General features: G+C 54.7%; 49 protein-coding genes, 1 tRNA gene and 1 pseudogene (1 of these 51 cut by a window edge). 32 read left to right on the top strand and 19 right to left on the bottom strand.

What is annotated here, in order from left to right:
• Positions 1-1,061: the 3' portion of an ABC transporter ATP-binding protein gene (locus ACR0IU_RS12585; protein ID WP_480716485.1), read on the top strand. It extends 22 nt beyond the left edge of the window; only the last 1,061 of its 1,083 coding nucleotides appear in the window; its start codon lies off the left edge, out of view; its stop codon occupies positions 1,059-1,061.
• 439 nt (positions 1,062-1,500) lie between these two features.
• On the opposite strand, the gene ACR0IU_RS12580 is transcribed toward ACR0IU_RS12585, so the two are convergent.
• Positions 1,501-1,755, bottom strand: coding sequence for a hypothetical protein (locus tag ACR0IU_RS12580; protein ID WP_480716484.1), 255 nt, complete (start codon positions 1,753-1,755; stop codon positions 1,501-1,503).
• Between the two features lie 52 nt (positions 1,756-1,807).
• Between ACR0IU_RS12580 and ACR0IU_RS12575 the strand changes: the two are divergent.
• The 4 genes and pseudogenes from ACR0IU_RS12575 (at position 1,808) to ACR0IU_RS12560 (ending at position 4,697) form a co-directional block, all read left to right on the top strand.
• A pseudogene (locus ACR0IU_RS12575) lies at positions 1,808-2,611 on the top strand (DUF1194 domain-containing protein).
• 689 nt (positions 2,612-3,300) lie between these two features.
• The gene (locus ACR0IU_RS12570; protein ID WP_480716483.1) at positions 3,301-3,522 is read left to right on the top strand and encodes a ParB/Srx family N-terminal domain-containing protein; all 222 of its coding nucleotides are present in this window, start codon (positions 3,301-3,303) and stop codon (positions 3,520-3,522) included.
• A 12-nt stretch (positions 3,523-3,534) separates the two neighbouring features.
• Positions 3,535-4,032, top strand: coding sequence for a recombinase family protein (locus ACR0IU_RS12565; RefSeq protein ID WP_480716482.1), 498 nt, complete (start codon positions 3,535-3,537; stop codon positions 4,030-4,032).
• The gene (locus ACR0IU_RS12560) at positions 4,005-4,697 is read left to right on the top strand and encodes a hypothetical protein (protein WP_480716481.1); all 693 of its coding nucleotides are present in this window, start codon (positions 4,005-4,007) and stop codon (positions 4,695-4,697) included. The genes ACR0IU_RS12565 and ACR0IU_RS12560 overlap by 28 nt, the downstream gene beginning before the upstream one ends.
• A 172-nt stretch (positions 4,698-4,869) precedes the next feature.
• Here the strand turns inward: ACR0IU_RS12560 and ACR0IU_RS12555 are convergent.
• A tRNA-Gln gene (locus tag ACR0IU_RS12555) sits at positions 4,870-4,944 on the bottom strand.
• 363 nt (positions 4,945-5,307) lie between these two features.
• On the opposite strand from ACR0IU_RS12555, the gene ACR0IU_RS12550 reads away from it, so the two are divergent.
• On the top strand, positions 5,308-5,817 hold the full coding sequence (locus ACR0IU_RS12550; protein WP_480716480.1) for a ferritin: 510 nt from the start codon (positions 5,308-5,310) through the stop codon (positions 5,815-5,817).
• A gap of 28 nt (positions 5,818-5,845) precedes the next feature.
• Here ACR0IU_RS12550 and ACR0IU_RS12545 read toward each other — a convergent pair whose 3' ends face one another.
• Complete coding sequence (locus ACR0IU_RS12545) at positions 5,846-6,367, bottom strand: SH3 domain-containing protein (RefSeq protein ID WP_411353642.1); 522 nt, start codon at positions 6,365-6,367, stop codon at positions 5,846-5,848.
• 137 nt (positions 6,368-6,504) lie between these two features.
• On the opposite strand from ACR0IU_RS12545, the gene ACR0IU_RS12540 reads away from it, so the two are divergent.
• The 4 genes from ACR0IU_RS12540 (at position 6,505) to ACR0IU_RS12525 (ending at position 12,918) form a co-directional block, all read left to right on the top strand.
• A complete protein-coding gene (locus tag ACR0IU_RS12540; RefSeq protein ID WP_480716479.1) occupies positions 6,505-7,491 on the top strand; it encodes a 2-hydroxyacid dehydrogenase in 987 nt (328 codons plus the stop codon).
• 27 nt (positions 7,492-7,518) lie between these two features.
• Positions 7,519-8,916, top strand: coding sequence for an FAD-binding oxidoreductase (locus ACR0IU_RS12535; RefSeq protein ID WP_480716478.1), 1,398 nt, complete (start codon positions 7,519-7,521; stop codon positions 8,914-8,916).
• A gap of 111 nt (positions 8,917-9,027) precedes the next feature.
• Entirely contained in the window at positions 9,028-10,272 is a 1,245-nt protein-coding gene (locus tag ACR0IU_RS12530; RefSeq protein WP_480716477.1) for a hypothetical protein, read from the top strand.
• Positions 10,273-10,410: 138 nt separating this feature from the next.
• The gene (locus tag ACR0IU_RS12525; RefSeq protein WP_480716476.1) at positions 10,411-12,918 is read left to right on the top strand and encodes a GcvT family protein; all 2,508 of its coding nucleotides are present in this window, start codon (positions 10,411-10,413) and stop codon (positions 12,916-12,918) included.
• 66 nt (positions 12,919-12,984) lie between these two features.
• On the opposite strand, the gene ACR0IU_RS12520 is transcribed toward ACR0IU_RS12525, so the two are convergent.
• The 3 genes from ACR0IU_RS12520 to ACR0IU_RS12510 all read right to left on the bottom strand — a co-directional run bounded on the left by ACR0IU_RS12520 (position 12,985) and on the right by ACR0IU_RS12510 (position 15,109).
• The gene (locus tag ACR0IU_RS12520; protein ID WP_170775129.1) at positions 12,985-13,320 is read right to left on the bottom strand and encodes a carboxymuconolactone decarboxylase family protein; all 336 of its coding nucleotides are present in this window, start codon (positions 13,318-13,320) and stop codon (positions 12,985-12,987) included.
• A 71-nt stretch (positions 13,321-13,391) separates the two neighbouring features.
• Positions 13,392-14,045 carry a DUF938 domain-containing protein gene (locus tag ACR0IU_RS12515; RefSeq protein WP_480716475.1) on the bottom strand — a complete coding sequence of 218 codons (654 nt, stop codon included), beginning with the start codon at positions 14,043-14,045 and terminating at the stop codon, positions 13,392-13,394.
• Positions 14,042-15,109, bottom strand: coding sequence for an NAD(P)/FAD-dependent oxidoreductase (locus tag ACR0IU_RS12510; protein WP_480716474.1), 1,068 nt, complete (start codon positions 15,107-15,109; stop codon positions 14,042-14,044). Before ACR0IU_RS12510 ends, ACR0IU_RS12515 begins: the two co-directional genes overlap by 4 nt.
• 202 nt (positions 15,110-15,311) lie before the next feature.
• On the opposite strand from ACR0IU_RS12510, the gene ACR0IU_RS12505 reads away from it, so the two are divergent.
• The 3 genes from ACR0IU_RS12505 (at position 15,312) to ACR0IU_RS12495 (ending at position 17,917) form a co-directional block, all read left to right on the top strand.
• On the top strand, positions 15,312-15,713 hold the full coding sequence (locus ACR0IU_RS12505; protein ID WP_170543335.1) for a hypothetical protein: 402 nt from the start codon (positions 15,312-15,314) through the stop codon (positions 15,711-15,713).
• A gap of 3 nt (positions 15,714-15,716) precedes the next feature.
• Positions 15,717-16,949: an HlyD family secretion protein gene (locus ACR0IU_RS12500; RefSeq protein ID WP_480716473.1), complete on the top strand. Its 1,233-nt coding sequence runs from the start codon at positions 15,717-15,719 to the stop codon at positions 16,947-16,949.
• Positions 16,950-17,110: 161 nt separating this feature from the next.
• Positions 17,111-17,917 (top strand): class I SAM-dependent methyltransferase, encoded by an 807-nt coding sequence (locus tag ACR0IU_RS12495; RefSeq protein WP_480716472.1) that lies wholly within the window; start codon positions 17,111-17,113, stop codon positions 17,915-17,917.
• Positions 17,918-17,982: 65 nt separating this feature from the next.
• Here the strand turns inward: ACR0IU_RS12495 and ACR0IU_RS12490 are convergent, their stop codons facing one another.
• From ACR0IU_RS12490 to xdhA, 7 genes are all read right to left on the bottom strand, one after another.
• Complete coding sequence (locus ACR0IU_RS12490; protein WP_170703522.1) at positions 17,983-19,056, bottom strand: BMP family ABC transporter substrate-binding protein; 1,074 nt, start codon at positions 19,054-19,056, stop codon at positions 17,983-17,985.
• A gap of 31 nt (positions 19,057-19,087) precedes the next feature.
• Positions 19,088-20,008: an ABC transporter permease gene (locus ACR0IU_RS12485; protein ID WP_170476699.1), complete on the bottom strand. Its 921-nt coding sequence runs from the start codon at positions 20,006-20,008 to the stop codon at positions 19,088-19,090.
• On the bottom strand, positions 20,008-21,090 hold the full coding sequence (locus ACR0IU_RS12480) for an ABC transporter permease (protein WP_480716471.1): 1,083 nt from the start codon (positions 21,088-21,090) through the stop codon (positions 20,008-20,010). The genes ACR0IU_RS12485 and ACR0IU_RS12480 overlap by 1 nt, the downstream gene beginning before the upstream one ends.
• A gap of 63 nt (positions 21,091-21,153) precedes the next feature.
• A complete protein-coding gene (locus ACR0IU_RS12475; RefSeq protein WP_480716470.1) occupies positions 21,154-22,671 on the bottom strand; it encodes an ABC transporter ATP-binding protein in 1,518 nt (505 codons plus the stop codon).
• Positions 22,668-23,633: a xanthine dehydrogenase accessory protein XdhC gene (gene xdhC, locus ACR0IU_RS12470; protein WP_480716469.1), complete on the bottom strand. Its 966-nt coding sequence runs from the start codon at positions 23,631-23,633 to the stop codon at positions 22,668-22,670. Before xdhC ends, ACR0IU_RS12475 begins: the two co-directional genes overlap by 4 nt.
• Positions 23,633-26,035 carry a xanthine dehydrogenase molybdopterin binding subunit gene (gene xdhB, locus ACR0IU_RS12465; protein WP_480716468.1) on the bottom strand — a complete coding sequence of 801 codons (2,403 nt, stop codon included), beginning with the start codon at positions 26,033-26,035 and terminating at the stop codon, positions 23,633-23,635. Before xdhB ends, xdhC begins: the two co-directional genes overlap by 1 nt.
• A complete protein-coding gene (gene xdhA, locus ACR0IU_RS12460; RefSeq protein WP_480716467.1) occupies positions 26,032-27,393 on the bottom strand; it encodes a xanthine dehydrogenase small subunit in 1,362 nt (453 codons plus the stop codon). Before xdhA ends, xdhB begins: the two co-directional genes overlap by 4 nt.
• A 344-nt stretch (positions 27,394-27,737) precedes the next feature.
• Here xdhA and dnaE point away from each other — a divergent pair, with 344 nt between their 5' ends.
• The 3 genes from dnaE (at position 27,738) to ACR0IU_RS12445 (ending at position 31,908) form a co-directional block, all read left to right on the top strand.
• Positions 27,738-31,238, top strand: a complete 3,501-nt coding sequence (gene dnaE, locus ACR0IU_RS12455) for a DNA polymerase III subunit alpha (protein ID WP_480716466.1) — start codon at positions 27,738-27,740, stop codon at positions 31,236-31,238.
• 86 nt (positions 31,239-31,324) lie between these two features.
• A complete protein-coding gene (locus ACR0IU_RS12450) occupies positions 31,325-31,534 on the top strand; it encodes a YMGG-like glycine zipper-containing protein (protein ID WP_010443296.1) in 210 nt (69 codons plus the stop codon).
• A gap of 2 nt (positions 31,535-31,536) precedes the next feature.
• On the top strand, positions 31,537-31,908 hold the full coding sequence (locus tag ACR0IU_RS12445; RefSeq protein ID WP_010443295.1) for a hypothetical protein: 372 nt from the start codon (positions 31,537-31,539) through the stop codon (positions 31,906-31,908).
• Between the two features lie 23 nt (positions 31,909-31,931).
• On the opposite strand, the gene ACR0IU_RS12440 is transcribed toward ACR0IU_RS12445, so the two are convergent.
• Both ACR0IU_RS12440 and ACR0IU_RS12435 read right to left on the bottom strand, forming a co-directional pair.
• Entirely contained in the window at positions 31,932-32,618 is a 687-nt protein-coding gene (locus ACR0IU_RS12440; RefSeq protein WP_480716465.1) for an imm11 family protein, read from the bottom strand.
• A gap of 10 nt (positions 32,619-32,628) precedes the next feature.
• Entirely contained in the window at positions 32,629-32,823 is a 195-nt protein-coding gene (locus ACR0IU_RS12435) for a SlyX family protein (protein WP_480716464.1), read from the bottom strand.
• 125 nt (positions 32,824-32,948) lie between these two features.
• On the opposite strand from ACR0IU_RS12435, the gene hisS reads away from it, so the two are divergent.
• Genes hisS through hisG form a run of 3 tightly spaced genes read left to right on the top strand, consistent with a single transcriptional unit; the run spans position 32,949 to position 36,214 of the window.
• The gene (gene hisS / locus ACR0IU_RS12430; RefSeq protein WP_480716463.1) at positions 32,949-34,436 is read left to right on the top strand and encodes a histidine--tRNA ligase; all 1,488 of its coding nucleotides are present in this window, start codon (positions 32,949-32,951) and stop codon (positions 34,434-34,436) included.
• A gap of 3 nt (positions 34,437-34,439) precedes the next feature.
• Entirely contained in the window at positions 34,440-35,528 is a 1,089-nt protein-coding gene (locus tag ACR0IU_RS12425) for an ATP phosphoribosyltransferase regulatory subunit (RefSeq protein ID WP_170476681.1), read from the top strand.
• Positions 35,525-36,214, top strand: a complete 690-nt coding sequence (hisG, locus tag ACR0IU_RS12420) for an ATP phosphoribosyltransferase (protein WP_480716462.1) — start codon at positions 35,525-35,527, stop codon at positions 36,212-36,214. The genes ACR0IU_RS12425 and hisG overlap by 4 nt, the downstream gene beginning before the upstream one ends.
• Here hisG and ACR0IU_RS12415 read toward each other — a convergent pair.
• Positions 36,211-36,642, bottom strand: a complete 432-nt coding sequence (locus ACR0IU_RS12415) for a DUF1489 family protein (protein WP_170543240.1) — start codon at positions 36,640-36,642, stop codon at positions 36,211-36,213. The genes hisG and ACR0IU_RS12415 overlap by 4 nt on opposite strands.
• Positions 36,643-36,756: 114 nt before the next feature.
• Between ACR0IU_RS12415 and ACR0IU_RS12410 the strand changes: the two genes are divergently transcribed.
• From ACR0IU_RS12410 to ACR0IU_RS12390, 5 genes are all read left to right on the top strand, one after another.
• Positions 36,757-39,039 (top strand): adenosylcobalamin-dependent ribonucleoside-diphosphate reductase, encoded by a 2,283-nt coding sequence (locus ACR0IU_RS12410; protein WP_480716461.1) that lies wholly within the window; start codon positions 36,757-36,759, stop codon positions 39,037-39,039.
• 520 nt (positions 39,040-39,559) lie between these two features.
• Entirely contained in the window at positions 39,560-40,825 is a 1,266-nt protein-coding gene (locus ACR0IU_RS12405) for a DUF2130 domain-containing protein (RefSeq protein WP_480688817.1), read from the top strand.
• Between the two features lie 18 nt (positions 40,826-40,843).
• Positions 40,844-42,073, top strand: coding sequence for an SIR2 family NAD-dependent protein deacylase (locus ACR0IU_RS12400; protein WP_480688819.1), 1,230 nt, complete (start codon positions 40,844-40,846; stop codon positions 42,071-42,073).
• Entirely contained in the window at positions 42,063-43,940 is a 1,878-nt protein-coding gene (locus ACR0IU_RS12395; protein ID WP_480688821.1) for an ATP-binding protein, read from the top strand. The genes ACR0IU_RS12400 and ACR0IU_RS12395 overlap by 11 nt, the downstream gene beginning before the upstream one ends.
• Before the next feature lie 3 nt (positions 43,941-43,943).
• The gene (locus ACR0IU_RS12390; RefSeq protein WP_480688823.1) at positions 43,944-44,153 is read left to right on the top strand and encodes a KTSC domain-containing protein; all 210 of its coding nucleotides are present in this window, start codon (positions 43,944-43,946) and stop codon (positions 44,151-44,153) included.
• A gap of 220 nt (positions 44,154-44,373) precedes the next feature.
• On the opposite strand, the gene ACR0IU_RS12385 is transcribed toward ACR0IU_RS12390, so the two are convergent.
• Positions 44,374-47,742: a DEAD/DEAH box helicase family protein gene (locus tag ACR0IU_RS12385; RefSeq protein ID WP_480688825.1), complete on the bottom strand. Its 3,369-nt coding sequence runs from the start codon at positions 47,740-47,742 to the stop codon at positions 44,374-44,376.
• Positions 47,743-47,980: 238 nt separating this feature from the next.
• A complete protein-coding gene (locus ACR0IU_RS12380) occupies positions 47,981-48,184 on the bottom strand; it encodes a hypothetical protein (protein WP_480688827.1) in 204 nt (67 codons plus the stop codon).
• A 538-nt stretch (positions 48,185-48,722) separates the two neighbouring features.
• Here ACR0IU_RS12380 and ACR0IU_RS12375 point away from each other — a divergent pair.
• The 7 genes from ACR0IU_RS12375 to ACR0IU_RS12345 all read left to right on the top strand — a co-directional run bounded on the left by ACR0IU_RS12375 (position 48,723) and on the right by ACR0IU_RS12345 (position 55,436).
• Positions 48,723-49,397, top strand: a complete 675-nt coding sequence (locus tag ACR0IU_RS12375; RefSeq protein ID WP_480688829.1) for a GntR family transcriptional regulator — start codon at positions 48,723-48,725, stop codon at positions 49,395-49,397.
• Positions 49,398-49,685: 288 nt separating this feature from the next.
• Positions 49,686-50,723, top strand: coding sequence for a TRAP transporter substrate-binding protein (locus ACR0IU_RS12370; RefSeq protein ID WP_170515330.1), 1,038 nt, complete (start codon positions 49,686-49,688; stop codon positions 50,721-50,723).
• Positions 50,724-50,729: 6 nt separating this feature from the next.
• Positions 50,730-51,329 (top strand): TRAP transporter small permease subunit, encoded by a 600-nt coding sequence (locus ACR0IU_RS12365; protein WP_480688831.1) that lies wholly within the window; start codon positions 50,730-50,732, stop codon positions 51,327-51,329.
• The gene (locus ACR0IU_RS12360) at positions 51,322-52,665 is read left to right on the top strand and encodes a TRAP transporter large permease subunit (RefSeq protein ID WP_170515324.1); all 1,344 of its coding nucleotides are present in this window, start codon (positions 51,322-51,324) and stop codon (positions 52,663-52,665) included. The genes ACR0IU_RS12365 and ACR0IU_RS12360 overlap by 8 nt, the downstream gene beginning before the upstream one ends.
• A 10-nt stretch (positions 52,666-52,675) precedes the next feature.
• Entirely contained in the window at positions 52,676-53,494 is an 819-nt protein-coding gene (locus ACR0IU_RS12355; RefSeq protein WP_170780668.1) for an SDR family oxidoreductase, read from the top strand.
• Entirely contained in the window at positions 53,491-54,453 is a 963-nt protein-coding gene (gene kce, locus ACR0IU_RS12350) for a 3,5-dioxohexanoate:acetyl-CoA acetone transferase (protein ID WP_480457583.1), read from the top strand. The genes ACR0IU_RS12355 and kce overlap by 4 nt, the downstream gene beginning before the upstream one ends.
• Before the next feature lie 44 nt (positions 54,454-54,497).
• Positions 54,498-55,436 (top strand): 3-hydroxyacyl-CoA dehydrogenase, encoded by a 939-nt coding sequence (locus ACR0IU_RS12345; protein ID WP_480688834.1) that lies wholly within the window; start codon positions 54,498-54,500, stop codon positions 55,434-55,436.
• A 70-nt stretch (positions 55,437-55,506) separates the two neighbouring features.
• Here the strand turns inward: ACR0IU_RS12345 and ACR0IU_RS12340 are convergent, their stop codons facing one another.
• Positions 55,507-56,379, bottom strand: coding sequence for a bile acid:sodium symporter family protein (locus ACR0IU_RS12340; protein ID WP_480688836.1), 873 nt, complete (start codon positions 56,377-56,379; stop codon positions 55,507-55,509).
• 194 nt (positions 56,380-56,573) lie between these two features.
• On the opposite strand from ACR0IU_RS12340, the gene ACR0IU_RS12335 reads away from it, so the two are divergent.
• Positions 56,574-57,584, top strand: coding sequence for an AraC family transcriptional regulator (locus ACR0IU_RS12335; protein WP_170485340.1), 1,011 nt, complete (start codon positions 56,574-56,576; stop codon positions 57,582-57,584).
• The last annotated feature ends 87 nt before the right edge of the window (positions 57,585-57,671 follow it).

Here is a 57,671-nt window from a genome sequence, read left to right as displayed (position 1 = left end):
ATGTGGCCAAATCCTATGGGCCGGTCGATGTTCTGAAACATATCGATCTCGAGATCGAGCAAGGCGAATTGATTGTCTTCGTCGGCCCATCAGGTTGCGGCAAGTCTACTCTGCTGCGGATGATCGCGGGCCTTGAAAAGATCACGGGCGGAACGCTTGAGATCGAAGGGCAGGTGGTCAATGACGTACCACCCGCACAGCGAGGCATCGCGATGGTGTTCCAGTCCTATGCGCTTTATCCGCATATGACGGTGCGCGAGAACATGGCCTTCGCGCTCAAGATCGCCAAGTTGCCCAGTGCCGAGGTTGATGCCGCAGTAGAACGTGCGGCGCAGATCTTGCAGCTTGAGCCCTTGCTAGATCGCCTGCCCAAGGCGTTGTCCGGCGGTCAGCGCCAACGCGTAGCTATCGGTCGTGCCATTGTTCGCGATCCGAAGGTCTATCTGTTCGACGAGCCGCTTTCGAACTTGGATGCCGCCCTGCGCGTAGCGACGCGGATCGAGATCGCTCGTCTGAAAGAAGCGATGCCTGACAGCACGATGATCTACGTCACCCACGATCAGGTTGAGGCGATGACGCTCGCCAGCCGCATCGTCGTTCTGGCCAACAAAGGAATTGCGCAGGTTGGTACTCCGCTGGAATTGTATGAGACGCCTGACAATGAATTCGTCGCGCAGTTCATTGGCTCGCCCGCAATGAACCTGTTGCCGGGTACTATCACCTCGACCGGAGAGACGACGACGGTAACACTGGACGACGGCGGTGTTGCGGTCTCATCCATCCCGACAGAGGCAGCGGATGAAGGCAAACAGGTCAATATCGGCGTTCGGCCCGAAGATCTGGAGATGACTGAGACCGGCGCGATCTACTCAGGTGTTGTGGATTTCACTGAAGCTCTGGGTGAGGTTACATTGCTTTACTTTGCAGCGCCCGAGGGGCGAGAGGCAGTTATCGCTAAACTGCCGGGAGTTCAGCGCAATCTGCGAGGGCAAAGCGTATCCGTCACTGCCCCCCCGGAAAAGGTGCACCTGTTCCACAACGGACAATCGATGCGTCGCTAACTGCACACGGTCGAAGGGGGCTTGGCTCAGTCAGGTAAGATCCAATTCGCTCAGGAGTCGTAAGTTTTCCCGACTTGGTAGGTGCCAATTTTTTGCTGGATTCTTAGATTACAGGTAATGCTATCATACATGCGGCCTGGAGGCTCAGGAATCAATAGTTAGGGCGGGAAGCGATGCTGTTCTGCGAACTGTTAATATGATGACAAGGCGCAAAAAGCAGACATTTCAAATTCTAGCTAGCGCCAATTGCGGACATTGAGCACGGAATCCAATTGCTACAGTGGCATCCCGTCCGAGGGACTTTCGCAACAGTGTTACATGCTTTTTATAGGTCGCGGATCCTGCCGAGCCACTTTTTTGTCGCTTCAAGCCCTTCGCGCAAGATAGAAAACATCTGCAAAATTTCACTTTCGCTAATGATAAGAGGCGGTGAAAGAACTCACATGTTGATTACAGGTCGAACTAGTAACCCGCGCTTCTGGCATTCGATATCGATCTGACCACCAATTTCGTAGTCGCTTCCCAAATCGCTCTGGGGATCACCATCAACCGAGCATTGAACGCACCCCATCAGCCCCATCCCACGCACATCGGCAACGATGTCTACCTGACGCAACTGTTTTAGTTGATCCTGGAAAATCGGAGCGACCTTTCGAACATGTTCGAGAAGCTTCTCGTGTTCAAAAATCTCCATGCTTTTCAATCCGGCGGCCGCGCTAACCGGGTGACCAGAATAGGTGTAACTGATGCTACGTAACTTGCTCCTGACAATTGTCGTAATTGCCTCTCTCTCGGCAACTCCTGTCGCGTCTGAGGAAATTGAAGTCGATCTGGAACTGGCCCTTCTTGTCGATGTTTCAAGGTCGATGACTGAGCGAGAACTCGAGATTCAGCGGCAGGGTTACGCCGCAGCCTTGATGTCGGATGAAGTTTTCGCCGCTGTTCAGTCGGGCCCTTTGTAACGGGTAGCTATGACATACGTCGAGTAGGCGGGAACACAAGACGTTATTGTTGACTGGATGCTGTTAGAAACGCGCGCTGATCTGAATGAGTTTGCGGGTGTTCTGACCACGCGTTTCGATCCCGCCTTGCGCCGCACTTCAATCTCTGAGGCCCTGATCTTCGGGGTAAGGAGGATCGAAGGGAACGAATTCGAAGGTCTGCGTAAAGTTATCGACGTATCTGGCGACGGGCCTAACAATCAGGGTCGCCCGGTTTTGCAAGCCCGTGAGGCAGTATTGTCGAAGTCGATCACCATAAATGGGTTACCGCTGATGACCCGTGAAGGTATGGGGAGCCAGTGGCACCTCGACGATCTTGATGTCTACTACCAGAACTGTGTGACGGGCGGACCTGGTTCATTCGTAATCCCGGTGCTTGACTGGCAAGGCTTTGCGGAGACCGTACGACGAAAATTGGTTCTGGAAATTGGGTCAGCGCCAGCAATAGGAGAGGCTATGAAGGCGCAATACATCGCACCCTCAGACTATGACTGCCTGATTGGCGAGAAGATCTGGGAACGGAACCAACAAATCTGGAGCGAACCCTAGAAGCGGCCTTTGCATCAACCGCCCGAGGCTCGATATAAAAAGTCAGCAGCAATTTTCTGAGGAAAACTAGTGTTTTAAGCTTTCAATAGAAATGCACAGATGGTGGTAAATCTTCGACACAGTGTGAGTAGACAAACTTATTGACATCGATTTGCAAGAACCGAGTGAAATTAGCACGCTTATGGGTAATTCGCAAAAGATTATTTTGGCTGTGCAGCCAGTCTCGAGCAGAAATCCCTGTTTACAGGGTATTTACAGGGGAATTTCATGATTTCGGCCTGATTTGAGCCGGTTTCGTAGCTTTGAGCCCTGGTAAAGGACGTTAATTCAAAGCGTTACAGCTGATTTCCGTGTTCTTGTAGAACAGGGAAATCCATTCCCCTGATCAGGGAATTTTGCCTCAAGAAAATGGGGAAACCTCCTCGCCTTCAGGGATCTTCCCGGGACAGGTTTTTCACGACGACAAAGGCTGTCTGGAATCTTGCTCTTCGAAACAACCGATTCAGCCAAATCTTGGGTGTTGCAGAAGTAAAATGTTCATGTTGTGTTCTCCCTGGGTGTTTCCAACCTGCAGAAGGGACGACTGCGCGCGCACGGCCGTCCTTTTTGCTTTTCTGGCGGGTGCTCCGCTAGGCGGCCGGCGTGTCTGGTCGTGTGAATAACTGTACAGGAATAGAGGTAGAAAGAAGATGGTAAGAGACAAAATAGAGCAAATCGCGATCTGCGAACTCAATCCCTGGGCCCGTAATGCCCGAACACACTCGAAGAAGCAGGTTGGTCAGATTGCTGACAGTATTGAGAGGTTTGGGTTCACCAACCCAGTGCTGATCGATGAACACAGAGTGATCTTGGCCGGGCATGGTCGTGTTGAGGCCGCCAAGAAGTTGGGTCTTCGCGAGATTCCGTGTTAGCGGCTTGATCACATGACGGATCAGGAAAAACGCGCCTATGATCCGGGTGGCCGGACGCTGAAGATCAATAAGTGTGAGGCCGGGACGATCCGAACGCTCTACGCGCTTTACGAGCAGTACGGTTTCATCCGGGCGGTGAAAGAGAAGGGCGATGCGCTTGGGTTGCGCACCCGGCGCAGAACCCTGTCTTCTGGTGAGATCCGTGGTGGCGGCGCCTTCGACCGCGGGCATATCCATCACATCCTGACGAACCCGGTCTATGCAGGGCGCATCCGGCACAAAGATCAAGTGCATGAGTGTCAGCATGACGCGATCATTGCCCCCGACCGATGGGACGCGGTTCAGCTTAGGTTGCAAGGGATGGCTTCCCGAATACGCTTGAGAAAGGCGCCGCGCCGCGTGTCGCTGCTCTGTGGGAAGATCTTCGATGAAACCGGAGACCGTCTGACGCCCTCGCATTCACGAACAAAAAGGGTACCCGTATGCGCTATAATGTCTCGCACCGGTTGATCGCGCGCAGCGGGGAGGAGAACCTTGATGGACGGCGCCTGCCGGCGGATCATCTCGAGGCCCAAGTCGGCAATCTTGCGCGCAACCATCTCACCAGCCCGACATTTGCAGGGCGCCTCTGCCCGCAGTGCGACGCCGGTAAGGTCGCCCGGGTTCTCAACAAGCTGACGGACCTGGCCCCAGAGCCGGATCGCAAAAAGATCTTGCCGCTCGTGGGACGGATCGACATTGCACCCGGCAAAGTCATGCTCAAGCTCGATCCCAAAGCCGTCGCGGTTGCTCTGGATATCGACATCGATGCAATGGACGCAATTGCGCTCCAGCTCGAAGCGCCTTTCCAGCTACGGAAGCGTGGCGTTGAGACGAAATTTATTCTGGCCGAAACTCCAGCTGGGAAAGACGAGGCTTTGATACGGAACATTGCGCTCGCACATCACTGGCTGGAGCGGATCAAGGCGGGCGAGACCTTTGGTGATATCGCTAGAAACGACGGCATCTCCAAACGACGCGTCCAGCATATGATTGATCTTGCCTTCCTCGCGCCAGATATCATTCACGACGTTCTGACGGACAATCAGCCCCTCGGCTTTACGTCCGACTGGTGCAAGTCGCGAACCCTGCCATCAGACTGGCAGGACCAGCGCGCGCTTCTCGCGACTCTTTGATCCACCAAACCGACACCTGCTACCGTGAAAACGCCGAGCGCAGACTTTCAGAGATTTGCGGCCGTGTACCGGCATGGTCCACGGTCTTCGCGATTGCGCCGAGCCGCCAACCCGCGGATAACGCGCGACTATTCAGAGCACACCTTGCACGGTCTGGATATGGACGAGTGGGTGGCTGGGGTGGTAGGATTCGAACCTACGATACACGGTACCAAAAACCGCTGCCTTACCACTTGGCTACACCCCAACGGTGAGCGGCTATCTACGACTGTTGCTTTCGGGGTTCAAGGGCTTTTTTGGACAAATATCATTTCGATCTGAAGATTTTTCTGACAGCGGTTTGGTGATGTCTACCGCTCTTTGGAAACTGCTCGAAGTATTGAAAGATGGTGAATTCCAAGGATTGGTTCAGGTGAGCGTTTCTTGGAATTCTTGGCAAAGGTGCAGCTTTTGGTTTATGCATATGAACTTCAACCTGCGACTGAGTTTCAATTGCATGATGCGCCTATTAACCTGTTGAAATATAGTATTAAAATAGAGTTTTACGATTGAAACTTCCCGATCACTCACCTAGGTGATTATTGTCCGCTATCCAAAAAAGGAGCATATTATGAAGCTGAACTCGCAAGTTGCAGAGGCATTGAACAATCAAATAAATAATGAGCTTCATGCTTCGTATACCTATCTGGCGATGTCGGCCTATTTCGAGGCGCAGGACCTGCCAGGTTTCGCCAGTTGGTTCCGGGGGCATTCCGCAGAAGAAGATACTCATGCAATGCGTATTTTCGACTTTATCGCCAAGCGGTGTGGCCGGATCAACCTGGAGGGGATCGCCAAGCCGCAAACGGAATATGAATCGCCTGTTGATGTGCTCGAACAGGCTCTGGCGCAGGAACAGACAGTAACCGGGCAGATCAATGCGTTGTTCGAGCTGGCGCACGAGGTCAAGGAATACAGTACGCAGAATATGCTGAACTGGTTTTTGGCAGAGCAGATCGAGGAAGAGGATTTGTTCATTTCGATATTGGATAAGGCCAAGGCGGCCAACGGAGATCGCTGGAATCTATTGCTGCTGGATCAGGAACTGGCCAAGCGCGGCAGCGGGCAAGCCGAGGGTTAACCAACGCAGAACTCAGGATAAGGGGTGGTTATTCCCGAATTTCAGAGGGATCGACCCCCCAAAGATTGTTCTTGAGGGTCCAGCCACGATAGCCTCCGGCCGAAATGCGGCACCAATCCGGTGTACATTGCTCTAGTCGGGCGACAACCCCGGTTTCGAAATGCGCGTTCACCTGCGAATTTTGGTCGGGCAGGGTGTAAACCGGCAGCAAGTCGGATTCTATGAGAACAGTCCGCACGCCTGAAAGCAGAGCGTAGTGAACCCAACCCCCTGCGCCGTCGTGGTCCTGCACTTTGCGCCAGTTTCCGTATTCAGCCGTGATCTGCAGCGGCATGCCGCGTCGCTTGAACACCCAGTCGATTCGGTGGGTCAGAGATGGGCCGCGGCGCACATTACCCTCGGCCGCTTTCATTGAGACATATCGGGGTAGAGGCAGATTCGTGACTTGGCCACGTTTTTCCTGCGCAGACGCGGCCACAGCGCCAAACGCGAGAAGAAACACCGAGATCAACGCCACAAAATGGCGATTCACTGAAAAACTAGCACTCACTGCCTGTCTGCTCTTATGCCTGTCGATCGTGCGTAAAAAAAGGTTGAGACGATGCCCAAGGGGTTCTTGTGCCCCGTGTAATCCTGCGCCACGATGCCATGGCGCGCGGCTGTTTGCAAAGCGGTAGGAGGGCTAAGGTGCCAAGAGAACGTCTGAGTGTTGTCGTTACGCGACGGTTACCCGAAGCGGTGGAAACCCGGTTGAGCGAGCTTTTCGATGTAAAGCTGCGGGACAACGATGATCCCATGACACGCGAAGAACTGACTGCCGCAGTGAAAGAAGCAGATGTGCTTGTCCCAACCATCACCGATTCCATTGATGGCGGTATTTTGGGGCAGGCAGGCGAGAATTTGCGCTTGATTGCGAACTACGGTGCGGGTGTCGACAATATAGATGTGGCGACAGCGCGGCAGCGGGGCATTCTTGTTTCGAATACTCCAGGCGTTCTGACCGACGATACCGCAGATATGACGATGGCACTGATCCTGGCGGTGACCCGGCGTATCCCTGAGGGGCTGGGCGTCATGCAAAAAGGCGATTGGGCCGGGTGGGCTCCGACTGCCTTGCTGGGTGGCAGAGTTGGTGGACGCCGGTTGGGTATTCTTGGCATGGGCCGGATCGGGCAGGCGGTTGCCCGCCGTGCCAGTGCCTTTGGAATGCAGGTGCACTATCACAATCGCCGCCGCCTGCGCCCAGAAATTGAACAAGAGTTGGAAGCGACCTACTGGGAAAGCCTTGACCAGATGGTTGCACGAATGGATGTCATTTCGATCAATTGCCCGTCGACGCCGTCGACATTTCACTTGATGAATGCGCGGCGATTGAAGCTGATGAAACCCTCGGCTGTGATCGTGAATACTTCACGTGGTGAAGTCGTAGACGAAAACGCGTTGACCCGGATGATCCGTGCGGGAGAAATTGCTGGCGCGGGCTTGGATGTTTATGAGCAGGGCACAGACGTAAATCCTCGCCTTCGGCAACTGCCAAATGTAGTCTTGTTGCCTCATATGGGCTCGGCCACGCTCGAAGGTCGGATCGAGATGGGTGAGAAGGTCATCATCAACATCAAGACATTCGAGGACGGCCATCGGCCACCTGATCAGGTTGTACCTGCAATGCTATAGGCCGCAGCCTGAAGGAAAGGGAACGCAATGGTGCAGGCAGCCGCTTTGCCGCGAAATGAAGCCGGAATAGAAACCGCTGTCGGAGTTCTGAAACAAAGATTCGGAGACCGGCTGCAAACCGGTGCCGCGATCCGTGAGCAGCACGGGCACACTACGACCTGGATCGCGAACCAGAGCCCTGATGCGGTGGTCTTTCCGCACTCTACCGAAGAAGTTGCGAATATCGTTAAGGTCTGTGCCGCGCATAAAGTGCCGGTAATCCCTTTCGGTACAGGCACTTCGCTTGAGGGGCATGTGAACGCGCCTGCCGGTGGGATTTCCGTCGATCTGAGCCAGATGGACAAGATACTAGCCGTCAACGTCGGTGATCTGGATTGCGTGGTACAGCCGGGTGTCACCCGCGCCGATCTGAATACCCATCTGCGGGATCAGGGGCTGTTCTTCCCCATTGATCCGGGCGCGAATGCGTCTCTGGGTGGCATGGCCGCGACGCGTGCGTCTGGCACCAACGCAGTGCGTTATGGGACAATGAAAGACAACGTGCTTAGCCTTGAGGCCGTGATGCCTGACGGGCAAGTGATCCGCACTGGACATCGGGCCCGCAAGTCCTCGGCCGGGTTTGATTTGACGCGTCTGTTGATTGGTGCCGAGGGGACGTTGGGCATTATCACCGAGATAACCTTACGTCTGCATGGTATACCCGAGGCCATCAGTTCTGCGCGTTGTTCATTTCCAACAGTGGATGCGGCATGCCAAGCTGTGATGCTGACCATTCAATATGGCATCCCTGTTGCCCGGATCGAACTGCTGGATCAGATGTCTGTCAAAGCGGCAAACGCCTATTCAGGACTTGATCTGCCTGAAACGCCGCTGTTGTTGTTGGAGTTTCACGGTTCCGACAGCGGAGCGGCTGAGCAGGCCGAGTCCTTTGGGCAAATCGCGGAAGAATTCGGTGGCAGCGATATCACCACCACCTCGACAACCGAAGAGCGCAACAAGCTGTGGCAAGCCCGGCACGACATGTACTGGGCCAGCCTGCAATTGCGACCGGGCGCGCAGGGGATTTCAACGGATGTTTGCGTTCCGATCTCGCGTCTGGCCGATTGTGTGACAGCCGCACAGGAAAAAGCAGCCGAGTTGGGACTGCTGGCCCCGATTGTGGGTCATGTCGGAGACGGAAACTTCCATACTCTGTTGTTGATCGATATGGACAACCCGGCTGAAGTCGCGAGCGCTGAGGATTTCGTTGGATGGCTGAACGATATGGCTATTTCGATGGAAGGCACCTGCACTGGGGAGCACGGAATAGGGCAAGGAAAACGCCCTTATCTGGTGAAAGAACTGGGTGCAGCGACGGCCTATATGGCGGCGATAAAATCGGCGCTGGATCCTGATAACATCATGAATCCGGGGAAGATTCTTTAGTATATAAGCTGTATGTCGATGGACAGATAATTCCAAGGATCGGTCATATCCACGCCCAAATTTCATAGGATTGAATCTCTTCAGAGCACTAATTGATTCTGAGGTTGATTTATGGGCGCCTTGCGGTTCATTGGATTTTTGCTGATCGCGGCGGTTGTTGTCGCGGGTCTTGACTATTACCAGCAGGATAAAAAGCACGACGATACATTGTCCTTTGCAGGTTATGTCGAAACGATCAATGATCGTTTCGGCTTGTATAAGGCCGAGCAGGCCGCCAAGCAGGCCGAACGTGAGCGCAAGAAAAGCTGGGATGCGGGCGCAAAATCCTTTTTGCCATCTCCCCCCGAGGGTTGGGGGCGCCATGATCTGACAGATGCCGATAGCAAGCCGGTTCAGGCGGTTCTGTCGGGGTATGAAATCTCGCCCATGATCAGCTCTATTTCCGGTCAGGCTGAATTACAGCGCCTCACAAATGAGGGGCGCGAGGGTCTGATACGTAAGCTGGCAGAGTCGGGTTATGTTTATGAAAAAGATGGTGAAATCGTCTGGTTCGACATCACATTGAAGCCTAAGAAAGCACGCAATACTCTGGTTGGTCTAGCACTGGGGCGACAGGCCGACTTTATGAACGCGATGCAGTTTTCTAACGGATATGCTGTCATTGATGGAGTGGCGTTTGCGGAAGTGACCGAGGGTCTTTCTGGCGATGTTCAAGAAAGCGACATCCGTAAGATCAAAGGTCGCATCGGATTTGATGAAGAGGTAGTGCTGCGTCTGCACACCAATGCAAGCGATGCCACGATCCGGCAGTTTTTGAATTCAGTCGATTTGCCCGGGCTGAATGCACTATTGGAATTTCCCTCGGTTGCGACAGGGCAGGGTATTTATGTTCCACTGGAGGATCAGCCTGAAATGGCAGGAAAAATGCTGAACCTCTATGGCAAAATGGTGGCTATGCAGGACAAGGTGACACAGCAGAAACTCGAGAACATGGACATCGGAGCTGTGATGTTGAACACGCTCACAGAGACGGATTTCAACGCAGAAGGCCTGGCCGATATCACTGGCGGCAAAGTCTTTGAAAACCAGGACAATTTGCAGATGGCTTATGGAAAGGCGCTTGAGTTGATTTTGCATTCGGATCAACGTCAAGCCGACGCCAACTCGACTGACACGGGTGGCGGTTTTATCAATGGATTGCTACAGAAGATCCCCGGTTTTGGGGCATTTGGCGGCGGCGCCGTCGCTACTGCAGCAAACGCAGGACGCTCAGACGTCCGTGTTCGAAAGGGAAACGAAGGATCTTCCTGCGCAATGAGTGGAAGCTCTAAACGCTGCACCTTCGGTAAAAACTGATCGGATTGTCACGCCCGAATAACGAACCTGCATCAATTGCGGGTCGTTTTTCTATTATCACTGGTCGGATGAATGTCGCGCCGGGCGCCACAAATGCGCCATATGGTGTCAACAGATTCCAAGGGGAGACACCCGGCTATGAAAACCCAAGTCAAAGCACTGGTTGTCGGCGGCGGCGCCGTCGGAACCTCGATTGCCTATCACCTGGCCAAGGCAGGCTGGGATGATGTGATGCTGATCGAGCGGGACGAACTGACATCCGGTTCCACCTGGCACGCAGCGGGCCTGTTGCCGTTGTTCAACATGTCCTATGCGACGACCCACATCCACAAATACTCGGTCGATTTCTACAAGACGCTTGAGGAAGAAACCGGGCTAAATGCCGGTTTCGCTGTGGTGGGCAACCTGCGCATGGCACAGACGCAAGAGCGTATGGACGAATACATGCTCTATGCGTCCACAGCCGAGACCTGTGATGTTGCCTACGAATGGCTTACCCCTGACCAAATCAAAGAGCGCTGGCCGCTGATCGAAACCTCGGACCTGAAGGGTGCAATTTATCACACCGAGGACGGCTATATTAACCCTGCCGACGTAACGCAGGCGATGGCCAAGGGTGCTCGTCAACGCGGCGTCGACATTGTTCGCAAGATGCAGGCCGATGCGTTCCATTGGAACGGCACCCACTGGGAAGTCACCTGCACCAAGATGGTCGAGAAGGGCGGCAACCTCGTTCCTTCAGATGAGCAGGTTGTGATCACTGCCGAGCATGTGGTGACCGCATCAGGCAACCACGCGCAGCGCACTGCCAAGATGTTGGGCATCAAGATGCCTGCCATCCCGGTCGAGCATACCTTCATCGTCATGGACAAAGACCCCGAACTGGTCAAATGGCGCGAAGCGGGCAACCCCGAACACCCTGTTGTCCGCGATGCCGACAACGAATCCTACGCACGCGAAGAACGTGGCGGCTGGATACTGGGTATCTACGAACATGGCGCTCCTGCGCAGTTCGAACATGGCGTGCCGGACAGCTTTCGCGCTGACCTGTTCCCGCTGGATCTGGACCGGATTGCCGATCAGTACATGGCGATGGCAGAGCGTGTTCCCTCCTGCGCCGAATCCGGTTTGAAAGACGATTTCAATGGCCCAATCTGCTACACCCCTGACGGCAACCCGCTGGTTGGTCCGGCTCCGGGTCTGCGCAACATGTGGCTGGCCGAGGGGTTCTCGTTCGGCATCACCGCTGCAGGCGGCACCGGCTATTATCTGGCACAGATGATGGTCGATGGCGAAGCCGAGATCGACATGGCTTCGCTAGACCCCAAGCGTTACTCGTCCAACTGGATGACCACCGAATTTGCGGCGCGCAAGAACGAAGAGTGCTATGAGCACGTCTACATCCTGCACCACCCGGATGAAGAGCGTGAAGCCTGCCGTCCACTGCGTACTGTTCCGGCTTATGACCGGCAGAAAGCCCGTGGCGCTCAGTTTGGCTGGGTCAACGGCTGGGAACGTCCGAACTATTTCGGCCCGCTCGACGCGCCAGACAACTTCGACAAGGAAAGCCGCTCGTTCCGTCGTGGTGGCTGGTGGCAGTATGCCGTCGAAGAAGCCAAAGCGATCCGAGAAGGCGTTGGCCTGATCGACGCGTCGGCCTTTACCAAGCATGTCGTCAAGGGCCCCGGTGCGACCCAGTTCCTGGACTGGTTCACCTGCAACAAGCTGCCCAAAGTTGGTCGCATCAACCTGACCTACGCGCTGACTTCGCACGGCACCACCCGCACCGAATACACCATCGTCCGCAACGGCGAGAACAACTACTACATCGTCTCTGCCGGTGCCTGGACCGAGTACGACGCCGACTATCTGCGCAAGGCGGCCGAGGACAAGATGGAGGAGTTCGGTTATATCGAGATCCAGGACGTGACCACCCAGTGGGGCGTATTCGCCATCGCCGGACCCAAGTCGCGTGACGTGCTGAAAGAGGTCATCAAGGACGCCGATCCGGAAATTGCACTGTCCAACAAGCGCTTCCCGTGGTTGTCGGCCCGTCAGATCGAACTGGGCATGTGCCCGGTCAACGCGATCCGCGTGGCCTATACCGGTGAACTGGGTTGGGAACTGCACCACCCGATCGAGATGCAGAATTACCTGTTCGACCTACTGGAAAAAGCCGGTGAGAAGCACTGTATGAAGCTGGTCGGCGCGCGCGCCCAGAACTGGCTGCGTCAGGAGAAATCCTATCGCGCGTTTGGTACAGAACTGGGCCGTGACGCAACCCCTCTGGAAGCTGACCTGCCACGCTTTGTTGATCTGTCGAAAGACTTCTACGGCAAGACCAAGCTGGAAGAGACCGGCGTACGCGTGAAATGCTGCACTCTGCTGATCGACGGGCCGGACGATGCCGATCCATGGGGCCGCGAGGCGCTGTACACGCCGGAAGGCGAGCGCGTCGGTCGTCTGACCTCCGGTGGCTATTCGGTGGCCTTCGAGAAGTCCATCGGCATGGGCTATGTGAAACCCGAACTGGCGGTCGAAGGTACTAAGCTTCAGATCAAAATTCAGGACAAACTGTGGGATGCGGTCGTCACATGCGACAGCCCCTACGATCCGAAGAATGAAACCATCCGTAAGGACGGCTAGTAACTCAGAAAGGCGGCACAAACCTGTACCGCCTTCCCCAAAAAACCCGCCTCCGGTGGGCTTTTATTATGCGTTCAACTCATCAAAGCAGTCTAGGGCTTTCGCCGCATACATCATAGATGGCCCGCCACCCATCTGCACCGCCATCGCCAACACATCCGATACCTCATCGCGAGTGGCGCCTGCTTTGACCAACGCCTCGGTATGCAGGGTGATGCAAGGCTCGCACCGAACGGCGATCGACATGCCTAACGCTATGAATTCCTTGGTTTTGTAGTCCAGGATCCCACCTTCTTTGACCGATTTCCCCAAGGCACCAAAGGCTCGGGCGGTATCGGGAATGGCACCGTTGAGATTGCGAAGGCTTTTGCGGGTCCCGTCCAGTGCTTCGTGCCAGCTCATTACAACATCCTTCTTAAAACATATGATAAATTGCATATGATACATAAGAAGGGGACCGGCTTTGATCCTGATCAGATTGCTGACTTTTGGCCTATGATTGCCAAGTTGTTCGCGGGCATCTGAACGACCTCGACCAGTTCGAGGTCATTTTCAGAGAACAGCGCCACTATCTGGGTGTCATCTTTGTAGCCAATCTCTGGATCTTGATGAACCAACGCGTCGTGAAATCTCTGGTCGCCTTCGCTGGTCAAGCGCCCATCACGTTTGAAAGGGCCATATAGCACCAAACGCCCGCCCAAGTTCAAAACGCGCGCGGCTTCGGCAATCAAGGTTTCAGCCTCGGGTAAGCTGATCAGATGTAAGAGGTTGACCAGCACAACCAAATCTTGCCTTACTATGGTTTTGTGCCAACCTGCCGCGGTTGCATCCAGATGAAGTGCAGGGGAAGTGTTTCTCAGCCCGGTCGAATAGGCGTCAATACTAGCGCGCCGTTCCGAGGTGACTTCGCTGGGTTGCCAATGAAGTCCGGGCAACCGCCGGGCAAAGGCCGATACATGCTGACCTGTGCCACTGGCCAGTTCCAACGCGCGGCCCGATGATGGGGCAACACGCGCAATCAGATCACAAAGCACAGCCGCGTTTCGGCTTGCTGCTGGGGCGACAAGCATGCCGTCATCACCTTCTGTGGCGACGCTTGCATTGGGGGGCAGTTTACGCGCCGTCATCTGCGCAACCTGTCGGGCTTCAGCACTTGCACAGTCGTGGCATTAAGTGATGGTTCAGTACCTGTTACAAGATCTGCCACAAGTTGCGAGGCAGCCGGGGCCGTCTGAAACCCGTATCCGCCCTGCGCGGCAGACCAGATAAAGGTTCGGTCTGTGGGATCTGGCCCAAGAACCAAAGTGCCGTCCGATACAAAGCTGCGCAGCCCGGCCCAGTTTGTTTCAACACGTGTCACCGGTTCTGTCACCATGGCCTCGTACCGTGCCAAACCTTCTGCCAGAACCATGTCGTCGGCATAGGCATCATGGGGTGAGGTCGGATCGGTCTCGCAAGGTGAAACGAGTAACTTTCCGGCATCGGGTTTGGCATACCAGGTTTCAGCGACACCCAGCATCATGGGCCAGTTTTTCACATCATGCCCTCCAGGCGATGGTAGGCGGGCCATGGACCGACGAAATGGAGTAATACCGATTGGCTGGATTTCTGCCATTTGCGCCACTTCGTCCACCCATGCGCCAGCGGCATTTACCAAGTTGCGGGCTTCAAAGGTGTCAGAGGCTTCAACGACCCAGTGACCGGACTTGCGAATGCTGCCGACCTTCTCTCGGGTCAGGACTGATCCACCGTTGCGTCGGATGATCCGTGCATAATCCTGCAACATCCGGTCCGTATCTATGTCAAAGGCAGTATTGCTGATGGCAACATGTCCTACGGTGTCGGCATTCAGGATCGGGATTTGCTTTGTAGCCTCGTCCAGAGAAATTTGCTGAACTCCAAGGTCTTGAGATTCCTTCAGGAACAACTCTTGTTGATCCTTGGCACCCACCAGCATCAATCCACGCGGTGTCAGGTATTCATTGACTTCAAAGAAAGCAGCGCTCTTTTCGTTCAGAGCTTTGACGGAGGGCGGCCCATATCCCTTTTCAAACAGGGCGGCGGACCGACCTGAGGTGTGATAGCCCAACGCATCCTCTGCTTCTAACACCGTGACGGTGCCGTGCTTGGACAGGCGGGCACCCGCGCTTAACCCGGCGATACCGCCGCCGATAATCAGGAAATCAATCATACGTGTTCTTTCGCTTCCGGCCGCGGGTGATCAGTGTGACGCATAATAAACCCGTGACCTATGCTGACCATGGCACGCGTGCCTTCAAACGAAAAGACGCAAGCACCAAGCACAGGAAGCTTGATCGCAAGCGATCAGCCTGCTCTTAGTGCAATCAAAGCAAGATTCGGAGGCGGACGTGAACTCGGCAGACATTCACCCGATGGCAACGGGGCATATACCCTCTTATGTAACGCAGGCGGACGGTAGCGACTACCTCTTTACCTTTATGGTCATTTTCACCGTCGGTTTGGTGGTCCTGATCGGGGTTGCGTATTTTACGCTACATTCGATCCCGGAAAAAATGGCGCATGAGAATAACCATCCACAATTTCAGCTGGTTGGAATACTCGCGCTGTTGGCTTTGTTTACCCACAACGGAATATTCTGGATTGCGGCAATTCTTGTCGCGGGTTTTCAGTTCCCCGATTTTGCTGCTCCGTTGCGGTCGATTGCAGATGCCATCCGATCCCTGGCACCGGGGCAGGATAAAGCCGTGGTGCCTGATCCACCCGAACCGGATATTGAGCCCGAAACCTCAGAACCGGCAGCGCAGGGGCACTGAACCATGATTGAGACGATGCTGTGCGCACTGATCACCGTGCTTCCCGACTATCTGTTCCGCCGCTTTGTTCAGGGCAAACGGATCGGACATGAGATTACTCTGTTCACCATGTGGTATGAACTGCGTTGGGGGTTAACGACCTGCGCTATTCTGGCACTGACGGTGATCACCACTTTGTTTTATTTCCATCCGGCCAGCAAAACGGCAGCCTCGTACTTCCGGACGGTCACGATCCTTCCACAGCTCGGCGGCCGCGTTTCCGAAGTTTATGTGCGCAACAATGAGCAGGTGACAGCAGGGCAGCCGATTTTCCGGATTGAGGATTTCACGCAAACAGCACAGGTTGAAGCTGCTCATGCGCAAATCGCGCAGGTTCAAGCCTCATTAAAAGTGGCGGAAACCGATCTGGCCGAGGCCGAGGCAGGCATAGCGGGTGCACGCGCGGCTTTGGATCAGGCGCTTGAAGATCTCGAGCGGAATACAACATTGCGCGACGAAGGGTCTAGTGCCGTGCGCCTGGCCGAGATCGACCGGCTTGAAAATTTGGTCGCCGAGCGTGAGGCGCAAGTCACGGCTGCCACTTCCAAGCGCGCTGCAGTGGTGCAGCAGATCGAGGAACTGATCCCTGCCCAGCTTGCCAGCGCGAATGCTCAGCTTGACGCGGCATTGACCGAGCTGGACAAGACCATAATCAGCGCAGGTGTCACCGGTCGCATCGAACAATTTGGGCTGCAGGTCGGCGATTACGTGAGCCCGTTATTGCGGCCTGCAGGCATCCTTGTGCCGTCTTCTTCGGGGCACGACCGGTTTCAGGCTGCGTTCAACCAGCTTTCAGCGCAAGTGATCAAACCAGGCATGATCGGTGAAATCGGGTGCATGACAAAACCCTTCACAGTGATCCCCGTCATCGTCGTCGAGGTACAGGATGTGATCCCTTCAGGTCAGATCCGGCCAACCGATGAATTGCGTGACGTCCAGACCAATACCAAGCCAGGCTCGATCCTCGTCTATCTCGAGCCGCTTTATGAAAGCATGGCCGATGATGTGCCGCCGGGAAGCAACTGTCTGGCCAATGTCTACACGGATAACCACGCCAAGCTGGAAGACGAAAACCTTGGGTTCTGGGAAAAGTCTTTCCTGCATGTGGTCGACACCATCGGCGTTGTCCACGCTGCGGGCTTGCGGTTGCGGTTGATCCTGATGCCGGTGAACACTCTGGTTTTGACTGGACACTAAGACCGGCTCCTAATCCATTACTTGGTGTTTGACCCGATCCCTGGCAGCCATGTGTTCAACGTGGTTATGTCGCTGAACTTGCTCAGTCTGTGCTACCATGCCTCAGCATATCCTCAGCTGGCCATGATCGGCTGGGGATTTTTCGGTGCATGGAGGTTACGATGGTTGATACAAATTCTGCATTTGTAGGAGATATCCCGGGAAATTACGATCGAGAGATGGGGCCGGTGATATTCGATCATATGGCCCGCATTATGGCGCAGAAAACAGCGGCCGTTTCGCCCAGACAGGTGTTAGAACTCGCTGCAGGCACGGGGATCGTGACCCAGCATGTGTCTAGTGCGTTGGAAGATGGGCATATTGTGGTCACAGACCTCAACGAACCGATGCTTGATATCGCACGCACTAAGTTCAGCGAGACGGATAACGTGAGTTTTCAAACTGCAGATGCGCAGGAGCTTCCATTCGATGACGCAAGTTTCGACGCGGTCATCTGCCAGTTCGGTCATATGTTCTTCCCGGATCGTGCCAAAGCCTATGCCGAAGCGCTCCGGGTGTTGAAACCGGGTGGCATTTATTTGTTTTCGACTTGGGGCACGAACGCCGAGAACCCATATTCCGAATTGGTCATCGAAACATTATCCGCTGCATTTGATGGTCATCCTCCCGGTTTCATGAAAGTCCCGTTCTCGCTACACGATGCTGCCGCGATTCTGGATGAGGTTGCGCAAGCAGGGTTTGTCGAGCCACGCCACGAATACGTCGAACATGCCTCAACTGTTGCGAGTTTTGATAATTTTGCGTTGGGCCTGATGCTTGGCAGCCCAGCCTATTTTGAGGTTCTCGAACGCGATGGAGACCATGGTGAAATTGCCAGTGATCTCGCACACAATATGCGTGCACGTTTTGGTTCAGAGCCGTCGGCGATACCGCTGAAAGCCCATTTCTTCCAGATGGTGTCCCCTTGAACGGATGACCAAAAAAAGGCCCGCAGGATTCTGCGAGCCTTGATCTTATCTTACTGGGTTAGACTTTACTGCGGAATGTCGCCTTCCAGCCCCTCGATGTAAAAGTTCATCCCGGCCAGCGTGCCGTCATCAGCAACTTCGCCTTCGGCCAGCCAGGCGCTGCCGTCCTGTTTGTTGATCGGGCCGGTGAAGGGGTGATATTCACCTGCCGCCATCGCGGCTTTCAGGGCCAGCGCCTCTTCTTTGACATCAGCCGGTACCGCGTCGGAAATCTCACCGATTGCGACCATTCCTTCCCGGATGCCGTCCCAGGTATTTACACTCTCCCAGGTGCCATCCATGACCGCCTGTGTCCGCGCGATGTAGTAGGGTGCCCAATCATCGATGATCGATGACACACGCGGGAAGGGGGCGTATTCGCTCATGTCAGAGGCCTGACCGAAGGTTACCACATTGCCAGCTTCCTGCGCCGCAGCTTGCGGTGCGGTCGAGTCGGTGTGCTGCAGAATAACGTCTGCGCCCTGTTCGATCAGAACCTTGGCGGCGTCAGCCTCTTTGGCGGGATCAAACCATGTGTAGGCCCAGACGATTTTGAACTCGACATCCGGGTTCACCTTTTTGGCGTGCAAATAGGCCGAATTGATACCACGGATCACTTCGGGGATAGGGTACGACCCGATGTAGCCAATGATGTTGGACTTAGTCATGTTGCCCGCAATGTGCCCTTGCACCGCGCGTCCTTCGTAGAAACGGGCCGAGTAGACCGAAACGTTGTCTGCGGTTTTGTAGCCGGTCGCGTGCTCGAACTTCACATTCGGGAATTTCTTGGCGACATTGATTGTCGGGTCCATGTATCCGAATGAGGTGGTGAAGATAAGGTCAGCACCTTCCAACGCCATCTGAGTCATCACGCGCTCGGCGTCTGGGCCTTCGGGGACCGATTCAACAAACACAGTCTCAACCTTGTCGCCGAACTCTTCCTCGACTGCAAGGCGACCCTTGTTGTGTTCATAGGTCCAGCCACCGTCGCCCACCGGGCCGACATATACGAACCCGACTTTGGTCTTGTCTTGGGCCATGGCACCGGTGGCCAGACCTAGCGCCATGGCGGCGCTTGCCAAAAGTGTAGTGAATTTCATGAGTTACTCCCCAAGTTGGTTTAGTTAGCCCCTAGAGCGAGGCATGGAATGTACGGCCCAGTGAGGCAGGTGCGCTGCTCTTGTCGGCCGAAAGGATCACAAGCACAAGGATCGTGATAATGTAGGGCGACATTGCCAGATACTCGACCGGGATGGCAACGCCCGCCGCCTGTAAATTCAGTTGCAACACAGTGATTCCGCCGAACAAATAGGCACCCAGCAGAACACGCCATGGTTTCCAACTGGCGAACACCACCAGTGCAAGAGCGATCCAACCAACACCGGCGGTCATACCCTCGGTCCACTGAGGGACTCGGATCAGGCTGATATAGGCACCGCCAAGTCCTGCGCAGGCCCCGCCAAACAGGATCGCCATGATGCGGATCTTTATGACTTTGTAGCCAAGTGCGTGGGCGGCGTCATGGTTTTCACCCACAGCACGCAGGATAAGTCCAACACGGGTGTATTTGAGCGTGGCCCAGACGGCGGCGATTATCGCGATGCCGACATAGAGGATCGGATCGTGTTGGAACAGGATCGGACCGACGACCGGAATGTCGCTGAGCAGCGGGATATGTATGTCGCCCATGCTGGGGGGTTTGATGCCCACATAGCTCTGCCCCATGAGCGCGCTGAAGCCCAATCCGAACAGGGTCAGGGCAAGACCGCTGGCGACCTGATTGGCCAGCGCAAACTGCGTCAACAGCACGAATAGCAGCGATAGCACCGCGCCTCCGATGGCTGCCGCGATAAAGCCCAGCCAGGGTGAACCGGTTTCAACCGAGATCGCAAAGCCACTGATCGCGCCTACGATCATCATTCCCTCGACGCCGAGGTTCAGAACGCCCGCCTTTTCGACGACCAGTTCACCGATCGCGGCCAGAAGCAGTGGCGTTGCGGCCACCATCAGCGAAGCGACCAAAAGGACGGGGTTAATCTCACCAAGGTCCATTATGCCACCTCGCTACGTGCCGCACGGATGCGGTAATTTGTCAAAAGATCGAATGCCAACAAGAAGAACAGCAGCATTCCCTGAAACACCTGTATCGCGGCGGCAGGCAGGCCTAGTTGAGACTGCGCAATTTCACCACCGATATAGGTCAGCGCCATCAGCCCGCCTGCCAGCAGAATCCCCACCGGATGCAGACGGCCCAGAAAGGCCACGATGATCGCGGTGAAGCCATAGCCGACGTTAAAGTCGATGCTGACCACGCCCGAGGGGCCCGAGACCTCGAACATACCTGCCAGACCGGCAAGTGCACCGGACAGGCCAAGACAGAACAGGATCAAACGTGCTGGGTTCACGCCTGCAAATTTGGCTGCACGAGGCGCCTCACCTGTCAGGCGAATGTGAAAGCCCAGCATGTGCCGGTTCAGCAGAATATATGAGAAGATCACTGCAATAAATGCCGCAACTACACCCCAGTGCATACCTGAACCTGCGATCAGTTCCGCATTGTGCGCACTTTCATAACTTTGCAGGTTGCGCGATCCGGGAAAGCCAAACCCTTCGGGGTTCTTAAGCAGACCCAGCGAAACCGAGGCCAAAAACTGCTCGGCCACATAGACCAGCATCAGAGAGACGAGGATTTCGTTGGTTCCGAACCGAACCTTAAGAAAGGCCGGAATCATTGCCCACAGCCAGCCGCCAAACGCGCCTGCGATCACCATGATGGGAAAGATGAAGAACGCATCCATCGGATAGAATGCCAGTCCAGCACCCGCCCCGAAGATGGCTCCCATGATATATTGACCCTCAGCACCGATATTCCAGATACCTGCGCGAAAACCCAAAGACAGGCCAATCGCAATCAGCACCAAAGGCGCACCTTTGACCAACAGTTGAGGGCGGTAGTAGAATGCGAACTCGCCAAACAGCGGTTCCCAGAAAATTGTTCCGATCGCCTCAACCGGATTTTTGCCCAGTATAGCGAACAGCAATCCGCCAAAAACCATCGTGGCCAACACCGCCACCAAGGGGGTCGCATATGACCAAGCCTTGGATGGCTGAGGTCGTTTCTCCAGCACAATCACCCGATTATCCCCCCGCTTTCTTCATCTTTTTGAAAATATTCTCGTAGAAGGCAGTTCAACACGTCAGACATGCGCCACCTCCATGCCATGTGCTCCGCCCATCATCAGGCCAATCTCATCAACCGTCAGGCCGGTGGTCTCACGCGGCGCACTCAGACGCCCTTCGTTTAATGCGGCAAAGCTGTCCGAGATTTCCATAAGCTCATCAAGGTCTTGGGAAATACAGATCACTGCCGTTCCCTTGGCCGCAAGATCCAAGATCGCCTGTCTGATCGAAGCCGCAGCAGCAGCGTCCACGCCCCAGGTTGGCTGGTTCACCACCAACACATCGGGGTTCTGTAACACCTCGCGCCCGATCACGAATTTCTGCAGGTTCCCACCCGAGAGCGAGCGTGCTGCATTCTCAGGCCCGGGTGTCCGAACGTCGAAAGCGCTGATGATTTTCTCGGCGAACTCTTTGGTTTCATTCCATTTCAGAAAGCCATTGCTTTCCAGCCCTTCGCGGATCGATCCGGTCAGCAGGGCATTTTCAGTCAGACTCATATCAGGGGCAGCTGCGTGGCCCAGCCGTTCTTCGGGGGCGGTCAGCACACCAAGTTTCCGCCGGGCCGTCGGACCGAGCTTGCCAATCGCTTGACCATTGAACTTGATCGCATCTGCAGCGGTTGGAATCTCTCCTGACAGAACACCCAGCAATTCGTCCTGACCGTTTCCGGCAACGCCACCGATGCCCAGAACTTCGCCCTTGCGAACGGTCATGTGAACATTGCGTAACGCCGTGCCAAATTCCGAAGGCGATGGCACTGAAAGGCCACTTACATCCAGTGCGACTTCGCCAAACTCCCGACCGGATCGTTCTGGCGTTTGCAACGTCGAGCCGACCATCATTTCGGCCATGTCACGGGCGGAGGTTTCGGCGGGTACACACTCGCCTACATTCTTGCCCAGACGTAGGATCGTGGCGTGGTCACACAGCGTTCTGATTTCTTCAAGCTTGTGTGAGATATACAGGATCGAGGTGCCTTCGGAGCGTAATTTGTTCAGCGTTTCAAAAAGGATATCGACTTCCTGAGGGGTTAGAACCGATGTTGGTTCATCCATGATCAACAGCTTGGGGTCCTGCAGCAGGCAACGGATGATCTCGACCCGCTGACGCTCTCCCGCAGACAGGTCACCCACTGTGCGATACGGATCCAGCGGCAGGCCATAAGTTTCCGACACTTCGCGGATGCGGGACGCCAGATCACCCATCGCAGGAGGGTTTTCCATACCAAGCGCGATGTTTTCGGCGACGTTCAGGGCATCGAATAATGAAAAGTGCTGGAACACCATCGCGATCCCATCAGAGCGCGCCGCTCGTGGTTCAGGCGGTGCAAAAGTCTGGCCACGCAGTAGCATCGAACCACTGTCGGGCTTCACCAGGCCATAGATCATCTTGACCAGCGTTGATTTGCCCGCGCCGTTCTCGCCCAGCAAGGCGTGAACCTCGCCCTCTCCGATGTCGAAAGACACCTGATCATTGGCCACGACGCCGGGATAGGCTTTGGTCAGCCCTTGAAGACTTAGAAGTGGAGTGGTCACGCGCTCAGGTCCTTCTTCAGTTCATTCTGCCGGGCCGGGCGCAGAAGTTGCGCTGCGACCCCAACGGCGATCATCTGCGGGTGTTTGCCCAGATTGGGGTCGCCAATCGGGCAGGTAATCCGGCCTATTCGTGCGGGCAGATGTCCAAGCGCCGCCAGTCGCGACCGGAATCGCGCCCATTTAGTAGCTGAACCAATCAGCCCGACAAAACGGAAATCGTGCAAAAGCAACCTGTTGCACAGTTCCAGATCCAGATTGTGTGAATAAGTAAGCACCAAATGCTCGGCCTCAGGCGGTGCGTGTCGCACCAGTTCTGCAGGCTTGGCCGCCGGCACGGCAGTCACCCCCGACGGAATGCTGCTGGGAAAACGCTCGGGACCGGTATCAACCCATGTGATTGCAAGATCGGGCAGGGGGGAAAGAACATCCACCAGAGCACGGCCAACATGCCCTGCACCCCAAATCCAGAGGTTGCGGGTGGGTTCGTGGATGGGTTCGATCATCCATCCCTCGATCAGCTGTGGCTCGGGTGCGACGCCTTGAGCGCGAGACCGCGCTAATACGCGTTTAACCGCCATAGGCTGAACCTGAGTATCCAGCGGGTCCTCTTTTTCGCATTCCTGGGTCACAGGTCGTGCGACGACCGTACCTTCAATATGCGTTAAAGAAGCGTTGTCATATATCTCCGAAAGTAGCGAAACTGCTCCGCCGCAGCATTGGCCCAAATCAGGGCCAAGTGCATGCTGGCTCAACCGTGACGGTTTGGATTGGCGACGCGCAGCTTCAGCGGCCTGATATTCCAGCGTGCCGCCGCCGATGGTGCCGCTTTGCCCATCTTTCCATACCAGCATCGAAGCGCCAACTTCGCGCGGTGATGATCCCTTGATCCCGGCAATGACGACCCGAACCACCTTGCCGTGGGTTTTGACCGCCTCCCTCAAAGCCTCCCTGTCAAATCCCATCAGGTATCTCCCTTTACCCTTTGAATTCCACGCCAGACTTCTTCTGCGGTGGCAGGCGCATTCAGCGCGGGATAGCTGGTTCCGCATGCGGCCACCGCGTTCGATAGGGCCAACCAAGCTGATATGCCAAGATTGAAGGGTGGCTCGCCAACCGCTTTCGAACGATAGATCGTGTCCTCACGATTCTCTCCATCCCAAAGCGCGACATTGAAAATATCGGGTCGGTCAGAACAGGCCGGTATCTTGTAGGTGGATGGTGCGTGCGTGCGTAGACTGCCTTTGCCGTCCCAGACCAGTTCTTCTGTCGTCAGCCAGCCCGCGCCCTGAACATAAGCACCCTCGACCTGCCCGATATCCAACGCCGGGTTCAGGGACGCGCCCGCATCATGCAGGATATCGGTGCGCAAGATACGGTTTTCACCGGTCAGTGTATCGACAGCCACCTCAGTGATGGCTGCGCCATAGGCAAAGTAAAAGAAGGGGCGCCCATGGCCTTTGATCCGGTCCCATTCGACCTTCGGAGTTTTATAGAATCCGGTTGCGGACAGGCTGATGCGCCCCTGATATGCCAACGCTGCGGCTTCGGCGAAGCTATAGCTTTCTTCGCCTACTGAAACTTGCCCGTCCGCAAATGTCACGGTCGTGGGGTCGGCCTGATGTCGTTCAGCCAGATAATCCGCCATCCGGTCACGGATGGTGTCGCAGGCTGCTTTGACCGCCATGCCATTCAGATCACTTCCTGACGAGGCCGCGGTGGCGGATGTATTCGGTACTTTGGCCGTATCGGTGGCGGTAATTTTCACCAGCTCAAGTGGTATGCCAAAACGCGACGCTGCAACCTGAGCGACCTTCTGGAACAACCCCTGGCCCATCTCGGTGCCACCGTGGTTCAGGTGGACCGAGCCGTCTTGATAAACATGCACCAGCGCACCGGCTTGGTTCAGGTGGGTCAGTGTAAAGGAAATACCAAACTTCACCGGGGAAAAACCGATCCCCTTCTTTATCACGCTATTCTCGGTATTCCATGCGTCAACCGCCTGCTTGCGGGCGGCATAGTCGCTAGACTTCAGCAAAGCTGTTGTCATGCCATGCAGTTCGCAATCGCTGACTTCCATCCCATAAGGCGTGGTGTTGCCGCCTGCGGGTACCGGGCGAACCGGTGCATCGCCCATCTCAACCGCGCCTCGGCTGGTGAGGTCCTCATGCGGGTCAGGATGGCCCAGAGGTTTCTGAGCAACCGGGGGATCGGCCACCTCATGCGCCGGTTCATAGTAGTTCCGGCGGCGCAGCTCTATTGGGTCCAGCCCCATAACATGCGCCGCGTGGTCCATTACGCGTTCAATCCCAACGATCCCTTGCGGACCACCAAACCCACGATAGGCAGTGGCAGACTGGATGTTGGTCTTCAGCCGATGGCTTTCGATCCGGGCATTTGGCAGCAAATAGGAATTGTCCGCATGCAGCATGGCGCGATCTGCTACCGGAAGAGACAGATCCTGCGCCCAACCGCACAAGGCATAGTGTACAAAGGAAACGCCCTGAATATGTCCGTTTTCATCGAACCCGGCTTTGTACGAAATCCGGAAGCCATGGCGCTTGCCCGTGATCGTCATATCGTCATCACGGTCATAGCGCATCTTGCAGGCCTTGCCAGTCGCACGTGCGGCGATGGCGCAGGCGACGGCCAAAGCGTTGCCCTGGCTCTCCTTGCCGCCAAAACCTCCGCCCATCCGCCGTGTTTCAACCCGGACTGCGTGCATGGGAACACCCAGTGCATCGGCTACCTTGTGCTGTATCTCGGTCGGGTGCTGAGTCGAACTGTGCACCAGCATATCCGCGCCCTCATTGGGCACGGCCAGTGCGGCCTGACTTTCCAGATAGAAATGTTCCTGCCCACCGATCTCAAACGCATCTTCGACGATATGAGCCGCACCTGCGATGGCGGCCTCTGCATCGCCCTTGGCGTAGATACGCGGGCCGTCCTCGAATCGGCTGTCAGCGGCAAGGGCCTCCTCGACTGTCAGAATCGGTGCTTCCTCGGCATAGTCGATCTTGCCCAGCCGGGCCGCTTTTCTGGCAGCCAGATGGCTGGTGGCGACGACCAGAAATACCGGTTGACCGATATAGTGCACCGTTCCATCCGACAAAAGCGGCTCATCATGGATTGATGGGGATACGTCGTTCGCAAAGGGCAGGTCATCAGCGGTGATCACCGTCTCCACACCGTCAGCAGCCCTTACGGCAGACAGATCCATGGCGCTGATTTTACCTTTGGCGATCGGGCTTAGTCCAAACGCAAGATGCAACGATCCCTTTGGTGTCGGGATGTCGTCGACATAGCGCGCTGTGCCGGCCACATGCAGTGGTCCGGTGTCGTGCGGAAGGGATTTGGCGACACTCATGCCGACACCTCCAGTACATTGGACAGTTTGCCCTGATCTTCGTTGTAGTATCTGACAAGCATCGCCTTGGCTGTTTCCAGACGATACGTGGCCGAGGCCCGCATATCGGTCATCGGTGCGTAATCTTCCGCAAAAGCAGGCAATGCGGCGTTAATTGTTTCGCGCGTCCATGGCTGGCCGGTTAGCGCAGCCTCGACTGCCGTTGCACGTTTTGGAGTTCCAGCCATGCCGCCAAAAGCAACGCGAACCTGTTCGACTGTGCCGTTGGTTACGGTGATGTTGAAACACCCGCAAACGGCCGAGATATCCTGATCGAACCGTTTGCTGAGTTTGTAGCACTTCAACCGATCAGCCTGACGCGGGAAGCTGACGGCCTCGACAAACTCGCCCGGCGCGCGATCTTGTTTGCCGTAGTCAATGAAGAACTCTTCCAGAAGGATTGACCGGCGGGCGTCACCCTTGCGCAGGTGCAGTGTTGCTCCCAAAGCAATAAGGGCAGGAGGGTTATCTCCGATGGGCGAGCCATTGGCGATGTTGCCACCAACCGTTGCCGCGTTTCGGACCTGAACGCTGGCATAGCGCCGAACCATTTCTGCATAAGACGGATGCAGATCGGCAAGCGCATCGCCCATGCGGTTCATGTCGACCATTGCGCCAAACCGGATTTCTGCATCGGTGATCGTGATCTCTTTCAGATCTTCACAACGATTAAGAAAGATTACGGGATCAAGGTCGCGCAGCTGCTTCGTGACCCAAAGTCCGACATCCGTTGCCCCGGCAACTAAAGTAGCATTTGGATTTTCAGAGTAAATCTTGGCGAGTTCATCCGACGAACCAGGCAACCTGGCAGGGGTCGACTGGATAGACACCGGCTTATCTTTGACCCACACGGGAACTGGATGTGCTTCGGCGGCCTCAGCCGCCCGGATGATTGGTGCATAGCCCGTGCAGCGACACAGGTTTCCGGCCAGTTGATTGTCGTGATCCGTCGCGCCATTGGTGTGACCTGCCACCATCGACATCACAAAACCAGGCGTACAGAACCCGCATTGCGAGCCATGCAGATCCACCATTGTCTTCTGAACCGGGTGAGCGTCTCCGTCTGGGCCGCTCGCGCCTTCGACAGTGCGCACCGCTTTACCGTGAAGTTGCGGCAGGAACATGATGCAGGAATTTACCGCCTTGGCACCGTCCTCATCGGTCACCATGACAGTGCAGGCTCCGCAATCACCTTCGTTGCAGCCCTCTTTGGTGCCGGTAAGGCCGCGATCCTCGCGCAACCAATCCAGCAAGGTCGCCGTCGGATCGATATCCTCCAGCTCCACTGTCTCTCCGTTCAGAAGAAACGTGATATTCATGAGTGAAACCCGTCGCGTTACCCAGTTGCGCCCTTTGGATGCTCTCCTTCGATGCGACGTAGAAAGAGTGGCGGGCGTGTAGCTTGCCATCTGATGTTAGAAACAGGCTGTGCGATCTGGCAAGAAAAACTGTCTCTGTGATACATCATATGGCGCGAATTGTGGTCAATTGCCGCATCTATCTATCGTTCAGTGCTCTGAAATTAAAGTATTTTCTTGGATCGGGCTTGCGGGAGTTCAGAAGCACCTTCAGAAATATCCGAATAATCCGCGCGATTATTTTGCCGAATCCATGGGGTGGGTTCCTGCTTTTGCATCCCTGTTTGCTGGGATAGCTTGCGGGTATGAGCAGCCATCCCCGATTCATTCACCTCCGCGTTCACACCGAATATTCTCTGCTGGAAGGTGCCGTGCGGCTGAAAAAGCTGCCGGGTCTTTGCGAGAAGATGGAAATGCCCGCCGTTGCGGTGACCGACACCAATTCCATGTTCTCGGCGCTGGAGTTCGCCGTGACCGCCAGCGGGGCGGGCATTCAGCCGATTATGGGCTGTCAAGTTGATCTGACCTACGTACAAGCACTGCCGGGTGAGAAGCCGAAGGCGCCTGCGCCCTTGGTTCTTCTGGCACAATCCGAGGTCGGTTATGAAAACCTGATGAAGCTCAGCTCGTGCCTTTACGTGGACAAGGGCGGGCAGTTGCCGCAGGTTACATTAGACGAATTGTCAAAGCACTCGGACGGCTTGATCTGCTTGACGGGTGGGCCGGATGGGCCGGTTGGGATGTTGCTGCAACAAGGCCAGCGCCCAGCGGCCGAGGCTCTGATGGATCGACTAGCAGGGATGTTCCCAGACAGGCTTTATGTCGAACTTCAGCGTCACCCAGGTGAAGATGGTCAGCCCGAGGCCGAACGCCTGACCGAACGCGGTCATGTCGAGATGGCTTATGCCAAGAACCTGCCGCTGGTCGCCACAAACGATGTCTATTTCCCGACCACGGACATGTACGAGGCGCATGACGCGCTGATCTGCATCGCCGAAGGTGCCTATGTTGACCAGCAGGAAGGCCGCCGCCGCCTGACCGCACAGCACTATTTCAAGTCGCAGCAAGAGATGGTGACCTTGTTTGCCGATCTGCCCGAGGCGATTGAAAACACGATTGAGATCGCCAAGCGCTGCGCGTTTATGGCCTATCGCCGCGATCCGATCCTGCCAAAATTTGCTGATGACGAAGTGGCAGAATTGCGCCGCATTGCGAATGAGGGCTTGCAGAAGCGTCTGGCGGTGATCCCGCATGCGGTGACACCGGAAGAATATCAAGAGCGTCTGAATTTCGAACTCGACATCATCGAAGGAATGGGCTTTCCGGGTTATTTCCTGATCGTTGCTGACTTTATCCAGTGGGCAAAGGATGAAGACATCCCGGTTGGCCCGGGACGTGGCTCGGGTGCGGGCTCGCTGGTGGCCTATGCGCTGACGATTACCGACCTTGACCCACTACGTTATTCGCTGCTGTTCGAACGGTTCCTGAACCCCGAGCGGGTCTCGATGCCAGACTTTGATATCGATTTCTGCATGGACCGCCGCGAAGAGGTGATCCGCTATGTGCAGCAAAAATACGGGCGCGACAAGGTAGGTCAGATTATCACCTTCGGTGCACTCCTGTCGAAAGCTGCCGTGCGTGATATCGGGCGGGTCCTGCAAATGCCCTACGGGCAGGTGGATCGGCTGTCCAAGATGATTCCGGTCGAAGGCGTCAAACCCGTTTCCATTGAGAAGGCGCTGAAGGATGAACCGCGCCTACGGGAAGAGGCACGCAGCGAAGAAGTTGTCGACCGCCTTTTAACTTACGGCCAGCAGGTCGAAGGGTTGCTGCGCAACGCCTCAACCCACGCGGCTGGTGTGGTGATTGGCGACCGTCCGTTGGATGCACTGGTGCCGATCTATCAGGATCCGCGCTCGGACATGCCCGCGACCCAGTTCAACATGAAATGGGTAGAACAGGCCGGGTTAGTAAAATTCGACTTTCTGGGCCTGAAGACTCTGACTGTGATCCAGAATGCTATGGATTTGATCTTCAAGTCTGGGCGGGATTTGCATATCGCGCCCGACGGCACGGAACTCTATGAACCTGCCGAAGGAGCGGTAAACCAGATCAACGCCATCCCGCTGGATGACGAGGTGACATACAAACTCTACTCGGCGGCCAAGACCGTGGCGGTGTTCCAGGTGGAATCCTCGGGCATGATGGATGCGCTCAAGCGTATGAAACCCACCTGCATTGAGGACATCGTGGCCCTTGTGGCGCTCTATCGTCCCGGCCCGATGGAGAACATCCCGACCTATTGCGAGGTCAAGAACGGGCTGCGCAAAATCGAATCCGTGCATCCTCTGATCGACCATATCCTTGAGGAAACCCAAGGCATCATCGTCTATCAGGAGCAGGTGATGCAGATCGCGCAGGTCATGGCAGGGTATAGCCTAGGCGGTGCCGACCTGCTGCGCCGCGCTATGGGCAAGAAGATTAAAGAGGCGATGGATGCCGAACGCCCCAAATTCGAAAAGGGCGCAGGTGAGAATGGCGTGGATGCCAAGAAGGCCTCCGAGGTCTTCGACCTGCTGGAAAAGTTCGCCAACTACGGTTTCAACAAATCCCACGCTGCCGCCTATGCGGTCGTCAGCTACCAGACCGGTTGGCTGAAGGCCAACCATCCGGTCGAGTTCATGGCAGGCGTCATGAACTGCGATATCCATCTGACCGACAAGCTGGCTGTCTATTTTGAAGAGGTCCGAAAGGGGCTGGAACTGCCCTATGTGCCGCCCTGCGTGAACCGATCTCAGGCGACGTTTGACGTGGTGGAAGGGCATCTGGTCTATGCGCTGGGTGCGCTGAAAAACGTGGGTGTTGAGGCGATGAACCTCGTTGTCGATGGGCGCGCGGACAAGCCATTTGTGAACCTCTTCGATTTTGCTCGCCGTGTTGATCTGAAAAAAGTCGGCAAGCGCCCGCTAGAGATGCTGGCGCGTGCCGGTGCGTTCGATGAACTCGACAAGAACCGCCGTCGCGTGTTTGAAAGCCTGGACTCGCTGGTGCAATATTCAGCCGCCATCCACGATCAGAAAAACTCAAACCAGGTGTCGCTGTTTGGTGAGGCAGGAGATGACCTGCCCGAACCTCGGCTGTCACCCACACCAGACTGGCTGCCTGCCGAGAGATTGAGCGAAGAATTCAAGGCCATCGGGTTCTATCTGTCCGGCCATCCGCTGGATGATTATATGCCTGCATTGAAGCGTAAACAGGTGCTGACACTAGATCAGGTGACTGAAAAGGCGCGCTCTGGTCCGTTTATTGCAAAAATGGCTGGTGTCGTCGCCGGACGGCAAGAGCGAAAGTCGGCGCGTGGCAATCGGTTCGCATTTGCTCAGCTCTCTGACCCCACCGGAGCATTCGAGGTCACGCTATTCTCAGAAACACTAGAGAAATCCCGAGAGTTTCTGGAAACCGGCGCTCAGGTCGTATTAACCGCCGAAGCCACGATGGAGGCGGATCAGCTCAAGCTGTTGGGTCGGTCAGTTGGTCCGGTCGACGTGGTGGTCGCCGAGGCTGGGGCCACAGGCCTGCGTGTATTTGTGGAAGATTCAAAGGTTTTGCCAAGCATGGCGAAAGTGTTGGAAGACGCAGATAGCAACGCCAAAAGGGCTGCCAAAGGCCCAGTTTACGTCTGCCTGCTTGATCCCGGTTTGCCGGGTGAGGTCGAATTGGATCTGGGACGAAACTATGCGATCAATCCCCAGATCAAAGGTGCCCTCAAATCGCTTGAGGGAATCTCGGAGATCGAGGAAGTTTGACCACAAACCGAATTGTTGCCTTAAGCGATGTGCCCAGCTAGGCTGACTGAATAACCTTAGGGGTCATTTCACAGGAGGGTTCCGAAATGACGAATTCAGGTATTGATTTCAGATCACTTAGCCTAGCGGTGGCATGTGCTTTGGCGTTGGCCACTGCCGTTCAAGCGGACGACAAGAAGAAAAATACTGTTACTGGCGCTCTGGTTGGTGCAGGCGTCGGTGCTTTAGTTGGAGACGGCAAGGGGGCCGCGGTCGGCGGTGTCGCCGGGGCGATTATCGGACATAACTGGAAGTGATCATGATGCTGAAAAATTCCATCAAATCCACCGCCTGTGCCGCGCTTTTTGTCCTTCCGACATTTGCTGTGGCTGACGATTCTGCAGAGCAATTGGTGCAGGATGCCTTGCCCGTGATGCACTATACATGCGCATCGATCGCTGAAGAGGCTGATGGCGACGAAGAATTTGTCGTGGCCGTTGTTGGAAAGATGACCGCCCTCTCGCTTTACAATCGTCAAATCAATATCGAGGATCATGCAGCCACTGACGAGGAAAAGGCGCAGCTGCGCGAAGCCTTCATCGCAGCTCTGTCCGAGGGCTGTGCCGCAGACAAAAACGCCCTTCTGGGTGGGGTGGTTGATAACGCGGTGAAATCGACGCTGGGGTTGTAAACGAGCGCTTGGTCTTGCGGGCGCTAAAGCCTGCCCACCGGGCATCGCACAAGGCCCCAGCCCTTGTCCATCTGGGCCGCTTTCAGGCCTGAGACGAGACGGTCGGACAAAAAGAAGAGGTTAGGTACTTTCGGATCCAGCCAAATGTCCGGTCCGCCCAAAGCTTCGGGTATGACTACCAGTTTGGATTCCTGATTGCTTCTTGGAAGGTAGGTTCGACCGTAGCGATTGCTAAGTGGTGACCGAACATCCCCTTCCGGGCCCAACACATCGTAGTTGCCCATGGATCGCTTGTTGCACACGTTCAGAAAGTAATACCGCTCGGACGTGGTCAGATGGTTTTCGGTCGAATCCATCAACGTCAGCGGATGAAATACCGTCTCACCCAGATCGAACTGTTCCAGAACGGATTTGGCGGATTGGGAAACCATAGGCTTGCCACCGCCATTGATGAATGGAGCCGTATAATACTCGGCTTTAGAATTGTAATGGTAAACGCTACCAACCTGTTCTTTGGTCAGCAGATCACCGCGTTTCCAGCTTTGAGAGGCTTGGCGGAGAATGCTCTTTGACGATTCGACGTCTTCGGCTGATTGTTTGTTCCGCCAATTATCCGTGTATTCCCTGCGCGATACACCCTCTATGACATTGATATTGTTCACCGTCGTGGCAATCCAAACGCATTGCGCGTTGCTGTCCTCACTCGTCATCAGCTTGCCTTCAGTAATGCGGCGGACGTTCGTCGCCGAACACAACTCCGCCTGAACCTTCCTGCGCCCGTTCGGCTTCGCGCTGCAGTAACATCTCGACACGACGGGTCAGGCGCTCGATCTCGCTCTGTTGGTTAGTGACGACCGAGTTCAGCTCTTCGACCGTGCGGGTCAGATGGGCGATCTGCTCTTCCAGATGCTGCATGGGGCTCTCCTTATAGGCGTCTCTTAGCGACCCTATGACCCCAATGCCAGTGAAACCCCGCCTTGCTCCGATGCGGGCCATGGGATAGACCGCGCGCGGAACACTAAATCCCAAGGATGCCCCACATGGCCAAGCCCAAGAAACAGCCCCGCCCCAAGGCCGTAACGCCGAAAGGGTTTCGTGACTATTTCGGCGAGGAAGTCACGCAGCGCACTGAAATGCTGCGGACGATTGCGGGTGTCTATCATCGTTACGGGTTCGATGCCTTGGAGAGCAGCGCGGTAGAGACCGTCGAAGCGCTGGGCAAGTTTCTTCCGGACGTGGATCGCCCGAACGAGGGCGTGTTTGCATGGCAGGAGTTTGACGAGGGCGGTAACGGCGACTGGATGGCTCTGCGCTATGACCTAACTGCGCCTCTGGCCCGCGTCTATGCGCAGCACCGCAACGATCTGCCGGCGCCTTATCGCCGTTATGCGATGGGTCCGGTCTGGCGGAACGAGAAGCCGGGGCCGGGGCGGTATCGCCAGTTTTATCAATGTGATGCGGATACGGTGGGCACGGCCTCGATGGCTGCGGATGCCGAGATTTGCGCGATGCTGTCGGACACGCTGGAAACCGTCGGCATACCACGTGGTGACTATCTTGTGCGCGTCAATAACCGCAAGGTCCTGAATGGTGTGCTTGAGGCGATGGGGCTGGGCGAAGACTTGGCCGCCCGCGATAATGTTCTGCGCACTATCGATAAGTTCGATAAGGTCGGGGAGGCCGGTGTGCGAGAGCTGCTGACCAAGGGCCGACTGGATACCTCTGGGGCGTTCATTGATGGTGTTGGTCTCAGCAATGATCAGGCCGAACCTGTGATCGCGTTCCTGACCTCGAAAGCTACCGACACCGCTGGTACGCTGGCCAACCTGCGCGCCGCCGTGGGCGACAGCAAGATTGGCGCGGATGGCATTGCTGAGCTGGAACAGATCGGTGCCCTGCTGGATGCGGGTGGGTATGGATCGGACCGGATCGAGATTGATCCTTCGGTTGTCCGTGGCCTCGGCTACTACACTGGGCCGGTTTATGAGGCCGAACTGACCTTCGAGATATTCGACGAGAAAGGCCGCAAGCGGCAATTCGGGTCGGTCTCAGGCGGTGGTCGCTATGACGATCTGGTCAAGCGTTTTACCGGACAGGAAGTGCCTGCGACGGGTATTTCGATCGGTGTTGATCGCTTACTGGCCGCGCTCCGCGAAAAGGGTCGGATCGCAGCGCAAGCCACCGGTCCGGTGGTCGTCACCGTCATGGATCGGGATCGGATGGCCGACTATCAGGCCATGGTAACCGAGCTGCGCAATGCAGGTATCCGGGCGGAGGTGTATCTGGGCAACCCCAAGAACTTTGGCAACCAGCTGAAATACGCAGACAAACGGAACTCTCCGATCGCTGTGATCGAAGGTGGTGAAGAAAAAGACAAGGGAATTGTGCAAATCAAGGACCTGATTCTTGGCGCCAAGATTGCCGAAAGCGCCACGCTTGAGGAATGGAAAGAACGACCCAGCCAGTTTGAAGTGCTGCGCGGAGATCTGATCGCAAAGGTGCGCGAAATTTTGGACAGTCAGGACTGACCCATGCCCAATCGTTCCCAGATACAGGCCCGCGCCGCAATGATGCGCGTCCGGTTCGAGGCCGCGGGTGCGCATGTGGTGGACACACCTTTGTTGCAACCTGCGGGTACGCTGCTGGACCTCTATGGTGAGGATATCCGCGCGCGCGCCTATGTGACCTCGGACGCGCTGCGAGGTGAGCAGATGCTGCGCCCGGACTTCACCTTGCCAGTGGTGCAGATGCACATGTCCGAAGGGGCTGAACCTGCAAGATACACCTATTCCGGCGAAGTGTTCCGTCGTCAGGAACACGATCCGGACCGGGCTAATGAGTATATCCAGGTCGGTTACGAAGTCTTTGATCGCGAAGACCCTGCTGGGGCAGATGCCGAGGTTTTTTCGCTGTTTGCCCTGCAACTACGCGGGCTACCCTTGCGGGCAGCGACCGGTGATATCGGCATTCTGATCGCCGCTGTCGCGGGCCTGAAGACAACTGACCGCCGCAAGGCCGCGCTGATGCGGCATCTCTGGCGGCCTCGCCGGTTCCGCGTTCTGCTGGACCGATACGCCGGGCGCAAAGCGGGCCTTGAGGGTCGCGATGCTCTGCTTGACGCAGCTGACCCATTGGCGATTGACGTGCCCATGATCGGTAAACGCCGCGCGCCGGAAATCCTCGACCGGATTGAAGCCCTACGCGAAGACCGCGCCGCGCCGCCGATCTCGGACAATGAACTGGCCGGTTTGGAGACACTGCTGAATGTGCGCGAAACCATGCCTTTTGCGCTGGAACAATTGCGCGACGTGGCGGTTGACCTGCCGCAGATCACGCCCGCGCTGGATCGTTTGGAAGCGCGTATCGCAGCCCTGCAGGCGCGGGGCGTGGACGTGAATACACTGGATTTTGAGGCGTCTTATGGCAGAACCTCGATGGAGTATTACGACGGTTTTGTATTCGGTTTTTACGCCGAAGGCCGCCCTGATCTGCCACCGGTCGCAACCGGTGGGCGCTATGATGCGCTGACCCGGCAATTGGGAGGTGGGGCCGAAATTCCGGCTATTGGCGGCGTGATCCGCCCAGACCTGATGCTCGAAATCGAGGAGGCCGCGCAATGAGCCTGAAACTGGGCGTGCCCTCGAAGGGCCGATTGATGGACAAGACCTTCGTGTGGTTTGAAAAGCGCGGCATCACCCTTTCGCGCAGCGGATCGGACCGGGAATATGCAGGCAAAGTTGAGGGGATTGATGGCGTCTCGCTGATCCTGCTATCCGCCGGGGAGATACCGCGCGAGCTTGCCGCTGGGCGCGTTCATCTGGGTGTGACCGGGATTGATCTGGTGCAAGAGAAACTGCCGCGGTGGGAACAGCAGGTCGAAGAGGTCGCCCCGCTTGGGTTCGGCAAGGCTGACTTGATCATCGCAACACCTGCCTGCTGGGTCGATGTGGATACGTTGGACGATCTGGACGCGGCAGCTGCGAGTTTCCGCAAGGTGCACGGGCACCGGCTGCGTATCGCCACCAAGTACCACCGTTTGGTTCGCGAATTTCTGACCGATGCGGGCGTGGCCGACTACACGCTGGTCGATAGTCAGGGCGCGACTGAGGGCACGGTGGTGAACGAAACCGCCGAGGCGATTTCTGATATTACGTCAACTGGCGAAACTCTGCGGGCCAACCACCTGAAAATCCTATCAGATGGGTTGATCTTGCAGTCGCAAGCGACTTTGTGGCGCAGCCGGGTGGCAACCTATAACGCATCCGAGAAGACGATTCTGAACGACCTGCTGGATCGGTTGCGCTAAAGCACGCCGATATCCGCCAGGGCACGGTTCAGGTCGTCGGGTAGGGCATCGTCTTGCTCGCGTCCTCTGGGCAAGTCGGCCGGAGTATCCTCGGGTTTTAGATAGCGCCAGCCTTGGAACGGGCGTTTCAGAGCGTTCTGCGTGCGATGCACCTCGGGGTCGAGAACGATGGCACAGCGGCGGATTCCATCCTCACCGCGCACCTCGTCCAACCGTAGAATCTGCTGACGGCATTGGACGACTCCTTTGATCACCCAATAGATTGATCCGCCATTCAAAATCTCGGATTCACGTTTGGGCCACATACGTGTGACATGGCGCGGGCATCCGTCCTCATAGAGAGGTTTTCGGCTGTCCTGCCATGCGATCAGCGTGTCGACGCTTTCTGATCCGACCGAAAGTTTGATGAGGTTTACGTACTTATCCACAGCTTTCCCACAGAGTCGTTCATCGACTATCTATCCATTGTAGCTCATGCGCGATTGTCATCAAGGTATTGTGGATGATAGTCTGAATACCTCTTTCAGCACAGGGAATCACCAATGAGCCGCTTTGCCGCCCCCATCGCCGAGCAGATCTGGGACATGAAATACCGCTTCAAACAGGCGGATGGCACACCCATCGATCAGACGGTCGAGGACAGTTGGCGGCGAATTGCACGTGATCTGGCGCAGGTGGAACAGGACCCGGCGCGTTGGGAAGAAAAGTTCTACACCGCGCTTGAGGATTTCAAATACCTCCCTGCTGGTCGCATCACCGCTGGGGCGGGCACCGCACGTCAAGTGACCCTGTTCAACTGCTTTGTGATGGGCACGATCCCCGACAGCATGGGCGGTATCTTCGATATGCTGAAAGAGGCTGCTCTAACCATGCAGCAGGGTGGGGGGATCGGTTACGATTTCTCTACCATCCGCCCGCGCGGTGCAGATGTGAAAGGTGTAGCCGCCGACGCATCTGGCCCGCTGAGCTTTATGGATGTGTGGGACGCCATGTGTCGCACGATCATGTCCGCGGGCTCGCGCCGTGGGGCGATGATGGCGACCATGCGCTGTGACCACCCGGATATCGAACAGTTCATCACCGCCAAATCCGACCCGGCACGGCTACGCATGTTCAACATGTCGGTTCTGGTGACGGATCCGTTCATGGAAGCGGTCAAAGCCGATGGCCCGTGGGATCTGGTGTTTGACGGTAAAGTATATCACACCGTTCAGGCCCGTGATCTGTGGAACAAGATCATGCAGGCGACCTATGACTATGCCGAGCCAGGTGTGATCTTCATCGACCGCATCAACACGGCCAACAACCTCAGTTACGTTGAGACGATTGCTGCGACCAATCCATGCGGCGAACAGCCGTTGCCACCTTATGGTGCTTGCCTGTTGGGCTCGATCAATCTGGCACGGTTGGTGGCCGAGCCCTTTGAGGATGCGGCGCATCTGGATGAGGACGCTTTGCAAGAGCTGGTCGCCACCGCCGTTCGTATGATGGATAACGTGGTCGACGCGTCGAAATTCCCGCTGGTTGAACAAGAGGCGGAAGCGCAGGACAAACGCCGTATCGGGCTGGGCGTGACGGGTCTGGCGGATGCACTGCTGATGTTGGGCCTGCGCTATGGCTCGGACGAGGCGGCGCGTCAAACCGAGCGCTGGCTGCACGCGATTGCCCGCGCTGCGTATCTGGCGTCGGTGGACTTGGCAAAGGAGAAAGGCGCGTTTCCTTTGTTCGATGCTGAGAAATATTTGGCCAGTGGCACGATGCAACAGATGGATGACGATGTGCGCGATGCGATCCGCGAACACGGCATCCGCAACGCTCTGCTGACGTCGATCGCGCCGACGGGGACGATCTCGCTTTATGCCGGGAACGTCTCATCAGGGATCGAGCCAGTCTTTGCTTATGCTTACACGCGCAAGGTGCTGCAGAAAGACGGTTCGCGCACTGAAGAAGAAGTAGTCGACTATGCCGTCCAGATGTGGCGCGACAAGTTCGGGAATACGGAGCTGCCAGACTATTTCGTCAACGCACAAACGCTCTCGCCGTCTGATCACGTCAGGATGCAGGCCGCGGCGCAGAAGTGGATCGACAGCTCGATTTCGAAGACCATCAACTGCCCCGAAGATATAAGCTTTGACGCCTTCAAGGATGTCTACATGCAGGCTTGGGATCAAGGCTGCAAAGGCTGTACGACCTATCGCCCCAACGATGTGACGGGTTCCGTTCTGACCGTCTCAGAGAGTACAGATACAGCACCAGGTGAAAGTGCCGCTGCGCCGCAGGAGGTTGATGGCGGCGAAGTTGTCTATATGTCAGAGCCGCTGGATCGTCCGCAATCTCTGGAAGGGTCGACATACAAGCTGAAATGGCCCGACAGCGAACACGCGATCTATCTGACGATCAACGACATTGTCATCAGTGGTCGTCGTAGACCGTTCGAAGTATTCATCAATTCGAAGAACATGGAGCACTATGCCTGGACGCTGGCCCTGACGCGGATGATTTCCGCCGTTTTCCGACGGGGCGGAGATGTTTCGTTTGTTGTAGAAGAACTGAAAGCCGTCTTTGATCCGCGCGGCGGGGCTTGGGTCAAGGGCAAGTACATCCCCTCAATTCTTGCTGCAATCGGTGGCGTGATCGAGCAGCATATGGTTGTAATCGGATTTCTCGAAGGTGAAGGAATGGGCCTAAAGTCGGACCCCCAGGCGCAAGTTGTCAATATCGACACTCCACGCGGCAAAGCATGCCCGTCCTGTGGTCAGTTTGACATGGTGATGATCGAAGGCTGCATGACCTGCAGAAGTTGCGGCCATTCGAAATGCGGTTAGATTCAGGGTACATAGTTGAACTGCTGAACCGCCAGGCAATACGAACCCATTTCGGTGGTTTTGGCGCCCATAAACAAGGTCATTAGCGCCCACAACTCGATTTATTGGGAAACAAGGCGTCGGATCGTTGATCAACGGCGCCTTGTAGTTTGCGAGATTGTGAGTGTACGCAGAAGTCTTACGAGAATTGATGGCAACACCCTTCAGAAAGCGACAACACTGAGACTGCCGTCGATGTCCGAGTTGCGCAGGAAACGGTCTTTGCGAAGCCAAGCGAGCGGCCCAGTCCTAGCCTTTAAAGGCCTGCAATCGCTGCGGCGCGGCTTTACCAAACAGCCATTTGCCGCAGGTGAAAATCAACCCATTGACCAACGTCAGAAGCACGGACAGAGTTAGGTCGGAAGGTTATTCGTTTGGGAATGGAATTAGTTGTTGTGCAAGCGCTACAATGCCGCATGGTTGTACACGTATTCTATGGTTCCTAGTGTTTCGCCAGACAAAATTCATCAAGGAGCATTGGATGCAAGAGCCAGTTATTGAATGCCCAAATTGCGGCACTGAAATTAAGCTCACCGAGTCTCTAGCTGGTCCGTTGCTGGCGGCTACTCGGTCAGAGTATGAAGGGAAGCTCCAGGAGCAAAAACAGAAATTTCAGACTCGCGAGCAGGCGCTTCACGCGAAGGAGAATGAACTCCAGCTGGCGAGAGAAAATCTGGATCATCAACTTCAAGAGCGAATTAAAGAACAAAGAGCGTTGATCGCAGAAGAAGAGAAGCGAAAGGCCCAGGTGGCTCTAAAATCTGAGTTCGACGCCAAAGCTAATGAAGTGAAGGAGTTGGAAGAATTTTTGAAATCCAGCAACGAAAAGCTTGCTGAAGCTCAGAAGGTGCAGGCAGATGTGCTAAAGAAAGAGCGACATCTGGAAGAACAGAAACGTGAATTGGATTTGACTGTCGAGAAGCGTGTTCAGCAATCGATTTCTGAAGTCCGGGAGAAAACAAAGGCTGAGATAGAAGGTGAGTTAAAGCTCAAGGTATCTGAAAAAGAAGAACAGATACAATCAATGCAGAGGCAAATCGAGGAATTGCGACGCAAGGCTGAGCAAGGTTCTCAGCAATTGCAAGGTGAGGCAATGGAGCTAGAGCTTGAACAAGAACTTGCAGCAAAATTTCCTCATGATGAGATTGAACCTGTGCCAAAAGGAGAGTTTGGCGGAGACGTCTTGCAAACCGTGGTTGCTCCAAACGGCATAAAAACAGGTTCAATTCTCTGGGAGTCAAAGAGAACAAAGAACTGGAGCGATGGCTGGTTAGCGAAACTTCGAGGAGATCAACGTGCCGCAAAAGCGGAGATTTCTGTTCTGGTGTCACGTGCTCTTCCTAAGGATATCGAGACTTTCGGGCAAATGGATGGAGTCTGGGTTTGTTCTCCACGATTTAGCACTGGTCTTGCGATTGCTCTCAGGCAGACACTGGTTGAGGTAGCCTTGAGCCGACAAGCCAAAGAGGGTCAGGAAACCAAAATGGAGCTTGTCTATGATTATTTGACTGGGCCTCGATTTAGACATCGCGTCGAAGCAATCGTTGAAAAATTCTCAGATATGCAAGCCGACTTGGATCGAGAGAGAAAAGCAATGACGCGCCTTTGGTCAAAGCGCGAGACGCAAATTCAAAGTGTAATTGAAAGCACTGTCGGCATGTATGGCGATCTGCAAGGAATAGCCGGGCGCGCAATACAAGAGATCGATGGGTTGGAGTTGCCGTTACTTGAGGCAGAAGACGAATAGAAGAAGCAGGAAATATTTGTGACTAATTTTCATGACCCAATTCGGCATCTAAAATACCTCAGGCAATCTCTTTCGCAAGATAACGAGGCGATTGGATTCTTCCTGTCAGCAGGCTGTCCTCTAGCAGTGAACATGCCGGACGGCCAATGGCCGCTTATACCTGATGTTGCCGCCTTAACGAGTAAGGTTTCAAGCGCTCTGACCGGGAACGCAAAATACAACCAGCTTTTGGAAGAGTTGAAGAAGGCTGGCAAAAATCCAGAAAACGTTGAAGATATTCTAAGTTTCCTGCGGGGATTACTTTCAGTAGCCAAAGGTGGAGATGTACGGGGTTTCATCGAGGAGGACCTAATCTCGTTAGAGCAGGCAATCTGTGAGCAGATTGTCTCCGTTCTAAATGTACCGCTTCCCAATGACGAAACACCATATCATCAGTTGTGTAGTTGGGTCAGGTCTATTGATCGAAAAGTCCCAATTGAAGTATTCACCACAAACTACGATCTTCTTATGGAACAAGCTCTAGAAGACTATGAGGTGCCGTACTTCGACGGTTTTGTAGGTGCAAAGAAGTCTTTCTTCGACCTTAGAGCTGTGGAAGACGATATGATCCCGGCCCACTGGACTCGGCTCTGGAAAATCCATGGTTCGATCAACTGGCACCAAGAAAACAACAACGATCAAAAAAGAGTATTTCGTTCGTCCTCTGTCAAAGACTCTGATTCCCACCTCATTTATCCGTCTCACCTAAAATACGAGGAGAGCAGGAAAATGCCTTACCTCGCTCTCATCGACCAACTTAATAAGTTCATACGTCGAAAATCATCGTTCTTGGTGCTTTCGGGTTATTCCTTCAACGATGGCCATTTAAACGATGCGATCTTGAATGCGCTAAAGGCAAACCCAACTGGAATGGTATTGGCTTTGCAGTTCGGAAACTACGAGTTTGCAGAAAGTGAAGATGGTTCTGGCGAAAGATATCCCAACGCATATCAGTTAGCCAAAAAGCAGCACAATCTGAATGTATGGACATTCGATAAAGCTATTATCGGTACGAGTTTAGGACAATGGCATGCCTCAAAGCCAGCAGATGATGCCGACAGGGAATTGAGGGCGTTCCTGCACAACGTCCAAGTTGAGGAGAGTGCTGGAGCCACAATGCCGTCTGTTAAGTTGGGTGATTTCGCTGAACTGACCAGGTTCCTAAAACATTTGATTGGTAGCGGTTTGGGTGACGAGCATGCAGGCTGACGAAAGTTACTTGGGAGACGTGCAAGACGTAAGCGGGACCACTGTCAGCCTCGCCATGTCGTCGAAGTCCCTGACAGGCTTTGTGTACATCGACGGCCAAGGTTATCGAGCGGGACAAGTGGGGAGCTTCGTACGCATACCAATTGGATTTGACAACTTGTTTGGAATTGTTAGCCAGGTCGGCGCGAGTGCCGTTCCAGTATCAAAAACAAATGAGCTGGACATAAATAGTCGATGGATGACTGTACAGTTGATCGGCGAAGGACCTAAGAATGGCACATTCCAAAGAGGCTTGTCTCAGTATCCAACAATTGGTGACCCGGTTCATCTTGTTTCTGAGAAAGAGCTTAAAGGGATATATGGTCAACCTGACAAGCCTTACTTCGTAAAGCTGGGACATGTATCAAACGCTGAGTCGATACCAGCACTGGTCGATGTAAACAAATTGATCACAAGACATTCGGCGGTGGTTGGCACCACAGGCTCGGGCAAATCCACAACCGTGGCTAGCTTAATGAATGCTTTGTCTGATCGGCAGAATTATCCCTCTGCTCGCATCATCATGCTCGATCTGCATGGCGAGTATGGGCGGGCTTTGGATGACAAAGCCAATTTGTTCAAAATCTCACCATCTAATCCTACTCAAAAGGATTCTCAGAAACTGTTGGTGCCTTATTGGGCGCTGAGCTTTGATGAATTGTGCAAAGTTGCATTTGGCGATTTCAATAGTGAGAAAGATCGCAATCTTGTCATGGAGCGGGTGCACAAGTACAAGCTTGCGTCACTTCAAAAGACCCCTCGAAAAGGGGTGTCTAAAGATACGCTTAGCGTGGATTCCCCTATTCCGTTCAGTCTTCATGATCTTTGGTATGAGCTTTTTGTCGAGACGTTTGCAACTTATTATCGTGAACGCGCAGGCGATCCGAAAGACAACCTCGCTTATGCAACAGACGCAGGTGGTAACGAACTGAAAGGAGATGCCTTCAAAGGAATTCCTCCCCAGTTCAAGAACATTGTTACGGCTGCTGGTGAAGAAAAAATCAACTACTTGCCGGGCGCATTGAACATAGGAAAGCAAGTGCAACTACTCGGCACCAAGTTGCGGATTCCCAAGTATGACTATATTTTCCGCCCCGGTGAATTCCTCGCGAATAGCGAAGGAGAAACCGAAGCTGATCTAGATCAGCTACTGAGGAGTTGGATCGGAAGTACAAATCCGATCTCAATATTAGACCTTTCAGGGGTGCCATCCGATACTTTACGCACGACCATTGGAGTGCTTTTGCGGTTAATTTACGACGCGGTGTTCTGGTCAAGAGATTTGTCGCAAGGGGGGCGGTTCAGACCTCTTTTGATAGTAATGGAAGAGGCGCACATTTATTTGAACCAACAATCAGAGTCGGCCGCCTCGCAGATTGTCAAAAGAATTGTCAAAGAAGGTCGGAAGTACGGCATCGGTGCGATGATCGTCAGTCAGAGACCTGCTGAGATCGACCCGACCGTACTGTCTCAATGCGGAACATTTTTTGCCTTACGTCTCGCGAACGCAACAGATCGCTCGCAAGTTTCTTCAGCGATGTCTGATAACCTTGACGGTCTGACGGGAATGCTGCCGATCTTGCGTACCGGCGAAGCAATTATTTTGGGGGAAAGCGTTAAGTTGCCCATGCGTACCACAATAGAACCCCCACCACCGAACAAGCGTCCCGACAGCCAGGACCCAATCGTATTTGACGAGGTTTCTCTTGATGAGACCCAACACCCTGGAGGTTGGGGTATTCCGATGGAGAATGAACCAAACTACAAAGAGATGGTTGAGGCTTGGCGTGCGCAAAACCCAAAAATTGATAGGTTGATTAAGGAATAAACTATGGAAATGGTTCCCGTTGACTCAAGCAACGTACGTGCAGTCGGATATGATGACGTTTCAAACACACTTCAAGTGGAGTTTCTGAACGGGTCGCTCTACCAGTACTTCGATGTGCCGAGGCAGGTTTTTGAGGGTTTGATCGCAGCAGCATCTGTTGGAAGTTATCTGCATCAGAATGTGAAGGGTGTGTATCGTTACTCGCGGGTATAGGCGCAGATTGCAAATTTTCTTTTCGTTGAAGTTCTGCTCTCCATTAAAGTTGCGCCGACTTTGCACCCGCAGCGAACTTCCGTTGGCCTTCCTAGGTCGCGCGCAGACATGTCCGGCTTGAGCTGCGAGCAGATAATCAATCTCATCACAGAGAAAGGTCCGCTTCATGTGGAAACTTGATAAAACTGGGTGATCTGGCTTCGCTGCTGTCTGAGGCCGCCTAGTGCTCGCCTGCTCCATCCGAAAAGAACACCACTGAAATGCGTTGTCCAATTGCGGGTTCGTGGTCGCGTGATACCTGCTCAGCTTCTTCGATGACCCGGACCATCTTTTCATGGATCTCAGCGGACGCCTGATGATCGCTTTCGAGCTTTTCCAAGATAACCTGAAGCGCGATGTAACCCTTGGGAAGATCCTCATAGGCGAAGCTGTCACGTACTTCGTGTTTCGCTTGTTCCCAGAAGGGATCAAGCTCACGGCTCCACGCCTCGCACACCATTTCCACGGCAAGCAGTGACAGATGGCCAAACCACTCTTGATCACTGAGTTCTACACCACCTTTGCGTCCCATGAACTCGGCGCAAGCTTTCATGAGGCTCTCAACGCGAGCGGGGCGCAAGTCCCATTCGGTCAGCTTGCCGATCTGCTCTGAAATCGTCTCTAGCGCTTCGGAGAGATCTTCCAGAGACATGTGGGCGTGTTCCATGCCCAGGCTTCTGGTCCGTTCGTATGCAGTCTCCAGAGATTGGACGCAGGCCAGCTGGTCGCGTTCCAATATCAGGCCTGGCGCAGTATCCTTTAGAAGCAGCAGGCGTGGCGGAAAGAAGCTATTGCTCTTGCTAAGTCCTTTGAGATGTAGCGCCGTGAATTTCTCACGGGCCGATAAGAGCGCCAACTCGGCGCCCCAGGTGCCCTGGATCTTGGCCTTGTCGATGAGTTTGTAGCGGTCTTCTGGGATTGTTTGCTTGGTGCGTTCCAGCACGTCGTGAAAGTTATTGTCGCGAAGCAGCCGTGGGGATCGCAGATATTTTACAACACTATTGAGGATCAGTTCTGCGTCTTCGGTGCTTTCTTCTAAAACGGCGTCGATTAGCGCCTCCCCAGCCAAAGTTTTATAGTTCTCTATGCGCTGGGCGATTTTTTCGTCAGATGCAAACTGACCTACTGGCACATCAACAAGGTGGTAATTGACGACCCCGAACTCACTATCGATCCTGTCGATCCTACCCAGACCTTGGATGAGCTCTTTCAGGTTCGAGGTCAGACCAAGCAACACCAGCGTGTCTGACGACTGAAGGTTGATGCCTTCAGCCATCTTGTAAGTCAGAAAAACCGATGCAGATCCTTTTGGTTCGTTCTTTCCTCCAGGTCGGAAGTAAGACTCCACGGACTTGCCCTGTTTGATACGCTTGAAACTGTCGGGGCCATCTCCAAAGATCGCCTTCACGGCGCGATCTTCACCCTTGGTTTGGTTTCCCACGACATAGTTGGTGTGGTGGCCTCTGCGCGACAGCGCTTCTGCAAAAATCTCGAGTGTGTCCGTCCGTTCCGCGAGAAAGACGACCCTGTCTTTTTCGTTTTGTATTCTCAGGCACGCCTCATACCGCTTCTCATCAAGCTCCTTGAGAACACTGAGACTCAGTTTTTGGTTTAGAGCGTCGCATTTCTTTGTGGGTTCAGGCGCTTCTATTCCCAGTGCCGCGAACATGTCGGACTGGTCGCGGTGGGATACCTTTTTCTTCGATTTTCCACCACGCTCGAACTCGCGAAGCGATTTGCCAATAGCTCCATGAGACATCTCCCAATGGGCTTGGGCAGCACTCACGCGCAGAATGTTCAAAAGGTTTCGGATGTAGAGCTGATCCTGCGTGCTTTGTTGCGTGCTGACGTGCCCGAACCGGCTTTTCTCGACTGCGGTCACCCTACCGCCAGGCGCAAGCTCTTTGCAGAGAGCCACAATCTCATCCAGGCGCGTTTGCTGAGGCTTTGTCACCTTAAGTTTCTTCGGGCGCCCGTGGTTTTCAAGTTTCGGGTAACTGTGCTTCTTGGGATCTTCGTCCTCGCCGATGCATCGCCTTTGTCTGCGTGTCAAAAACGGCGAAACAAGTTGAGCGAGTTCGGTGCGAGCCTCTCGCGTGAGCGTCGTTTCAGGTTCTGACAGAACGGCCAGTTGTGCATCCTGGTTGAAGATATCCTTGGGAACGTGGGTTTCGCGCTCGAACAACTCACCCATGGCCTGAATGAAGGTTGGGGTCATGAAAATGGATGCCCGCTTCTCCTGCATATGGGTCAACCAGTCGACATCCCGGTTCCCGAGCAGCGTTGCCGATAGACAGACATTCCAGCTTGGCGGGGCAAGTTCGATGGCTGAGGCCATTTGAGATGCTTGTTCAAAGCCCGGAGTAACTGTGTGGCTTTCATCGATTATCAGAATGCCAAACTGATCGAGCCTGAGCCCAGATTTTTCTTCATCGCCAGCGCCACGGAGGTGTTGTTTGGCAAGTTTGCTGTTTGCGACAGGTTGGAGCGAGTTTGTCGAGTACTTGCGCCAACTGGGAATAACTTTGGGCGGGGCAATTACAGCTGCATTTTTTCGCGCAACGCCATGGACGGGGGAGCGGGGAACGACTTCTGAGAATGTTTCTGACAATGCTTCAGCCAGGTGACAGCCGATTTCTGTCTTTCCCGAACCGGTTGGCGCTTCTACGAAGGCGATGCCATGGTCATAGACGATGGAACACGCCTCATAGGTCAGCTCCTGTTGATACCCAAACAGCGTATGGCTCGTGATCTCTTTTCGGGCTCCGGTGAGCCAGGGTTCAAACCCCTTTTGTTCCGAGATAGTTCGCGCCATCGCGTCTTCAGCGGTCACCGGTTTGATAAGCTTTTCGAGTATCTCCAGCGCTTCGGTATTCCAATCGACAGACACATCCCAAGCCTGCTCAGCGGCTTCTGTGCGTTCGACCTGAAGTTCATGAGTGCCCGCATCCAGGTCATCGGCATACTCGATGTTTCTGTAGAGCCCTGAGTAGGAAAAGTTTGCGGACCCGGCGACGGCACCTTTTGGTGAGCTGACGATTTTTGAGTGTAGCCGCCGATCCCCAGATATCCCCAACTTGCGTTTGGCGAGCTCCGGATCGAAGACACGCAGATCAATTTTCCCGGTTTTGATGGCGTGTTTTGCCAGCACTGCGATGAGATCGTGATCCTCCTCCACTTGAAGCCCGGAGCGCTCCAGCCAGTAGAGTTTCATTTCTTCGGTGACTGGTTTGGGGTTGGTCAGCCTTTTGGTATTCGCTGTGTCGATCCCGAACGATATCCGGATCCGGATATCGCTGTCGTTTTCGGGATCCCTCAGCTCAGGCAATTCCTTCATCAAAATCGACAGCGAAGACAAGAAGTCCTGATACCCGGTGACAATCAGACAATCCCCGGAGGTGATATGGGGTCGATAAAGATTGATGACCGGCCGGTCGATATTGGTGCCGACCTTCGCAACTGGTTCGGCATCAAGCTCGCTTGCGGGCTTTTGTTTTGCTTCGGTGAGCTGCTTTGGCTTGGAACGCAGCCAATCAGGGAGTGAAAACAATGAACAAGACTTGGTTTTAGGACGCTTAGTCTAATAGTGATACTGCGGGCATCGTCCTTCAAGATATCACCGGAAGAAACATTCGTTTTCCTGAAACTGTCGGAAATTCGCACCGGTTTTACGTGGGCGATGACCAGGTTCTCGAACACAACATGAGCCGTCAGCCTGCTAGGCAACCTTACTGGTGACAGAGGGTATTTTGAGTTAGAGGCCTGGCGGCATGCCAGGCCCTCACTAATCAAGGCCCGGCGCTAGAGACCTTGAAGTGGGTTTTCACCACACGCAGCAAGTGCTCAAAGTCACCTTGGACGGCGTCCTCAAGGAAGCCCTGAATTCTGGCTTGTTCTGCTCCGGCACTTTCGGCTGCGGACTGGCAGCGCGCCAGCACTTCAAAAGCGTTTGCGTTTGTCCTGGGCAGGTCAATGGTTGCAAGTTTTTTCATGTCAAATCCTCATGTAGAATACCGTGCAACCATCGCAGGTCGAAATTAATCTCACGTATAAGAATTGCTGACTTTGGCCTCATCCAACGAACTTCTCCAGATTTGACATAAGCCGCGATAATAGGCTCAGCGGTAAATGATCCCTATTAAAAGCGGCATACGCTCAGTATGCAGCAAATGACGGTATTGAGCCCACATAGACCGATGCTGCGCGAAGCCCCAATGACATCAATGCGCAGAAAGCGGACTTTGCAAAGTTCAACGAACGACCCAAAACGTGGTAGGCCTGTTACGTTGCGAACCACCGAAAAGAACCCCTTAGCAGACTCTAGAAGAGTCATTGCAATAGTGTGCTTACTGCCCACTACGCCGACATTTGCTACATTCTTTTTTTTGCAAGGCTGGCCCTACTTAAATTCACAGTTTGCGCGGTGGAAGGGGCGGTCAACTCCTCTTGTCCGATACCCGCTGAAATGGGTGACATGGAGTGGTAATGTAAGGTGGATTTCCTCACTGAATGTGTGCGAATAGATGGGTCATGCTCAAAAATGCCAAACCGATTCAGAAAGAGAAATTTCACGATCAGGTCTATGATCAATTGTGCACTCTTTTGCGCGAAGGTGAATTTACACCTGGTCAGGCGGTGCATGTCGCTCGGGTCGCCGAAGCGTTTGGCGTGAGCGCCATGCCTGTTCGCGAGGCGCTCACGCGTCTCCAGGCGATTGGAGTGGTGGCAAATGTATCGGGGCGTTCGCTGGGCGTTCCCAGCCTCGGTTATGACGAACTGACCGACCTGCGCGATGTGCGCCTGGAAGTTGAAACGTTGGCTGTCAAATGGGCGCTGGCCAATCGTGACGATGCGTTTTTGACCGAGCTCGAGGTACTGCTGAAGCAGTTGGAGGCAGCTGAGCAATCCGACGATGTACAGGGATATATCAAGGCCAACTACGAGTTTCATCTAAGGATATATCAACAGTCGCACTCTCCGGTTTTGATCGACATCATCAACACGCTTTGGTTACGGGTCAGCCCGCATCTGTATCAACTGGAGCGAAAAAATCAGTACAAAGTGTCCAACAATCATCACCGGAAAATTGTGCAAGCCATTCGCGACGGCGACGAACCAACCGCCACGCAGGAACTGTTTCTCGACATTTCGGATGCTTATGACGTGCTGGTGAAAACTTTGTTTGATGATGGCACGCCTGCCTGAAGCATGCAGCAAGAACGCGTTGTCGATTTTGCAGAGTGTCGAATGTCCAAGATGCACATCGTGATAGGCGATGTTCAGGAATTTCATTTTCGGCCTCGATTCTTAGAATCGTAGTGTTAGGTGAGGTCCCCAAGTCAGCCTAAACCTAGCCAACCAATTGGAATCATGCGCAACAACGGGCAATTATTATTAAGTTGATTTTTGATCAATAATCAAAATATCATGCACCAGCCTTACGAACTGGCCGCTATGGATGTTCGTGTCGGGCATAGTTACGGGAGGAATACAGTGAAATATTCGAAAATTGCCGCGAGCCTTGTTGCCGGCTCCATGGCTTATGGCGCGACTTCGGCATCCGCAGATATTCTGGACGTCCACATGAGCATTCCAAAGGATCTGACGTTCCTGGCGGACAGTGCTAAGATCATGGATGAAACCTTGCGCAACATGAGCGACGGCGATGTTGGTCTGCAACTCTATGGATCGGGTGAACTGGTTCCCGCAGGTGAGATTCTTGATAACGTTAGCTCCGGGGCGATCCCGGCGGGATGGAGCTTCCTTGGTCAATGGGGCGGCAAAATCCCAGTGGCTCAGATCGGGGCAACCCCCTTTGGGGCCGGACCAGATGCGTTGGCGGCTTGGCTGCATGTGGGCGGTGGTCTCGAAATCGTTCAGCGCGGGTTTGACGATCTGAACATTAAGGTACTGGCCTGCCACATCACCGCGCCCGAACCGGGCGGCTGGTTCAACAAAGAGATCAATTCAGTCGAAGATTTTAATGGTCTGAAGATGCGCATGGGTGGCGTTGGTGCACGTGTTCTCAACGAATTTGGCGCATCAGCTCAGTTCATGCCCGCAGGCGAAATCTATCTTGCGTTGGAACGTGGCCGCATCGACGCGACCGAATTTTCCTTGCCAATTATCGACAAGGATTTTGGCTTCAACCAGATCGCAAAATATCAATACTATCCGGGATGGCACCAGCCGGGCAGCGTTGATGTGCTGATGATCAATATGGATGTCTGGAATGGCATGAGCGCGGCTGAACAGGCGATGTATGAAGCGGCCTGTCAGGTCAGTATGGCCTGGACGTTGCAATATGCCCCTGCGGCCCAAACGCCGCAGATCGAAGTGTTCGAGGGGGGTGGCACCATTGTCAAATCCTTCCCAGACGAAGTTCTTGCGGAACTGCGGATTGCTACAGAACGTGTGCTAAGTGCCGAAGCCGAGAAAGATGCGCTTTATGGCGAGGCCTACCACTCGATGAAGGACTTCGTGGCGTCGTCGGGACGCTGGACCGGCCTGCAAACTCTCCCCGCCGAGTAAGCCAAAATGGCACACGATATGGACGCTCCACCGAGTGATCCAAATCGTGGTATCGGCCCTGTCCATACGGTTCTTCGCGGGATCGTATGGATAGGTCGGGCCGCGGCTTGGCTCATTATTCCCATCCTCATTCTGGTTCTTATTGGCGTGACGCTGTCAGCAGCCAAGTTCGGTACAATCCTTCGGTGGGAAAATGACATTTTCCTGTTTGGGTCCAAGCTGACACTTTCTAGTATCGGCGATTTGCAATGGCACCTCTTTGGAATCATGCTGATGCTCACAATGGCCGGAGCAATCGTCAGCGACCGTCACGTGCGCGTCGATTTCCTACGTCAGCATTTTAGTAAAAAAACGAAGGACATCATTGAGGTGATAGGCCATCTGGCTCTGTTGATGCCTCTTTGCGTCATCGTAGTTTTCCACGGTTATGACTTTACATTGCGTTCATTCAACATGGGTGAAGGTTCGGATTATGACGGTATGTATGATCGGTTTTTTTTGAAGGCGTTTCTTCCCATCGGCTTTGGTTTGATGCTGATTGCCGGTCTCGGCCTGACTATCCAAAAACTCAAAAGTCTGTTCGGGACGGGGGATTCCCATGATTGAACACATCATTCCCCTATCCATGGTCATTTGTTTGCTTTTGGGAATTTTCAGTGGCTATCCGGTTGCCTTTGTTCTCGGCGGCATCGGAATTCTGTTTTCTTTTATCGGCGGTTTGCCATTTGCATTCCTCAAAATTGGCGTCTCGCGCATCTACGCAGGCGTTATTGAAAACTGGCTTTTGCTTGCGGTGCCCCTGTTCGTCTTCATGGGTGCGATGCTCGACAAATCCGGTTTAGCTCAAAACCTTCTCTATTCGCTTGAGCGCGCATTGGGTCGGAGACGAGGCGGGTTGGCCATTTCCGTCGCCTTATTGGGCATCATCATGGCGGCCAGCACTGGCATCGTTGGTGCTTCGGTGGTCATGCTGAGCACACTGGCTCTGCCCATTATGCTGCGCGAGAAATACAAGCCGGAGCTGGCTGTTGGCACCATTGCGGCCTCGGGCACTCTGGGAATTCTGATTCCGCCTTCGATCATGCTGGTTCTGGTGGGCGATATTCTTCAGATTTCCGTTGGCGAGCTGTTCCTGGGGGCCGTAGTTCCTGGCCTGCTGTTGGGTGGCCTGTACATCGGCTATATTGTATTCGTTGCGTTGACGAAGCCAACCGATGCCCCTGTATCAACACAGGTTCCAGCCGAAGGATCCCTAGCACTGGCGCTGCTGCGCGACTTGTTTGCACCGCTTGTTCTTATCCTGACTGTTCTTGGGTCGATTGCCACGGGTACGGCCACCCCGACCGAAGCCGCAGGTCTAGGCGCGATTTGTGCGATGATCCTCGCGGCCATCAATCGCAAACTGACCTTTAAAACCCTGTCCGGCTGCGTCCGAGAAACAGGCAATACTTCTGCGATGATACTAGGCGTATTAGTTGGCGCCACGATCTTTGGCATGGTCTTCAAGGGCCTCAAGGGTGACAAGATGATCGAGAACGCAATCCTGTTCTTCGATCTTGGTGCTTACGGCACACTGGGCATCCTGCTTCTGCTGATCTTCATCATGGGGTTCTTCCTGGAATGGGTCGAGATCAGCTTTATCGTCCTTCCACTATTTGCGCCTATCGTAGCGGGATTGGACTTTGGGTTAGGGATATCCCGTGAACAACAACTTTTGTGGTTCGCCATGCTTGTGGCGGTCAATCTGCAAACCAGTTTCCTGACGCCACCCTTCGGCTATTCACTATTCTACGTCAAAGGCGTCGCCCCACCCGAAATCTCTATCCGCATCATCTATCGCGGCATCATCCCTTTTGTAGCGCTGCAACTGGCAGGTCTTGCCCTTCTGATCATTTGGCCAAGCCTTGTGCTCTGGGTCCCGGATGCGGTCTTCGGCAAGTAGAGGCGGTGACATGACCACTAACTCATCTAGTAACCAGACAGAGGCAAGGCAGATGTCCCTGCCGGGGTTGGAGGGCAAGAAGGTCGTGATCACGGCCGGTGCCAGCGGAATCGGGTTCAGCATAGCAAGGATGCTCAATTCACAAGGTGCCCAGATCGCGATTTGTGATGTCGATACAGACGCGCTGCGTCGATCTTGCGTTGAGCTTGAAGGATGCATCGCGGTTGAGGCGGACGTCTCGAACGAAAATGCGATAGATGGCTTTTTTGACGAGGTTCAGGAGGCTTTTGGCGGGCTGGACGCATTAGTGAACAATGCTGGGATAGCCGGGCCAACCGGCAATCTAGAAGACCTTTCGCCCGCAGACTGGCGTCGGTGCATCGACATCTGCCTCACCGGTCAGTTCCTGGCCGCTCGACGGGCGATACCCATGATCAAAGCACGGGGCGGCGGCGCGCTTGTCAACATGGCCTCCGCTGCTGCCAAGCATGGCTACGCCAGACGCTCCCCGTACTCAGCAGCCAAATTTGGCGTCATCGGCCTAACCCAAAGTCTCGCCAAAGAGTTAGGCCCCTCCAATATTCGCGTGAACGCTATTCTGCCCGGGTTCGTCGATGGGCCGAGGATGGAAAAGGTGATCCACGATCAGGCTGTTGCCACGGGTGTCAGCGATGCGGTCATGAAGGACGAGTATCTCAACAAGATTTCCATGCGTCGCATGGTGAGCCCCGATGATGTCGCGGCAACTGTCGCGTTCCTCATCTCGGACGCTGGCGTGAACTTGTCAGGGCAATCTCTTGCCGTTGACGGAAATGTGGTAACACTATGACACTAAATGTAAAATCAACAGAGAATATAAGCAACGGCGCAGGCAAAGTCATCATCACATGTGCCGTAACCGGTGCGATTCACACGCCGTCTATGTCGCCCCACTTGCCGGTGACGCCGGAAGAAATCATCGATGATTCCCTCGCCGCCGCCGAAGCCGGAGCCGCGATACTTCACCTGCACGCACGCCATCCAGACGGGCGGCCTGACCAGAGCCCCGAGGGGTTCGCCGCGTTCCTGCCTCAAATCAAGCAAAGCTCAGGCGCTGTGGTCAACATCACAACCGGTGGCAGCCCGTATATGAGCGTCAAAGAACGCGCCGCACCCGCTGCGACATATCAACCCGAGCTGGCCTCGTTAAACATGGGGTCTATGAACTTTGGCCTCTATCCTATGCTAAACCGGTTCAAGACCTTCGAACATGCATGGGAACGCGAGCATCTGGAGGGTTCCCGCGATCTCGTCTTCCGCAATTCGTTCAAGGACATCGAGTATGTTCTGGAAACCTGCTATGGCAACGGTACGCGGTTCGAGTTCGAATGCTACGATACCTCCCACCTCTACAACCTTGCGCATTTTGCGGATCGCGGCTTGGTCAAAGCGCCGTTTTTCGTTCAGTCAGTCTTTGGCTTGCTGGGTGGCATCGGTCCCCACCACGAAGACGTCCTTCACATGAAACGCACAGCTGATCGTCTGTTCGGAGACGACTATCGCTGGTCCGTTCTGGGCGCTGGCGCGAACCAGTTCCGCATCGCGACGCAAGCGGCAACCTTGGGCGGCAATGTTCGCGTTGGGCTAGAAGACAGCCTTTGGGCGGGCCGCGGCGAACTTGCCCAATCCAACGCGGTACAGGTTCGCAAGATCCGGACCATCGTTGAAGGGCTTGGCCTTCAAGTCGCCACACCCGATGAAGCCCGTGAAATTCTAGGCCTCAAAGGCGGCGACCAGGTGGCCTTCTAAGCAATTCCTGACACCGATATTCCTCACACCAAGGACGAAAACTTATGAGCAAAATCGCTATTATAGGCGCAGGGTTGATTGGGCAGGGTTGGGCAGCGGTATTTGCACAGGCCGGGTACGATGTTGCGATGTATGATCTGTCGCCTGAGGCCGCGCAAAACGCTTTAAAGGCAATGGAAAAGCGTATCGCGGATCTGGCCGAATTCGAACTCATAGATGCCTCTGATGCCCCGACAATCCTGCGGCGCATCTCCGTTGCCTCTGAGCTTGAGAACGCTGTGCAGGGCGCGATCTACGTGCAGGAGAACGGCCCCGAAAACGTCGAGATCAAACGAGAGATCACGCTGGCAATCGACGCCATCGCAGGCGCAGATGTGCCCATCGGAAGCTCAACCTCGGGCATTTCCGCGTCGCGTTATTGCGAACACATCCCGGGCAGACAGCGGTGTCTGGTCGTACACCCCATCAACCCGCCACATTTGCATCCTGCTGTCGAACTTGTGCCGTCGCCATGGACTGATCTGCGCGCTGTTGAAACAGTGAACGAGTTGATGATCAAATGTCAGCGCGAAACCATCGTGCTGAGTCAGGAGATCGACGGTTTCGTTGTGAACCGCCTGCAAGGCGCGCTTTTAGAAGAGGCGTTCAGTCTGGTCAGCAACGGCATCGTAACTGCCACCGATCTCGACAAGGCAATCTGCGACGGGCTTGGGCTGCGCTGGTCAATCATGGGCCCAATGCAGACCATTCATCTGAACGCTCCCGGCGGCGTAACTGACTATGTTGCACGCTACGGGGCAATGTACCGGGGCTTTGGCATCGGTTCGTACGAGAACATCGACTGGACCAGCGTGGCAAATGACAAGCTGGCCACCGAACTGTCAGCGCGAACGCCGGTTGAAGATATCCCTGCTGCACAGGTCAGTCGTGACCGCAAACTGATGTCCCTGCTACGCCACAAGAAAGACACTCAGGAATGCTAACTTCGTCGTTCCAGCAAGACCGCATTCTCAACGCCAAAACTTATTGGAATCCCCATGACGCAACAGCGGATCACAAAATTGGGCTTTTTCGCGCAAGGAAAGCGAACACAGGCAACATTGTTACGATCCAGACCACGCTATAAATTGCGGATGGGATGGCATATTCGCTTAACCCATTGGTGTTAGGCAACAGCAAGGTGGCAATTGCGATCCCCAAAGCTCCGTTTTGAACGCCGGTCTCAATTGAAATCGTCTTCGCCTCGATGTCTGTGCATCCGAGCATCCCTGAACTCATGATGCCAATAAACGTGAGTGACGCACCTACAACCAAAAGTGCGGGTCCAAGCCTAAGGAGGTTATCCGCGACCACCACCCAGTTTGAAATGATCGCGCCTCCGATGACCAGCGCAAAAAGTAGCATAGAGACCTTGCTAAAGACTGGTTCGACAGCGGCTACAATCCGCGGCGCCAATGACCGCGCGGTCACCCCGACTAGGATTGGAGAAGCTGTTAAAAAAAACATTGCTAAAGCCGTCGAAGAGATGTCGATAGCGGGCGCAGTTGCCCCCATGAACATCTGCATCGAAAACCCTAGGATAAGCGGTACGGTAACGACACAAGTCAGACTGAAGACTGCTGTAAGAGTAACAGACAAAGCAACATCCCAATTCGAAAGCTTGGTTACGATGTTACTGATCGCCCCGCCCGGACAGGCCGCTAAAATCATAATGCCAACGGCTGTCTCGGCGGAAATCCCAAAGATAAAGATCACCATCAAAGCGATGCAAGGCAGCAAAACGATCTGGTTGAGAGCCCCGACGCAAAAGGCACGTGGACGTCGTCCGATGCGTTGAAAGTCAGCCGCTGTGAGTCCGAGGCCAAGGCAGAACATGATGACAACAACTGCGAGCGGCAGCAGCACAGATATAAAAATTTCGCCCATCTACCATGACCTCTATGACTGCATGCTTCCGCACGCTTTCGGACGATACCGTTCAGAAAACCTGATGACGAGTTTTATCAGTTTGGCGCATTTATCCTCAAGCGCCCGAAGATCGAGGCTGTCTTTATTTATTATACCTATCACAGGGTTGGACGATCTGGTGTGAAAGAGCTTTCCAGTGCTAATCTCACTGTATGGCAAGTGTAACTTACGCATTCGCCCGCGCGATGGCCAACGCCGCCGGGATGACGCTGAACGACGATGGCGCCCTGATTTCGAATGGCGCTGTCGTGCTGCGTTTACCAGAAGCTCAACACGGCCAATTGGCGGATGATGCGTATTTCGATTTGATAGATTGGATTCGTGCGCAACAAGCGGACGAGGCCGCGTTAGTTGAGGCCTATGCAAACGCGATTGCGACCGATGATCTCGGCGTACTTGGCCTGGCCGTTAAGACAGCTCCGACCTTGCGGCAATCATTGCAACGGATCGAGCGCTATTTTCGTCTCGTCACGGACACCGCAGTGTACAGACTTGATGAAACCGGCGACCCGGTTCTTTGGATTTTTGAAGGACAAACACCACATCGCGCCGCCTTGGAGCTGCGCAACGAATGCGCGCTTGCGGCCTTTGCGAGGAACATGCATCGGTTTGTGGGTGATGGGTTGTCGCTCGCATATGTCACGTTTCAGCATGCATGCAGACAAGAGCCAGAACATTACGCCGAATATTTCGGGTGCCCGGTTCGATTTGGGAGCGCCCACAACGCCATTGCTATGCGCCCTGCTATGCTGGAAAGCGAAAATCGTCTTGGCGATCCGGGCTTGTCAGATTTCATGACGAAGCACCTGGATGAGGAGTTCAACTCTCGCGATGACGACACCTCACTGAGCCAAGCAATTGTCCACCGGCTTACACCGGCCCTGAGTAACGGCGCACCGCAGGCAGCGCATGTCGCCCAAGAGATGGGAATGAGCGAGCGCACTCTTTACCGCAGGTTGGCCGAAGAAGGGCTGACCTATCGCGACGTTCTTGGTCAGGCACAAGTTGCACTCGCTCGTGACCTGCTCCGTGACGGTAAGGCTTCCATAGCCGAGATCGCATTTATGACCGGGTTTTCGGAACAGAGCACGTTCAGCCGCGCCTTCAAGCGCTGGGTTGGCCAGGCTCCGGCACGATTCCGGCAGCAGGCGACCTCCGACTAGGCACACACCTCAAGACCACATGGCAGGTTCGGCCAAAACCTTGGCAGGGCGGGCCGATACCTCAAACGATGTGGCGCCTAACTTCTT

This window comes from Ruegeria sp. CL5 (genome assembly GCF_056536485.1).
Note: the sequence above shows the minus strand (reverse complement) of the source record. Positions and strands in the feature narration are given on the sequence as shown.

Excerpts from the sequence above, each read along its gene's own strand:
- ACR0IU_RS12580 (WP_480716484.1), bottom strand. The coding sequence starts at position 1,755 with ATGGAGATTTTTGAACACGAGAAGCTTCTCGAACATGTTCGAAAGGTC.
- ACR0IU_RS12570 (WP_480716483.1), top strand. The coding sequence starts at position 3,301 with ATGGTAAGAGACAAAATAGAGCAAATCGCGATCTGCGAACTCAATCCC.
- ACR0IU_RS12565 (WP_480716482.1), top strand. The coding sequence starts at position 3,535 with ATGACGGATCAGGAAAAACGCGCCTATGATCCGGGTGGCCGGACGCTG.
- ACR0IU_RS12560 (WP_480716481.1), top strand. The coding sequence starts at position 4,005 with ATGCGCTATAATGTCTCGCACCGGTTGATCGCGCGCAGCGGGGAGGAG.
- ACR0IU_RS12550 (WP_480716480.1), top strand. The coding sequence starts at position 5,308 with ATGAAGCTGAACTCGCAAGTTGCAGAGGCATTGAACAATCAAATAAAT.
- ACR0IU_RS12535 (WP_480716478.1), top strand. The coding sequence starts at position 7,519 with ATGGTGCAGGCAGCCGCTTTGCCGCGAAATGAAGCCGGAATAGAAACC.
- ACR0IU_RS12530 (WP_480716477.1), top strand. The coding sequence starts at position 9,028 with ATGGGCGCCTTGCGGTTCATTGGATTTTTGCTGATCGCGGCGGTTGTT.
- ACR0IU_RS12525 (WP_480716476.1), top strand. The coding sequence starts at position 10,411 with ATGAAAACCCAAGTCAAAGCACTGGTTGTCGGCGGCGGCGCCGTCGGA.
- ACR0IU_RS12520 (WP_170775129.1), bottom strand. The coding sequence starts at position 13,320 with ATGAGCTGGCACGAAGCACTGGACGGGACCCGCAAAAGCCTTCGCAAT.
- ACR0IU_RS12515 (WP_480716475.1), bottom strand. The coding sequence starts at position 14,045 with ATGACGGCGCGTAAACTGCCCCCCAATGCAAGCGTCGCCACAGAAGGT.
- ACR0IU_RS12510 (WP_480716474.1), bottom strand. The coding sequence starts at position 15,109 with ATGATTGATTTCCTGATTATCGGCGGCGGTATCGCCGGGTTAAGCGCG.
- ACR0IU_RS12505 (WP_170543335.1), top strand. The coding sequence starts at position 15,312 with ATGGCAACGGGGCATATACCCTCTTATGTAACGCAGGCGGACGGTAGC.
- ACR0IU_RS12500 (WP_480716473.1), top strand. The coding sequence starts at position 15,717 with ATGATTGAGACGATGCTGTGCGCACTGATCACCGTGCTTCCCGACTAT.
- ACR0IU_RS12495 (WP_480716472.1), top strand. The coding sequence starts at position 17,111 with ATGGTTGATACAAATTCTGCATTTGTAGGAGATATCCCGGGAAATTAC.
- ACR0IU_RS12490 (WP_170703522.1), bottom strand. The coding sequence starts at position 19,056 with ATGAAATTCACTACACTTTTGGCAAGCGCCGCCATGGCGCTAGGTCTG.
- ACR0IU_RS12485 (WP_170476699.1), bottom strand. The coding sequence starts at position 20,008 with ATGGACCTTGGTGAGATTAACCCCGTCCTTTTGGTCGCTTCGCTGATG.
- xdhC (WP_480716469.1), bottom strand. The coding sequence starts at position 23,633 with ATGGGATTTGACAGGGAGGCTTTGAGGGAGGCGGTCAAAACCCACGGC.
- xdhB (WP_480716468.1), bottom strand. The coding sequence starts at position 26,035 with ATGAGTGTCGCCAAATCCCTTCCGCACGACACCGGACCACTGCATGTG.
- xdhA (WP_480716467.1), bottom strand. The coding sequence starts at position 27,393 with ATGAATATCACGTTTCTTCTGAACGGAGAGACAGTGGAGCTGGAGGAT.
- dnaE (WP_480716466.1), top strand. The coding sequence starts at position 27,738 with ATGAGCAGCCATCCCCGATTCATTCACCTCCGCGTTCACACCGAATAT.
- ACR0IU_RS12450 (WP_010443296.1), top strand. The coding sequence starts at position 31,325 with ATGACGAATTCAGGTATTGATTTCAGATCACTTAGCCTAGCGGTGGCA.
- ACR0IU_RS12445 (WP_010443295.1), top strand. The coding sequence starts at position 31,537 with ATGATGCTGAAAAATTCCATCAAATCCACCGCCTGTGCCGCGCTTTTT.
- ACR0IU_RS12440 (WP_480716465.1), bottom strand. The coding sequence starts at position 32,618 with ATGACGAGTGAGGACAGCAACGCGCAATGCGTTTGGATTGCCACGACG.
- ACR0IU_RS12435 (WP_480716464.1), bottom strand. The coding sequence starts at position 32,823 with ATGCAGCATCTGGAAGAGCAGATCGCCCATCTGACCCGCACGGTCGAA.
- hisS (WP_480716463.1), top strand. The coding sequence starts at position 32,949 with ATGGCCAAGCCCAAGAAACAGCCCCGCCCCAAGGCCGTAACGCCGAAA.
- ACR0IU_RS12425 (WP_170476681.1), top strand. The coding sequence starts at position 34,440 with ATGCCCAATCGTTCCCAGATACAGGCCCGCGCCGCAATGATGCGCGTC.
- hisG (WP_480716462.1), top strand. The coding sequence starts at position 35,525 with ATGAGCCTGAAACTGGGCGTGCCCTCGAAGGGCCGATTGATGGACAAG.
- ACR0IU_RS12410 (WP_480716461.1), top strand. The coding sequence starts at position 36,757 with ATGAGCCGCTTTGCCGCCCCCATCGCCGAGCAGATCTGGGACATGAAA.
- ACR0IU_RS12405 (WP_480688817.1), top strand. The coding sequence starts at position 39,560 with ATGCAAGAGCCAGTTATTGAATGCCCAAATTGCGGCACTGAAATTAAG.
- ACR0IU_RS12395 (WP_480688821.1), top strand. The coding sequence starts at position 42,063 with ATGCAGGCTGACGAAAGTTACTTGGGAGACGTGCAAGACGTAAGCGGG.
- ACR0IU_RS12390 (WP_480688823.1), top strand. The coding sequence starts at position 43,944 with ATGGAAATGGTTCCCGTTGACTCAAGCAACGTACGTGCAGTCGGATAT.
- ACR0IU_RS12380 (WP_480688827.1), bottom strand. The coding sequence starts at position 48,184 with ATGAAAAAACTTGCAACCATTGACCTGCCCAGGACAAACGCAAACGCT.
- ACR0IU_RS12375 (WP_480688829.1), top strand. The coding sequence starts at position 48,723 with ATGCTCAAAAATGCCAAACCGATTCAGAAAGAGAAATTTCACGATCAG.
- ACR0IU_RS12365 (WP_480688831.1), top strand. The coding sequence starts at position 50,730 with ATGGCACACGATATGGACGCTCCACCGAGTGATCCAAATCGTGGTATC.
- ACR0IU_RS12360 (WP_170515324.1), top strand. The coding sequence starts at position 51,322 with ATGATTGAACACATCATTCCCCTATCCATGGTCATTTGTTTGCTTTTG.
- ACR0IU_RS12355 (WP_170780668.1), top strand. The coding sequence starts at position 52,676 with ATGACCACTAACTCATCTAGTAACCAGACAGAGGCAAGGCAGATGTCC.
- kce (WP_480457583.1), top strand. The coding sequence starts at position 53,491 with ATGACACTAAATGTAAAATCAACAGAGAATATAAGCAACGGCGCAGGC.
- ACR0IU_RS12345 (WP_480688834.1), top strand. The coding sequence starts at position 54,498 with ATGAGCAAAATCGCTATTATAGGCGCAGGGTTGATTGGGCAGGGTTGG.
- ACR0IU_RS12340 (WP_480688836.1), bottom strand. The coding sequence starts at position 56,379 with ATGGGCGAAATTTTTATATCTGTGCTGCTGCCGCTCGCAGTTGTTGTC.
- ACR0IU_RS12335 (WP_170485340.1), top strand. The coding sequence starts at position 56,574 with ATGGCAAGTGTAACTTACGCATTCGCCCGCGCGATGGCCAACGCCGCC.